Raw genomic sequence first — 49,897 nt, 5'->3', positions numbered from 1 at the left:
CGCTGGATTCGACAACCGCGAGCTACCAAGAGGCCCTTCCTCTATGCCCCACCAGCCGCCAAGTCACCCGATCCAGCGCCCTGTTCGAAGCCCGATCGACCACCCGAGCGGATAGAGAACGACCTCTAAGTGCGTGATGCGGCCGGCCAGCGTCTCACCAAACTCCTGTATCTCCTGGGCGTTGCGGACGAAGGCTCGGTGGTACGACAGTTGGGGTGAGAGCGAGACGAGGGCGGGGCACGGGCGCACGATGCCGTACAGGGCGTGGTGCCGCCCCCGGGAGTACACGGGCACTCCGTAGGCGAAGTGCGCCGCCATATTCGGGCTCTCTGGGATCTCCACTCGCAACTTCTCCTCCCGCCAGGCCAGTTCGGCGACGGCTGCGAACAACTCCTCGGCCTGCTGCCGGGACAGCCGACCCCACCATGCCCTCGCTGTTTCCAGGGCCTGCCGCTCCTTCTCCTCCTGCTCGGCCTGTTCGCGGGCGCGGAGTGCGTCCCTCTCGGCCCACCGCTCGCGCATCTGCTCCAGGAGAACGCGGTCCGGCCCCTCCTGTTCCTTCCGTCGGAGTGCGGCCTCTTCGGCGCGGCGGATCCGATCCGCTTCCTCCAGCTCTTTGCGGCGTCGCTCGGCCTCCGCCTCCTGCTGCTTCTTCCGGGCTTCGCGCGCTTCCTTCGCCTTCTCCTGGCGCTGGCGCATCTCCTCATGTTCGGTCTGGGCGCGCGCCGACTGCCGGGAGGTCCACCACAAATCCCGCAGGTACACCCAGCGCCTATCGTCGACCACACGGGTCACCCGTCGGTAGCGCGGCAGACTTCGGCACGGTGAGAGCTGCCCATGCAATACCCACCGGACGAATGTCTGCAGTTCCTCCTCTCAGAACGTCCAACCGCCGGCGGCGTAGTCGAAGCCTGCGACCCCGTCGTCCACCACCCAGACACCCTCAGTCTCTGGGGCCCGCACCCGCATGCCCGGCACCGCGCCCACCCACTGCGGCGGCTTCTTATGCGGGCTGACCCAGCACACCGCGATCTTCTCTGCCCGATAGCGGGCGGTGCGGGCCCGGATGTCCTCCACCGTTATCGGGGACAGTTGCGCCTCCCAGGCCATGCGCTGCGCACCGTCCGGCGAGGACGCCATGACATCCGCACGCCATGAGCCGTCCTTGGCCGGGACCTCCAACTCGGCATACCACCCGGCCGCACGGATCGCGCCTGCCAGCTCCAGCTTGAGCATGTGGTGTTCCCACGACTCGTTCGACAGCTCGCATGATGGCGGCCGTCCCGGGTCATGGCAGAAAAACCGCACGCCGTATCGGGAGACCTTGGCATGGACGCCCCAGGAGCATTCCGGGCAGGTGAGCGGGGCGCGGGGACGCGACTTGTGGATCTGGGTCCAGTCCATCGCGCACCCAAGGTCGAGCTGGGTGGCGTCGAGTCGTCCGGCATCGGGGTGTAATGCGGTGAAGGGCATGAATCGCTTCTCCTGGCGATCCGGCGTATGGCGCGGCCTATCTGATACGACAGCAGATACCAGGCGGCACTGACAGTCCCCTCTCGTCCGCTCGCTGCGGACGACTGCGGAGAGCTGAAGCAAGGGCCCTGGTCCCTGAGGGGTGAAACCGAAGCAGGGCCCGCGCGCCCAACAGCAACTGTTCAAGGTCGGAATCGGGGGCACAGCGTGCGAGATAATGAGCTCGAAGTCTGGTACAGGGCAGTCGATTTCCCCGTGCTGGGAGGCAAGGTCACAAAACGCCTCGTCTTCAGCATCGACGCACTCGCCCATGCTCTCTTCATCACTGGCCGCGCACCCGGCGACACCGCACGACACGGTCTGACCTCTTCCTTCGAGTGGCTACACCGCGTCTCCCTGATCCCAGCGTATTTACGACGCCACCCGAACGGCTGGGTGATGCGGTCCGACCTCGCCCGCGAACTCGACCGATCGGAAAAGGTCGCGCTCTCCTACACCCTGGGCCAGGGCCTGACAGGCATCTTCTCCACACACGTACTCTCCGTGCGCTTCCTGATGCACATCGACCGTTACGGCGGATCGCACGGAATCGTGGTTGCCCCCCGGACCAAACGCCGCGCCGACTTCTTCGGACAACGGCACAGCGGTGGATGGGTAGTCGCGGAGGCCAAGGGCCGCTCGAACCCCATCGACAGCAGCCTCAAGCGCAGCATGCGGGCCCAAAAGAGGACCGTACGCTCCATCGGCGGAGAGATTCCCGAGATCACGTACGGCTGCGCCGCCTACTTCGAAGAGACAGAGGCCGGCGTGGAACGTTTGTGTGTGTACGCAGTAGATCCGGAGGAGGACGAGCCCGAGGCCGTTGACCTGCGTGTGGACGACCCTGACTCCTTTATCGTCGCCTACTACACCCCGTTCCTCGCAGCCCTCGAAGCAGGTGAGCCAGTGGAAGCCCGCGGGGGTAACTACCTCACCGCGTCCTTCGGCCCCTATGGGCTGCAGGTGTCCCTGCTGCGGCCGGTTGCTGAGCGAGTCCGCGAAGCCCAACGAGGTCGGCTCCGGGGCCTTCGTGACGACGTGATCGAGCTGCTCGGGCCATTCACGGAGTGGGAAAGCCCCGCAGGCCACTTCGCTGATGGCACGCGTGTGGCTACCAAGTGGGCGTCGTCGCTCGGCCAGGACGATTGGGGTGGCATCACGGAGCTCTGGTAGCAGCAGGCGAAACCCGCACAACCACTGGCTCAGGCCCGGCAGCATCGTCGGAACGCATCGTCACGGCCCCACGGTAAGCGGTCTGGCTGCTGGCCCGCCGTTGCCACCCGAGGCTCCTACGGTGTTCCTGATCGGGTTCGCGACGGCCCTGCAAGACGTACGCGACGGCGACTTCGACGGAGCCATCCGGCAATGGCGGCCTGGCCTGTCCGAGGAGTAAGCCGCGGCATGAAGGCCAGACCGAGAACCCCTCAGTGGTTGCAGTTCTGGTTGCATTCACCGGCGTACGGCACTGTCCGGAGGCTCCGCCCGTACACACTGCACCGCAGGTCAGGATGCTCCGGTACGCCCCAGAACCCCCAGACGAACATTTGGAAAGCGTGTTGGGGGCAACCCCTCACGAGTTCGAATCTCGTATCCTCCGCACCGCCCATCAGGGCAGACGCGAAGGCCCCGACCGGTTCGCCGGTCGGGGCCTTCGTCAACAAGTGCCTGTGAACGGCACGGGTCGTGCGGGCAGAGGCTTACCCGGCCTGTGGTCAGGGCCTTCGCACCTCGTACTGAAAGCAGCCGTACTCGACCGCCCGTACATGCACGAGTGCGACCTCCGAGTCGGCGAAGGCGGTATGCAGGGCCTCGTCCACGGCGGCCTGTGCGTGGCCGGGATCGTCCGGCAAGCGCAGGAGTGTGCCTCCCGTAATCCGCCCTTCGCCACTGTATCGGCGGAAGACCCGCAGTGCCCCCGTCTCCGCGAACGGATAGCCGAGCGCCGGGTCCGGGCCCGCGCACCGGTCGGTGTGGACGAAGACGGGACCCACCTCGTCATAGGCCCCCGGGTCGACACCAGCCTCTGCCGCCCACCGGCGGAGCGGAGCGTAGGACACCAGCGAGATCCGCTCGCCGGCACGGCTGCGGCGCAAACAGCAGCGCAAGGGCGCTCCCTCCGTGTCCTGCTCGCAGAGGCGCGGGACCGCGCTGGCATCGTCGCGTCTGCGGAGCCCGTCGAGGACGTGTGGAGCGATGGCAGTCGGTTGATGAGTAGCTGGCGTCATGGGCTCAAGGCTGCACAGCTGAAATCGCCGATGCTGGCGGGAATCCGACGTCGGATCCGGATCGGTCCGACCGGCCTCGGATGGTGGCGGCTTCCGAAACCGAGAGCCTCCGCCCGCCGGCTGCCCCGGGCATCTCCCCTCAGCCGCTCAGTCCCAACTCGCCCGCGCGCAGCCCGGACCGGAGCCGCGAGCCGGCGTCGAGCCGGTCGGCGACGATGGCGGGATGGCGAACCGGCGGTCGATCGTGATCGCCGTATCGGCCGGGCCGGACCGCCGCAGGGCGAGCCCCGCACCGGTCGGCCGCACCCCGTGCACCGCTCCGGGCCGTGACGGGGGACGGGCCGCTGCCGGACCGGCTACGGCGGGGTGCCGTCGCCGGGGGCGGGGGCACTCGTCCCGGCCGGGCCCGTGGGCGGCTCGGTCGGTGTCGGGGTCGGCGTCGCGGACGCCTCCGACGGTCCGTGCGTGGCGGCGTCCCCGCCGGCCGGCGCGGAGGGCTCCTCGGGTCGAGGGCTGCCGGAGGGAGGGAGGTCGGAGGGCTCCGGCGAGATCGGCGGAGTGTGCTGATCCGGCGGGGTGGAGGGCGTCGCGGGACCGGTGGGGAGGGACGGCGGCGCCTGGGGGACCGCCGGGGGCGCGGGTGCCCCGGGCGACGCCAGGTAGAGCGGCAGGGCGACCAGGGCCGCGACGGCGCAGGACAGGCCGGCCCCGGCCGCGGTGCGGAGCAGCCGGCGGCGGGACGCGGCGCGGCGGATCGCCTCGTAGCGGCCGGGGGGCGGGCCGAGGATGTCGGAGGCGGGCCGCAGGATCACCGCGAGCGGGTCGTCGGGGCCTGAGGGTCCGAAGGGATCGGAGGGTCCGAAGGGATCGGAGGGTCCGAAAGGTTCGGAGTCCGGGCCGTCGTCGTCAAAGCGTGTGGTCAAGGCTCCTCCTCAGGTGGGCGCGGAGCAGTTCGCGGGCCGCGTGGAGGTCGGCCTTGACGGTTCCTTCCTTGCGCCCGGTCAGCGCGGACACCTCCCGGATCGGCATGTCAGCGTAGTAGTGCAGCAGGATCGGCACCCGCAGTCGCTGCGGCAGCGACTGCACGATCAGGCGCACCGACGGATCGGCCGGTTCGGTGTGGGGGCGGACGGCGGCCTCGGTGGTGGCACGGCGCACGGCCTTCCGCTCGCGCTCCAGCTTGCGCCAGTGGTCCCGTACGAGATTGGCCGCGGTGACGTACAGGAAGCCGCGGGGCTCCTCCACCGAGGTCCAGCGGGCCCAGAGCCGGGTGAACGCCTCGGAGGCGATCTCGTGGGCCGTCTCGTCGTCGTCGACGAGGTGCCGGCACCAGCCGGCGAGGCGCGGGTAGAGGGCGGCGAACAGTTCGGACGCCGCCTCGTCACGAGACCGTGCTCGGGGCCGTTTCAACGCTCTCCAGGGTCGTGAGGGGGTGCCCGGAGGGAGGATGCCGGGCCGCCGGTGTGCGTTCCGCCGGCCGGCCCGGTGTCCCCTCCGGGGTCAGGGCTTCGGGGCGTCCGGCTCGGCGGGCGCTGCGAAGACGATCACGCTGTCGCGGTATCCCCCGGCGGTGCGGGGACCGCCACAGGTGATCAGGCGCAGCTCCGGGCGGCGCACGTCCCCGTAGACGTCGTCGGTCGGGAACTCCGCCTGGGCGACCGTCCGTACGGAGCCCACGGCGAAGGCCGTCGTCCTGCCGTTCTCCAGGCGCACCGTGATGCGGTCGCCCCGGCGCAGCCGCGCGAGGTGGCGGAACACCCCGTCCCCGTGGGCACCGACCGTGACGTGGCCGAGGATGACCGACGGGCCGGTCTGCCCGGGGGGCGGCGAGTGCCGGTACCAGCCCGCCCGGTCGCCGGCCGTGGCCGGGGGCACCTGCACCGTGCCGTCCGCCGTCAGCCCCAGCCGGATGACCGGGGTGTCGACCCCGATGGCCGGGATCCGCAGCCCGACCGGCTCCGCGGGGGCGGGCGAGGCCCGGGAGGCCCGTGAGGCCGGTGACGGTGACGGTGACGGTGACGTACTGCCGGTCGGTGACGGTGGCGTACTGCCGGACGGTGTGGTCGCGGTCCGGCCGGGTCCTTGGCCGGCGCAGCCCGTGAGCAGCGAGGACGCCACCGCGGCGGCGAAGGCGCGCCTGGAGACGGGGGCCGGGGTCGTACGCCTGGAGAGCCGGGTCACGCCCCGGTCGCACGCCGGCGGCGCACGGCGAACGCCGTGGCACCGCCCGCGACGAGCACTGCGGCGGCGCCGCCGATCAGACCGGCCCCGGCCTTCCCGGGCCGGTGCGGTTCCGCCGTCACGCCGGTGTCCGGCGCGCCCGAGGGGACGACGGAGACCTGGCCCTCGGCCGGGGGATCGGAGGGTTCGGTGGTGGGAACCGGGGAGGCGGCGGCCGGCTCGGTGGTGGGAACCGGGGAAGCGGGGGCCGGGGACGCCTCGGACGGCACGACCGTGGGAACCGGGGACGCCGGGGACGCCTCGGACGGTTCGGCGGTGGGGACCGGGACCGGCGAGGCGTCGGCCGGGGACACGTTCGCGGCCGGGCGGTGCGTGAGGGCCTCGGCCGCGGCGTCGGCGAACGCGGCTCCGGTGCTCGCCGGCACGGCGATGCACGCGAGTGCCACGGCACTGAGGACAGTTCGGCGCATGGGATCGCTCTCTTTCGTCGGTCCGCCCGGTACTCGGCGGCCCGCCCGGTACGCGGCGGGCTGAGGGGCGGATCGTGCGGAGAGACGAGGCAGCGGCCGCGCGCGTTGTAAAGAGATGGCAAAGTCCGGCGGACGGCCGGGGTGGCCGTCGGCAGCGGCAGACGGACGGGCGGCGGGGCCGTGGCCGTCACCCGGCGGACGGCGGGCGGCAGGCGGCAGGCGGACGGTGGGACGGCCGGACGGTGGGACGGTGGGACGGTGGGACGGTGGCGTCACCCGGTGGACCTCGGCCGGCCGTTGGTGGCTGGTGGCGGTCCCCAGCCGGCGGTCCGCAGCCGGCGGGTGGCGGGTGGCCGGGTGGTCCCAGTGTCCGACCGGCCGGGTTCCCGGCATGGGCGCCCGCTCCCTGACGCGGCCTCGGGCCTTGGCACGCCCTCGGACCCCGGCCCTCGGCACGGGTCGCCGTCTCAGCGTTTGACGCGGCCGCGGACGGCCAGGACGGCGAGGCCGAGCAGCAGCGGTTCGGTGAGGCGGGAGGCCATCTCGATGTAGACGCCCGCAGTGGTCAGTTCCGCTTCGGCGGAGCGGAACACCACCGAGTTGATCGCGACCCGTACCGACTTCTCCCACCTCTCCGCGGTGAGACGCTCCGGCAACGAGCCGTCCGGGGCCATCGGTTCGGCGGCCGGTTCGGCGGCCGGCTGCGCGCTCTCGCGGTCCGGCCCGGCCGTGCGCTCCGGCTCGGGGGCGCCGGCGGGTATGCCCCACAGCATCAGCGTCAGCACGGTGACGGAGATGGCGCCCAGCAGCCAGCACACCGCCCGTGAGGCGCGCAGCCCGTAGCCGGACAGCGCCCAGTAGGTGGTCAGCAGACGGCGCTCGGCGGAGGCCCGGGTGGGGTCGTGCCGGCGCATCTCCATCTCGCCGTAGTAGAAGTCGGCAGCGTCCGGTTCGTTCTTGCCGTCCTCCAGGGACTTGCGCAGCTGGCGGTACAGCACGGCCAGCGTTGCGGGCCCGGGAGGGGGTGTGCCCTCCGGCGGCGGTACCCAGCCGTGCGGCCGTCCGGGGCGGCGATCGGATTCCCGCCGGGCCCGCCAGTGGTGTTCCTCGACCAGGGTGCTGCGCCGGGCCCATCGGCGCGGCGGGCCGCCGGACCGGCGGCCGGACGGGCTCTCGCCGAAATCGCACCGGCCCTCCAGGCGCAGCTGGTCGAGGTGGAGGGTGCCGGAGAAGCGGCAGGCGGAGAGGTCCACGTCGTTGAGCGTCAGATGCGCGGCGTCGGCGCCGGTCAGCGCGAGGATCCGCACCGCCGGGGCGCCGTCCGGCAGTTCGGTCTCCGCGACGGTCCCGCCCTCGGGGGCGGTGAAGGGGGCGGGGACCGCGGCCACGGTGAGGGGGTATTCGAGGACGGCGTCGGTCAGGTCCACTCCGGCGTAGCGCAGCCGGAGCGTCCCCGTGGACGCCCAGCGTGTCCGCACGCAGACCGCCTTCCCGGCCGCCGCCTCGATGACGACGGGCGCCCCGAAGACCGCCCCGGAGAGGACGAGGGTGTCGGCGCACGTGAGCGGGCCCAGTACGGGCGCGTCCTCGAACCGCGCCATGTCGAAGCGGGCGTTGCCCGCGAACCGGGCGCCGTGGAACAGCGTCTGCCCGGCGAACCGCGCTCCGCCGAAGCCGGCCGATCCGCGGAATTCCGTCCCGTCGAAGCCGGCGGCGCCGGAGAAGCGGGTCACGGTGAAGTAGGCGTCGCCGTGGAACCGGGCGTCGTTGAACCGGGCGTCGCCGGTGAAGCGGGCCGCTCCGAACCGGGCCCGCCCCCGGAAGAGGGCGCCGCTGAACCAGCAGGCACCGTGGAACCGGGCATTGCCGAACCACCCGTCGGCGGCGAAGCGCGTGTCGTGGAACCAGGCGCTGCCACGGAACTGCGCGGCGCCGAAGCCGGCCGTCCCGGCGAAGTGTGCCCCCTGGAACCAGGTGTCGGCGGCGAACTCCGCCCCGGACAGGGACATGTCGCCGGCGAACCGTGCCCCGGAGAACCAGGCGTCGCCGGTGAAGTGCGCCCCGCCGAAGTCGGCGCCGCCCGCGAAGAGCGCCCCGTCGAACCGCGCGGTGCCGATCCTCGGCCGCCGGATGGCGGGGTCGCGCAGCGCGGTGAGGAGCGCGGTGAGCAGTTCCCGGGTGAAGGGGGTGCCGCGGTGGTCGACGTCGGCGCCCGGGGTCAGAGAGGCCAGATATGCGGTGCGGTCGGTATCGGTGAGATGGGCGAGGCAGGCGCCGTGCTCCCCGACCGGGGTCCCCTCGCAGCGGGGTGAGCCGGCGACGGTGCCCGTACCGATGCCCGTGCCGGCAGCGGTCGTTCGGCTCTCACTGTCCACGTCATCCTCCGCGGGCAGCGTAGCCGCGATCGGCTGGGGGCCCCGTCCGGAGCGCGGACCCCGTCCGGACCATGGACGCCGTCCGGAGCGCGGGCCCGTCCGGAGCGCGGGCCCCCCCGCGCGGGCCGGGGCGGGTTCGCTGCCGCCGCTCCGCGGGGCCCGGGCGCGGCGGCGTCACGGAACCGTAAGGACCGGGCGGGGCGTTTCCCGGCCCGTCCGGCCTAGATTCGCCCTGACCTACCGAATCCCGGGAGCCGCCATGCGTGTCCGTGTCCGTGTCCGCCGCCCGTTCCTTCCGGCCTGCGCGGCCGTTGTCCTGCTCTCCGTCGCCGGATGCGGTTCCGGCGACGGCTCCGGTGCATCCGGCGGCTCCGGGACGGCGGGTACCGCCGGGTCCGGTCCGGCGGCCGGGTCCGGTGCCGGTTCCGGCGACGCGGAGGGCGCGGAGGGCACGGAGAAGAACGGGGACGCGAAGGGGTCGGCGGAGGTGCCGGACGCGTTCCGCTTCACCGGGAAGACCCTGGACGGACAGAAGTTCGACGGAACGGAGCTCGCCGGCAAGCCGACCGTGTTGTGGTTCTGGGCCCCGTGGTGTCCCACGTGCAAGGCGCAGGGCCCGGAGACGGCGAAGGTGGCTCGGGAATTCGAGGGGAAGGCCCATGTGGTCGGGGTCGCGGGCCTGGACAAGCCGGCGGCCATGAAGGAGTTCGTCACCTCCGCGAAGGCCGGCGGCTTTCCGCAACTGAACGACGAACCCGGCGCACTGTGGCGGAAGTTCGGTGTCACCGAGCAGAGCACGTACGTGGTGCTCGACGGGAAGGGCAAGACGGCCTTCACCGGCAGTCTGCCGGCCGGTGAGGGGCTGGCCGGCAAGGTCCGCGTGCTGGTCGGCTGACCGCCGTGCCGGACCTCGTCCCCGCCGCGCTCGCGCTGGCCCTGACGGCGGGCATGCTCGCCGCGGTGAACCCGTGCGGCTTCGCGCTCCTGCCCGCCTATCTCTCCCTGCTCGTGCTGGACGACGGCGGCAGGAGGCCGAGCCGTGCGGCCGCGGTGGGCCGGGCGCTGACGGCGACCGCCGCCATGACGGCCGGCTTCACCGCGGTCTTCACCGTGTTCGGCCTGGTCATCGCCCCCGTCGCGGGACAGGTGCAGCGGCATCTGCCCTGGTTCACCATCGTCTTCGGACTGGCGCTGGGCCTGGTCGGGGTATGGCTGCTGGCCGGGCGGCACCTGCCCGCGCTGCTTCCGGCCTTCGGCCGCGCACCCACCGTTTCCCGTTCCCTGCCCGCCATGGCCCTGTTCGGCGGCGCCTACGCCGTCGCCTCGCTCGGCTGCACCATCGCGCCGTTCCTCGCCATCGTCGTCTCCGCCTTCCGCGGTGGCTCGGTGCGGCAGGGCGTGCTGCTCTTCGCGGCCTACGCGGCCGGGATGGGCCTCGTCACCGGTGCCGCCGCGCTGTCGGTGGCCCTGACCCGTACCGCCCGGGTGGGCGGGCTGCGGCGGCTCGGCGGCATCGCCTCCCGGCTGGGCGGCGGGCTGCTGCTGACGGCCGGCGCGTATGTGGCGTACTACGGCTGGTACGAGATCCGGGCGCTGAACGGCGGCCCGGTGACCGACCCCGTGGTCGGCGGCGCGGGGGCCGTGCAGAGCCTGTTGTCGGGGGTGCTGGCGGATCTGGGTGTGCCCGTGGTGGCCGCGGTGTTCGCCGGACTGCTGGGAGCGGCGCTGTTCGTGCTCCGCCGGTCCCGCCGGGCCGGGGACGCGGCACCGGGAACCGGGGACGGGGCGGGGCGCCCGGCCGGGGAACCGCCCTCCCGGCCCGCACCGGAGCACGGGTGACGCCTGTCTCCGGTGGCCGCGGCCGTCTCCGGCGCAGCCCCGGATCTCCCGCTCTGCGGCCCGGCGGCCCGGCGGACGGCCCCGCGGCCCCGCGGCCCGGCGGCCCCGCGGAGCCGGGGGATGCCCCCCGTTCCCCCGTTCCCCCGGGCGCCCGTCCCTCGCTCGCACGGCGCCGGTCACGGCGTGCCCCCCGGCGCCCGCCGCAGCGCACCGGCCGAGCCGCTCCGGCGGCGCCGACGGCGGGCCGCCGGTCCGGCCGGCGAGCGGCCGTCCCAAGGGCTTGCCGGGAATCAAGGTGTTGCTTCCCGGCAAGCCCTTGGGTCCGTGGCGGCAACCCCCGCGACCGCACGGGAGTCGGTGTGCCGTGTCGTGCCCCGGGCCGGGTAACCGGGCGTCATGGACGGGATTCTGGTGGGGACGTGTTCCTGGACGGACCGTGCGCTGATCGCCTCCGGCTGGTATCCGCCGGGCCGCCGGGACCCGGAGGGACGGCTGCGGCACTACGCGGAGCGGTTCCCGGTCGTCGAGGTCGACGCCTCGTACTACGCCCTGCCGAGCCGCCGCAACAGCCGGCTCTGGGCCGAACGCACCCCGCCCGGCTTCGTGTTCGACGTCAAGGCGTTCTCGCTGCTGACCGGGCATCCGACACCGCGGGCCGCCCTGCCCGCCGATCTGCGCCCCGCGTTTCCCGCGCAGCGGGGCCGCGGCCCCGGAGCCACGGATCCGGCGCTGCTCGACGAGGTGTGGCAGCGCTTCACCACGGCACTCGAACCCCTGCGCGAGGCGGGCCGGCTCGGCACCGTGCTGTTCCAGTTCCCGCCGTGGTTCGTGCCCGGTGCGCGCGCCGAGGAGGTCCTCGGCGCCTGCGCGAAGCGCACCGCGGGCTGGCCGGTCGCGGTCGAGTTCCGGCACCCGGTCTGGTGGCGCGAGGACGCGTACGAGGCCACGGCCGCCCTGCTGACGCGGCTGGACTTCGCGGCCGCGGCGGTGGACACGGCGCAGGGCCTGCCGGCCTCGGTCCCCCCGGTCACCCCCGTGACGTCGCGGCGGCTGGGCCTGGTCCGCTTCCACGGCCGCAGCACCGCCTGGGGGGCCGGCAGCAAGGAGGACCGCTTCCGGCACGGCTACACCGAGCCCGAACTGGCCGCGTGGGTACCCCGGTTGCGCGGGATGGCGGAGCGGACGGAGCGGCTGCACGTGCTGTTCAACAACTGCTGCGGTGACGCGGCCGTCCGGGCGGCGGAGACGATGCGGGGGCTGCTGGGGCTGCCGGCGGGGATCGCCGGAGGCCCCATGGCCCGCGGGCCGTGACCCCCTACCGCTCACCCGCCGTGGGGTGCCGGCGGGACGACGAGGACGTCGCAGACCGCCTCCTGCATCACGTGCCGGGCGACGCCGCCGAGCAGAGCACGGCCCAGCCGGCCGTGCCGGGCGCCGGTGCCGACCACGACCAGTCCGGCGCCGTAGCGGTCGGCCAGCTCGGGGACGGCGTCCTCCGCACGGCCCGGGGTCACCAGGACGTGCGCGGGCGGCGGCACGAGTCCGGCCGCCCTGTGCTCGGTCTCCGTCCGCGCCCGTTCCTCGGAGGCGCCCCGCAGCTGTTCCAGTTCGTGTTCCCCCATCCCCCGCATCAGCAGCAGGTGCTCGCCGGGGACGGTGATGGCGTGGACCAGCAGATGCTCCGCGTCCGGGGTCAGCGCGATCCCGGTCCCGGCCGCGGTGAAGGAGGACGTGGATGCGCCGACGGCGAGCAGTACCCGGCCGTAGGGCACGCCGGAAGGGGTCCGGACGACCAGGACCGGGACGTCGCTCGCCCGCACCAGATCCTGCGGGATGCCGCCGAGCAGGCTCCCGGTCCTCCGGTGCCCGCCGTGCGCCCCGACGACGAGCAGGTCCGCGCCCCGCACCCCGGCCTCGTCCAGGAGTTCGGCCACGATGCTTCCGGAGCGCACCACGGCATGCCTCTCCACGGCTTCCGCGCACCGGTCGAGCTGCGCGCGCAGCCGGTCGCCGGCGTGTGCGGGGAGGGCGGGGTCCAGATCGGGCTCGGTCACATGGACGGCGGTCAGCACGGCGCCGTGTTCCGCGGCGAGCGCCGCCGCCCGGCAGACGGCCCGCTCCGCGTGCCCGGAGAGGTCGGTGGCCACGAGGACGTGCCGGGGCGGCCCCGGGCGTACCGGCGCTGCTCCCGCCTGATGAGACATGCCGTCACGCTAGCCCGGCCCCGGTGGGCCCGGCATCCCGGGCGGCCGGGCGGGGGTGCCGCCCATGGCGTACCGGTGCCGCCGCCGTGCCCGGGCGCGTTCAGGCTCGGTCAGGCGCCGTGTTCGCCCGCGCCGTGTTCGCCCGCGCCGTGTTCGCCGGCGCCGCGTTCGCCCGCGCCGCGTTCGCCCGCGCCGCGTTCCCCCGTGCCGGGATCCCGCCCCCGGTCCTCGCCGCCCGCATCGGTGGCGTCCCCGCCGGTGGCCTCGCGCTCCGCCCGGGCGACGTTCTCCTTGACGAGCAGAAAGCTGTCCGGTGTGACGGAGATCGAGTCGATGCCGGCGCCCACCAGGAAGCGGGCGAAGTCCGGGTCGTCGCTGGGGCGCTGGCCGCAGAGCCCGGTCTTGCGTCCCTTGCGGTGCGCCGTCTCGATCAGGTATTCGATACCGCGGGTGACGGCCGGGTCGCGCTCGTTGAACGCCGTGGCCAGCAGCTCCGAGTCGCGGTCGATCCCCAGGGTCAGCTGGGTGAGGTCGTTGCTGCCGATGGAGAAGCCGTCGAAGCGGTCGCCGAACTCCGCCGCGAGGACGATGTTCGAGGGGATCTCCGCCATCACGTAGATCTCCAGCCCCTCCCGGCCGCGTTCCAGGCCATGGGCGGCCATCGTCTCCAGCACCCGGTCGGCCTCCGTGAGGGTGCGGCAGAAGGGGATCATGACGACGGTGTTCGTCAGCCCCATCTCGTCGCGCACCCGGCGGATGGCGCGGCACTCCAGGGCGAAGCCCTCCCGGTAGCCCTCGCTGTAGTAGCGGCTGGCGCCGCGCCAGCCCAGCATGGGATTCTCCTCGCCCGGCTCGAACGGCTCGCCGCCGATGAGGCGGGCGTACTCGTTCGTCTTGAAGTCGCTCATGCGGACGATGACCGGCTTGGGCCACCAGGCGGCCGCGATCCGGGCGACGCCGTGGGCCAGCCGGTCGACGAAGAAGGCGGTCTTGTCGTCGTAGCCGCGGGTGAGGGCGTCGATGCGGGCGCGCGCTTCGGTGTCCTCCAGGGTGTCGTAGTGGACGAGCGCCATCGGGTGAACCTTGATGTGGTTGTTGACGACGAACTCCATCCGGGCCAGCCCCACGCCGTCCGCCGGCAGCCGCCACCAGCGGAAGGCCGCCGAGGGGTTGGCGATGTTCAGCATGACCTGCGTGCGGGTCGGGGCGATGTCCGCGAGGTCGATCTCGTGTTCCTCGTAGTCGAGGATGCCGGGATAGACGTGGCCCTCCTCGCCCTCCGCGCAGGACACGGTGATCTCCTGGCCGCTGCTGAGCTCGGTGGTGGCGTTGCCGGTGCCCACGACGGCGGCGAGGCCCAGCTCCCGGCTGACGATGGCGGCGTGCGAGGTGCGGCCGCCGCGGTCGGTGACGATGGCCGCGGCCCGCTTCATGATCGGTTCCCAGTCGGGGTCGGTGGCGCCGGTGACGAGGACCGCCCCGTCCTCGAAATCGGCGATCTCCCGCGCGGTCCGCAGCCGGCAGACCTTGCCGGTGGCGATGGCGTCGCCGACGGCCAGGCCGGTCACCAGCGGGCCGTCGTGGCCGGTCAGCCGGTACGAGCGGAGGGTCGCGGCCTCCTTGCGGGTCTGCACGGTCTCCGGGCGGGCCTGGACGACGGACAGTTCACCGGTCCGCCCGTCCTTGGCCCACTCCAGGTCCATCGGGCGGCCGTAGTGCTCCTCGACGGCCACGGCCCACTCGGCCAGCGCCAGGATCTCCTCGTCGCCGAGGACGCAGGACGTCCGCTCCTCCTCGGAGGTCTCCACGGTCTCGGTCGGCGCCCGCCCCGGCCCGCCGGCACCGTAGACGATCTTCGTCTGCTTGCGGCCGGCCGTCCGGGAGATCACCGGCTTCAGTCCGGGCCTGCCGAGCAGCGGCTTGAAGACCAGGTACTCGTCCGGATCCACCGTGCCGGAGACCACGGACTCGCCCAGCCCGTACGCGGCGTTGACGAGCACGACGCGGGGGAAGCCGCTGTCGGTGTCGAGGGTGAAGGCGACCCCGGCGCCGGCCAGGTCGGAGCGGACCATCTCCTGGATGCCCACGGACAGCGCCACCTGGAGATGGCCGAAGCCGTGGTGCTCGCGGTAGCTGATCGCCCGGTCGGTGAACAGCGAGGCGTAGCAGCGCCGGCAGGCGTCCAGCAGCGCCTCCTCCCCGGTGATGTTGAGGAAGGTCTCCTGCTGCCCGGCGAAGCTGGCCTCGGGCAGGTCCTCGGCGGTGGCGCTGGAGCGCACCGCGACGTCCGGGTCCTCCCGCCCCAGCCGGGCGGCGAGCTCCCGGTAGGCCTCCCGTACGGCGGCGGTCAGACGGGGCGGGAGCTCCGCGCCGAGGATCATCTCCCGGATCGCCCGGCCCGTTTCCGCGGGCGCGGCACCGGCGCGCAGCGCGTCGAGCCGTTCCCGGACGCGGTCGCGCAGCCCTCCGGTGTCCAGGAATTCCTCGTAGGCGGCGGCGGTGGTGGCGAAGCCCGGGGGCACCCGGACTCCCCGGGCGGAGAGGCTGGAGATCATTTCGCCCAGGGAGGCGTTCTTCCCGCCGACCACCGCGACATCGCCGGAGGAGAGGTCCTCGAACCACCGCACCATGGCGGGCCGGGCATCCTGACTGGCCATGCCGCCCGGGTAGCCCCGAACGGGCGAACAAAACGGAAAAAGCCGGGCAGCTCCCCGCCCCGCCGAACACCCCTGGTCTCCTCGCCGTCCGCGCCGTGAACGGGACCCTTGTCCCCGGCCGCCGGGACCGTTCTTCCCTGGCGGAGCCGGGGTCCGGGAAGCAGGATGAAGATCGACGCACCGACGAACCGGGAGTTGACATGGGCCGCTTGAACGGCCGTACGGCCATCATCACGGGTGGCGCGCGGGGCATCGGCGCGGCCATGGCCCGCCTGTTCACCGCGGAGGGCGCCTCCGTCGTCATCGGCGACATCCTGCGCGAGGAGGGCGAGGCGCTGGCCGCCGAACTGGGCCCGGCCGCCCGCTTCCAGCCGCTCGACGTCACCGCCGCGGAGGACTGGTCCGCCGCCGTCGCGACGGCCGAGGAGGCGTACGGGCCGGTGTCCGTGCTGGTCAACAACGCGGGCATCGTCGACTTCGCCACTATCGGGGAGCAGAGCCCGGAAGCCTTCCGGCGGGTCCTGGACATCAACCTCTACGGCGCCTGGCTGGGCATGCACGCGGCGCTGCCCTCCCTGCGCCGGGCGGGCGGGGGCGCCGTCGTCAACGTCTCCTCCACGGCCGGGCTGATGGGCTACGCCAACCTCGGGGCCTACACGGCGAGCAAGTGGGGCCTGCGCGGCCTGACGAAGTCGGCGGCGCTGGAGATGGCCGCGGACGGGGTCCGCGTCTGCTCCGTGCACCCCGGCCCGATCGCCACGCCGATGACCGCCGGGCTGGACCCGGCCATGGTCGCCACGCAGCCCATCGCCCGCTTCGGGGAGCCGGAGGAGGTCGCGAGGATGGCGCTGTTCGTCGTCGCCGACGCGACGTTCTCCACCGGTTGCGAGTTCGTCGTGGACGGCGGCGCGACCACCGGTTCCCCGCTGCCGGTGGAGGCCCCGGAGGAGTAGGCCGCGGAGGCGCCGGCCGCCCTTTCCCTGTGCCGCGCACCCCACCGGACCGGGATACTGCCGACATGACCGGAGAAAAGCCGTCACAGGACGTCCTCACCACGGATCTGTACGAGGCGACCATGTGCCTCGCCTATCTGCGCGAGGGGATGACCGGCGAGGCCACCTTCAGCCTGTTCGTCCGCAAACTCCCGCCCGGCCGCGGCTTCCTCGTCGCCGCGGGCCTCGAACCGGCGCTCGATCACCTCTCCCGGCTCCGGGTCGGCCCCGCCGAGGCGGCCGCCTTCGCGGCGGCGATGAACCGGCCGGCCGAGGAGCTGGAGGCGATGGACGGCCTGGAGTTCCGCGGCGAGGTACGCGCCGTGCCGGAGGGCCGCATCGTGCTGGCCGGCGAGCCGCTGCTGGAGGTCACCGCCCCGCTGCCGCAGGCCCAGCTCGCGGAGACCATCCTGCTCAACCAGCTCAGCCACCAGACGGCGGTCGCCTCGAAGGCCGCCCGCTGCGTTCTCGCCGCCCGCGGCCGTCCGGTCGTGGACTTCGGGCTCCGCCGCACCCACGGCACCGAGGCCGGCCACGCCATGGCCCGCGTGAGCGCCCTGACCGGCTTCGCGGGCACCAGCGACGTCGCCGCCGCCCACACCTACGGCCTGCGGGCCGTCGGCACCATGGCGCACTCGTACATCGAGGCGTACGAGGACGAGGAGACCGCCTTCCGGGCTTTCGCCCGCGCCCACCCGGGCCCGGTGACCCTGCTGGTGGACACCTACGACACCGAGGCCGGCGTCCGCACCGCCGCGCGCGTACTGCGCGATCTCGGCCACGGCCCCCGCTCCGCGATCCGCCTCGACAGCGGGGATCTGGGCGAACTGGCCGTCCGCTCCCGGCAGATCCTCGACGCGGCCGGCCTGCCGGAGGTGCGGATCACCGCAAGCGGCGGCCTGGACGAGTACGAGATCGACCGGCTGGTGGAGTCGGGCGCCCCCATCGACATGTACGCGGTCGGCACGAAGGCCGGCGTCTCGGCCGACGCCCCGTATCTCGACTCCGCCTACAAGCTGGTCGCCTACGAGGGGCGCCCGGTGATGAAGCTGTCCCGCAGGAAGGTCACCCGGCCGGCGGCCAAGCAGGTCTTCCGCCGCCCCGGCCTGCGGGACACCGTCGCGCTCCGGGACGAGCCGGTGCCGCCCGGGGCCGAACCGCTCCTGGAGACGGTGATGACGGGCGGCCGGCGCACCGGCCCGGCGCTCGGCGCGGCGGCCGCGCTCGGCGCCGCCCGGCGCCGCTTCGAGGCCGATCTGGCCGAACTTCCGGACGCCGCCCGCCGGATCAGGGAACCCCACCCCCCGGAGGCGCAGGTCTCCGGGGCGCTCACCCGGCTCACCGGAGAGGTCCGCCGGCGCATCGAGACGCGCGTTCTGGGCGCGCCGGGCCGCTGAGCGCGGCGCCGGCGCCCGCCCGGACCGGAACCGGCCCGGTTCCGGGACGGCACCGCCGCGGGATCAGGCCCGGCGGCCCGGTCCGCCTTCGTGGTGCAGGTGGCGGATGTGCGCGTCCGGTCCCGGGAAGACCACCGTCACCCGGCCGGTGTCCGACCAGCGCACGTCGTACGGGGGCGTGCCGTCGGCGTGGTGCAGCCCGACGATCTCCCCGTCGCGCCGGGCGCCGCCCGTCGTTCCGCTTTCCACCACGATCTGGTCGCCGAGCTGTGCCCGCATCGCTCTCACCGCTCTCTGCCGGAGCTTCCGCCTCCAGCGTGGCACGTCCGCGTGAAGAGGGCACGGTGACGGACGGAACCACCCGCTGCGGGCCCGAACGCGGCTCTCCGCGCGGGAACCCGTCCGGCCGCACCCGTGCGGCGGGACCGGCCGCCGCACGTGAAAATTCGAGGTGAACGCGTCGCGGCCGTTCCCAGCGGCCGTCCGCATCCCTTAACTTTCCCTTCCACACAGGCTGTTCGCATCACGGAGTCGAACCACCGGATGCCGGACAGCCGGTCGCCGACCGCCCCCCATCGGCTCAGCCCTCTGCCGGAAGGATCTTCCGTGGAAGCTCGCCACCCGCGCCGGGCGATAGCGGCACTCGCCGCCGCCGCGCTCGCCACCCCGCTCCTGCTGGCCTCGGCCGGCCCGGCCACCGCCCACCCGGATCCGGCCCACCGGGCCGCCCACCTCGCGAAGAAGCTGGTCAAGCGCTCCTCCGCCGAGAACGCCCACCGCCACCTGGAGAGATTCCAGGCCATCGCCGACTCGACCGGCGGCCACCGCGCGGCCGGCACCCTCGGCTACGACGCGTCCGCCGCCTACGTCTACAAGCTGCTCAAGAAGGCCGGCTACCGGGTCTCCTACGACGACTTCACGTTCGTCTACACCGAGACGCTCGCCGAGAAGCTCTCCGTGGTCACGCCCGAGGCCCGGGACATCGAGGTCACGGCCATGACCTACACCACCAGCACCCCCGAGGGCGGCATCACGGCCCCCCTCGCCGCCGCGCCGGTGGACGAGGACGGCACCAGCGGCTGCGACGCCGCCGACTACGCCGGCCAGACCTACACCGGGAAGATCGCCCTGATCAAGCGCGGCGGCTGCACCTTCGCCCAGAAGCAGGCCACGGCCGCCGACGCCGGGGCTGTCGGGGCGATCGTCTACAACAACACCGAGGGCTCCCTCGCCGGAACCCTCGGCGCCGCGGACGCGGGCCGCATCCCCACCGGCGGCATCACCCAGGAGGCCGGAGAGGCGCTCGCCGCCGAGGCCGCCCAAGGCGAGGTCACGGTGACGTACGAGATCCGGGCCCTCCAGGAGGAGCGCACCACCCGCAACGTCATCGCGGAGACCCGCGGTGGGCGGGCCGACCGCACCGTGATGCTCGGCGCCCACCTCGACTCCGTCGCCAAGGGCCCCGGCATCAACGACAACGGCTCCGGCTCCGCCGGGCTGCTGGAAGTGGCCCTGCAACTGGCGAAGAGCCACGACAGGCCCGCCAACAAGGTACGTTTCGCCTGGTGGTCGGCCGAGGAGCTGGGACTGCAGGGCGCCGAGCACTACGTCGCCGACCTGAGCGAGGCGCAGCGCGAGCAGATCGAGCTGTACCTCAACTTCGACATGATCGCCTCACCCAACTACGGTCTCTTCGTCTACGACGGCGACGACTCCGACGCCGTGGGCGCCGGACCCGGCCCCGAGGGATCGGCCCAGCTCGAGCGCCAGATCACCGACTTCCTCGACCGCCGCGGCACACCGCACGCGGGCACCGACTTCACCGGGCGCTCCGACTACGGACCCTTCATCGAGGCCGGCATCCCCTCGGGCGGCACCTTCACCGGCGCCGAGGGCGTCAAGACGGAGGAACAGGCCGCGCTGTTCGGCGGGCAGGCGGGCGTCGCCTACGACCCGTGCTACCACGAGGCGTGCGACGACCTGTCGAACATCAGCATGGAGGCCTTCGACGTCAACATCGACGTGATCGCCAACGCCGTCGGCACCTACGCACACGACCTGCGCTCCCTCACCGAGCCGGTGGAGTCCGTGCCCACCGACGGTGACGCCGGCAGCGGCGGCGGCCTGCACGACGGCCACACCCACGAACGGCCCACCGCGTAACACCGGCACGGCCGGCCGCCCCGCCGCCTCCCCGCCGCGGGTGACCGCGGGCGTCGGGCCCTCCGCCCGGCGCCCGCGGCGCACGCGCGGGCGCCCCGGGAGGATCGGCTCCCCCTGCGAGGCTGCGCCCGGAGTGCCCGGCCCGGTAGGCTTTCCGTGTGATCTTCAAGCGCATCGGAAACGGGCGGCCGTACCCGGACCACGGCCGGGACAGCACCCGCCAGTGGGCGGACGTGGCTCCCCGCCCGGTCCGCCTCGACCAGCTGGTGACGACCAAGGGACAGCTCGACCTGGAGACGCTCCTCGCCGAGGACTCGACCTTCTACGGTGATCTCTTCGCGCATGTCGTGAAGTGGCAGGGCGACCTCTATCTGGAGGACGGGCTGCACCGCGCGGTCCGCGCCGCGCTCCAGCAGCGCCAGGTGCTCCACGCCCGCGTGCTCGACCTCGGCTGACCTCCGCGCCTCTTGCCCCTTTCGAGTCAAGGGGCCCGCCACGCATTGATCCTTTAGTAGGCAGAAATGACGGCCCGCACTACGCTGCGCCCATGAGCATGCTCACTCCTCCCGGCATGGGCGGGAAGTACCGCATCACGGGCAACCGTTACCCGCGGATGCGCAGGCCGCGGCACCGCCGCGTCGTTCTCGCGGCGATCGGCGCCACGGCGGCCGTCGCCCTCATCGGGTGGGGCACGCTGCAGGTCGTCGGCATCTTCTCGGGCGGCGGGGTCGAGGCCCGCGCCGCCGCCGGCGCCAAGAACTGCGCGGTGGGGCGGCAGGCGAGCGCGTCCCCGGCGCCCAAGCCGAAGGTGCTGCCGGAGCCGGCCGAGATCACGGTCAACGTCTACAACGCCACCACCCGGAGCGGGCTGGCCAAGAAGACGGCCAAGGCGCTGGAGAAGCGCGGCTTCACCATCGGCGAGGTGGACAACGCCCCGGCCGCGTATGACAAGAAGGTCAAGGACTCGGCGCTGCTGCTGGGCGCGCCCGCGGCGGAGAAGGGCGCGTTCGACGTGCTCGGCGCCCACCTCGCCGGCGCGAAGACGAAGCAGGACAAGAGCCGCAAGAAGCCGGCCGAGGTCGACTTCATGATCGGTGACGCCTTCGGCGGACTGGCCCCCGAGGACCGGGCCGCCGAGACGGTCACCGCCCTCGTGAGCCCCGCGCCGAAGCCCTCCGCCCGCCCGGCGTGCTGAAGCCGCGTTCCGCGGGCCCGGGGATCAGCCCGCGGTGCCGTACATGCGGTCCCCCGCGTCGCCGAGGCCGGGCACGATGTAACCGTGCTCGTTCAGCCGCTCGTCCACCGCGGCCGTCACGACGGTGACGGGGGCGCCGTTCAGCTCCCGCTCCATCAGGTCCACGCCCTCGGGCGCCGCCAGCAGGCACAGAGCGGTGACGTCGTCCGCACCGCGGGTGATCAGTTCGTTGATCGCCGCGATCAGCGTGCCGCCGGTCGCCAGCATCGGGTCGAGGACGTAGACCTGCCGGCCGGAGAGGTCGTCCGGCATCCGGGTCGCGTACGTCGACGCCTGCAGCGTTTCCTCGTTGCGGAGCATGCCCAGGAAGCCCACCTCGGCGGTGGGCAGCAGCCGCACCATGCCCTCGAGCATCCCCAGACCCGCCCGGAGGATCGGCACGACCAGGGGGCGCGGATGGGAGAGCCGCACCCCGGTGGTCGCGGTCACCGGGGTCTCGATGCCGGCCTGTTCCGTGCGCACATCGCGCGTGGCCTCGTAGGCGAGCAGGGTCACCAGTTCGTCGGCGAGCCGCCGGAAGGTGGGGGAGTCGGTGCGCTTGTCGCGCAGTGTGGTGAGTTTGTGCGCCACCAGCGGGTGGTCGACGACGTGGATCCGCATGACACCGACACTAACCGCTCGCCGGCACGGCCCGCGCCGGGGCGTGCGCGGACCGGGTGCGCGCGCCGGCTCGCGCGTCCCGTCGTCCGGTCGTATCACATCGCATCAATGCGCGTGCTCGGGGAAAGTGGGAGGAATACCCCCGGGCCGCGGAGCCCGGGACCTTGACACCGCCGTCCGGGCGGTGCGGCGAGCGGATGGGAAGGGTGTCTGCATGGCGGACCGCGACCGGGGAACCGACCAGGCTTCGCCCGCGAGCGCGGCGGAGACCGCCGCGGAGCGACGCCGGCGCCGTGCCCAGTTCCTGCGCGAACTCCACGAGGCCCGGGAACTGCGCGACCGGGTGCAGCCGCGGCGCGCCCGCGCCGCCCGGATGCGCCAGCAGATGAGGATGCGCACCTTCCGCTGGTGACGGGGACGACGGACCCCGGGACACGCCCCGGGCAGCCGTGGTCCGCCCGACAATTCGATGCAGCTCCGAACCGTCCCGATCAGGCTCGATAAGAAACCGATCACAGGACTGGTACACGACGCACAGCCGAAGACCTCTCACAATGGCGCTGTTTCTGCCACGATTCCGAGTGGACGGGACAGCGGAACCGACCGCGCCCGGTACGGCCCCGGCACACGCCTATGACCAGTGGGAGAGTCACGGTGTACTTCGCCGCACTGCTCGCGCGCACCGAAGACGGGTGGGAAGCGAGCGACACAGAGCTCGACGATGTGGAGTCCCTGGCCGATCTGATGGATCTGGCCCGAGGGGCATCGACCGACGACGACACGGTGATCGCCTTCATCGAACAGGAGGACGCCTGGTTCGGCCTCCTGCGGGTCGACGGCGAGGAGGATCCGCGCATCTTCATCTCCGACGGGGCGGCCGCCGCCCGCAGTTCGTACGGCGAGATCCTGCTCACCGACGAACTGCTCGGCAGGGACCCGGACGACCTCGACGGCCTCGTGGACCTCGACGGCACGGAGGACGGCGAGCCCGACGACGACGAGGAGACCGCCGACGACGGCGTGCCCCCCGGCCCGATCGGGGACTCACTCCTCCTGGAGGATCTCGGGATGCCCGAGAAGGAACTGCTGGCCCTGGACACGGACGCGCTCAGCACGATCGCCGACGCCCTCGGCTGTGTGGACGTCCTGGAAGCGGTCCGCTGAGCCGCGGGCCGCACCGCACCTGCCCGACACTGTCCCCATGGACGACATCTGCTCCCCGGCCGTCCCGGCCGGCCGGCCCGGCCGGGGCGGCCGCGGCACGCCCTCGCACGATCCGGTGCGCGACCGCTGGCTCCACCCCATGCGCCTGGCCCTGGCCGAGGCCGTCCGGGCACCGGAGACGGGGGACGTCCCGGTGGGCGCCGTCGTCCTCGGCCCGGACGGAGCCGTACTCGGCCGCGGCCGCAACGAACGGGAGGCCACCGGTGACCCGACGGCGCACGCCGAGGTCCTCGCGCTCCGCGAGGCGGCCCGCGCCCGCGGGGAGTGGAGGCTGTCCGGCTGCACCCTCGTGGTGACCCTGGAGCCCTGCACCATGTGCGCGGGCGCCACCGTCCTCTCCCGTGTCGACCGGATCGTGTACGGCGCCCCCGACGCCAAGGCGGGCGCCGCCGGCTCGCTCTGGGACGTCGTACGGGACCGCCGGCTCAACCACCGCCCGGAGGTGATCTCCGGGGTGCTCGCCGGGGACTGCGCCGCGCCGCTGACCCGCTTCTTCCGCGGCGGCGACGCCTGACGCCCCCGGGCCGGCCCATGCCGCGCGTCCGCCGCGCGTCCGCCGCGCGTCCGCCGCACCGGCCCCCGGCCCGCTCCGCGAGGAACCGGATTTCGATCCCGGGGCCGCCTCCGCTAAGCTCTCTCCCGGTAGCGTGTCCGAGCGGCCGAAGGAGCTCGCCTCGAAAGCGAGTGTGGCGCAAGTCACCGAGGGTTCAAATCCCTCCGCTACCGCTCTCGTCGAAGGGCCCCGCCGATCCGGCGGGGCCCTTCGCGCGTTGCCCCCCGGCTCCTCCGCGCCGACGGGTATCCCCAGGTCACCCGGCCATTGCCCGGAGCGGAAGGATCACCGTACGCTCGGGCCCCGCACCGGCGTTCGAGCGCTAGACTCACGCGACTGCTCAGGGGGCAGCACGCTCGGCACCGGAGCAGGGAGGCGGTTCGTCATGGCACAGGCGAAGAAGATCGGAATGTACCTGCTCATCGTCTTCGTGCTGTACACGATCATCACCTCCCCCGACCGGGCCGGGGAGCTCGTCCAGATAGGCTTCGACGGCATATCCACCGCCGCCAAGGGCGTCGGTGAGTTCATGTCCCGGCTGGTCAACTGAGCCGCGCGGCGCCCCTGCCGCATGGCGCCGCCGGCCCCGTGAGCCCCGCGAGGAGTGTCGTGTGATCCGCCATCTGGTCCTGCTCAAGCTGAACGAGGGCGTGCGGCGCGACGACCCGCGGGCCGTGGCCGGCGCCGAGGCGTTCCGGCAGCTCGGCGACGTGATCCCGGAGCTGGAGTTCTGGGAGTGCGCCTGGAACATCACCGACCGGCCCATCGCCTACGACTTCGCCATCAACTCCGCCGTGGCCGACGCGGAGGCGCTGCGGCGCTACCTGGAGCACCCGGCGCACCAGGCCGCCGCGGCGCAGTGGCGCGAGTTCGCCACCTGGGTGATCGCCGACTACGAGTTCTGAGGCCGCGAGCGGCCGAGGGCGGCCCCTCACCCACCCCGGGTGAGGGGCCGTCGCCGTACCCGGGACCGCCCCGAACACCCCCGGGGCGCACCCGTGAGCGGCCGGGAGCAACCGGGGACGGCCTCCCCGCACGGTGCTTCCCGGCCCGCGCCACCGGCTGCGCCGACGGCCCAACTTGCCACGGACACGGCGGTATCCGGTGCTTGCACACGACGCTTATGTCTTGTGATGCTATGACCGCTTTTGCCGGATGATGAACTCTGTGAAGGGGTGGCATGACCGCTTCGGCTCGCACTGTGCCCGCGACACCCTTCCGGAGCGGCATCGGCCGATCCCGCGAGAGCCGCGGCGCCGACACCCGCGCCCTGACCCAGGTCCTCTTCCAGAAGCTTTCCGGACTCACCCCCGGCACCGCCGAGCACGCCCGGGTGCGCACCGCCCTCATCGAGGCGAACCTGCCGCTGGTCCGCTACGCCGCCGCCCGGTTCCGCAGCCGCAACGAACCGATGGAGGACGTGGTCCAGGTCGGCACCATCGGCCTGATCAACGCCATCGACCGCTTCGACCCCGAACGCGGCGTCCAGTTCCCCACCTTCGCCATGCCGACCGTCATCGGCGAGATCAAGCGCTACTTCCGCGACAACGTCCGCACCGTCCATGTGCCGCGCCGGCTGCACGAGCTGTGGGTACAGGTGAACGGCGCCACCGAGGATCTGACGGTGCTGCACGGCCGCTCCCCCACCACCGCCGAGATCGCCGAGCGCCTGCGCATCCCCGAAGAGGACGTGCTCGCCTGCATCGAGGCCGGCCGGTCGTACCACGCGACCTCCCTGGAGGCGGCCCAGGAGGGCGACGGCCTGCCCGGCCTCGTCGACCGGCTGGGCTACGAGGACCCGGCGCTCGCCGGCGTCGAACACCGTGATCTGGTGCGGCACCTGCTGGTCCAGCTGCCCGAGCGCGAGCAGCGCATCCTGATGCTCCGCTACTACAGCAACCTGACGCAGTCGCAGATCAGCGCGGAGCTGGGGGTCAGTCAGATGCACGTGTCACGGCTGCTGTCGAGGAGCTTCGCGCGCCTGAGGTCCGCCAATAGAATCGAGGCGTAACCGGGACGAGTGGCCATTCCTGCACAGATAAATCGACTTGGCACTACAGCGCGTTGCCGACATGTGACATTCTGCAGGAACTGTGTTTGCCGCGGCGCTCCTTCCGGTATTCAGGTGGAGGCTGGTTCTCCTCTTCCGCGAGGATGCCGCTGCGACTCGTCCGCAACCCAAGGGGGTGGCATGTCCGTAGAACTGGGCAGCTCGAAGGTGCTCACCACTGACGCACCGCATGTGTTTGACGACGGCGCCGCCATCGACACCCGCACCCTCTCCCGCTCCCTGTTCCTGCGGCTCGCTCTCCTCGACCAGGACAGCCCCGAGCGTGCCTACGTCCGGGACACCCTGATCGAGCTGAACCTCCCCCTCGTGCGCTACGCCGCCGCCCGCTTCCGCAGCCGCAACGAACCGATGGAGGACATCGTCCAGGTCGGCACCATCGGCCTGATCAAGGCGATCGACCGGTTCGACTGCGAGCGGGGCGTGGAGTTCCCGACCTTCGCGATGCCGACCGTCGTGGGAGAGATCAAGCGCTTCTTCCGGGACACCAGCTGGTCGGTGCGGGTCCCGCGCCGGCTCCAGGAGCTGCGGCTCGCGCTCACCAAGGCGAGCGACGAACTCTCCCAGCAGCTCGACCGCTCCCCGACCGTCCCCGAGCTCGCGGCCTGCCTGGGCGTCTCCGAGGAGGACGTCGTCGACGGGCTCGCGGTGGGCAACGCCTACACCGCCAGCTCGCTGGACTCGCCCGCCGCCGAGGAGGACGGCACCGAGGGCTCCCTCGCGGACCGCCTGGGCTACGAGGACACGGCGCTGGAGGGCGTCGAGTACCGGGAGTCGCTCAAGCCGCTGCTGGCCAAACTGCCGCCCCGGGAGCGGCAGATCATCATGCTCCGCTTCTTCGCCAATATGACGCAGTCGCAGATCGGCGACGAGGTGGGCATCTCCCAGATGCACGTCTCCCGGCTGCTCACCCGCACCCTCGCGCAGCTTCGCGAGGGCCTGGTCTCGGAGGAGTGACCGCCCCCGGCCCCCGGGGCCGGTGAGGCGTACGCAGGGACGGCCGCCCAACGCGCGGCAACGGACCGGTCCGGACACGGCTCCGCGCGGAGGCCCCGCCGGTCGGTACCGCACGGCACCGCACCGTTCCGTCACCACGGGCGCCGACCGCGCGGCGCACGCCGACCGGAAGCCGGCACCGGAGCGGCGGGCGGCGGGCGGCGGGCGGCGGCTCAGGCCAGCGCGAGCCAGGCGACTCCGGCAATGATCGCGATCGCGGCGACGATGCCGACGATCAGACCGGGGCGCGGCCCGGAGGCGGCGGGGGCGGGCTGCCGCTGCGGAGCGCCCTCGTCGACGAAGGCACGGAACATCTGGGTGCTGCCCGCGGGGTCCTGCTGCGGCGCGGGGCCGTGAGGGTTGTTCGTCATGGGCCGGACCCTAGCGAACCGCCGTTCGCGCCCCAACCCCCGGTCCTGGGCCGCCGGCGACCGGGGGCGGTGTTTCCGTTTCCTTTACCCGGATGAGCCCGCTATGAACTTGCCTTCAGCAACCAACAGAACTTACCGTTGCCCTGAGCAACTACAAGGGAGGGTGCGTGGCCGAGCTGAGTCGCTTCGAGGAACTGGCCCGCCGGCTCGGCGCCGTGGAGGCGGTGAAGCGCAGCCTCTCCCGCACGCTCCCGCCGGACTGCCAGCCCGCCCCGACCACCGTGCTGGCGCTGCTCCATCACCACGGCGAGATGCGCATGAGCCGACTCGCCGAACTGCTCGGCATCGACCCGTCCGTGACCAGTCGGCACGTCGCCCACGCCGTCGACCGCGGCTGGATCGACCGCGCTCCCGACCCGCTCGACAAGCGGTCCCGGCTGCTCAGCCTGAGTCCCCGCGGCCGCGAACTGCTGCGCGGGGTCTCCGCCCGCAGCGCGGCGACCCTCGCCGAGGCCCTCGCGGACTGGCCCGACGAGGACGTCGAGCGGCTCAGCGAACTGCTGGCCCGGCTACGGGCCGGCTTCGACACCTGCCGGACCCGCGAACGGCACCCGCCGCCCCCGGCCTCCCCGTCACCCCGGTGACTCCCCCGATCCCGATGCCCCCGCCCCCCTTGACCCCCGTGAGGAAAAGGAACCGTATGGCCACCACCCCGTCCGCCGGTGCGCGGAAGGACGCCGTCACCGGCTCGCCCGCCGGCGGCACCCCGCCCATGACCCACCGGCAGATCATGGAGGCGCTGTCCGGACTGCTGCTCGGCATGTTCGTCGCGGTGCTCTCGTCGACGATCGTCTCCAACGCCCTGCCGGAGATCATCTCCGACCTCGGGAGCGGGCAGAGCGCGTACACCTGGGTGGTCACCGCGTCCCTGCTCACCATGACGGCGAGCACTCCGCTCTGGGGCAAGCTCGCCGACCTGGCCAGCAAGAAGACCCTGATCCAGGTCGCCCTGATCGTCTTCGTGCTGGCCTCGGCCGGTGCGGGCCTCGCCCAGGACGCCGGAACCCTGATCGCCTTCCGGGCGGTCCAGGGGCTGGGCATGGGCGGCATGGCCGCCCTCACGCAGATCGTGATCGCGGCGATGATCCCGCCCCGCGAACGGGGCCGGTACAGCGGCTACCTCGGAGCCACGTTCGCCGTCGCCACGGTCGGCGGCCCGCTGCTCGGCGGGGTCATCACCGACACCTCGTGGCTCGGCTGGCGCTGGTGCTTCTACGTCGGAGTGCCGTTCGCCGTCGCCGCGCTGATCGTCCTGCAGAAGACCCTCCGGCTCCCGGTGGTCAAGCGGCAGGTGAAGGTCGACTGGGCGGGCGCGTTCCTCGTCGCGGCGGCCGTGTCGCTGCTGCTCGTCTGGGTGACTCTCGCCGGCGACCGGTACGCCTGGGTGTCCTGGCAGACCACGGTCATGGTGGGCGGCTCGGCCGTGCTCGGGCTGGCCTTCGTCCTCGTCGAGGCGCGCGCGAGCGAGCCGATCATCCCGCTACGCCTGTTCCGCAACCGGACGATCACCCTCACCTCGCTCGCCAGTCTCTTCGTCGGTGTGGCGATGTTCGGCGCCACCGTCTTCCTCAGCCAGTACTTCCAGCTCGCCCGGGGCGAGTCCCCGACCATGTCGGGCGTGCTGACGATCCCGATGATCGCGGGCCTGTTCCTCTCCTCGACCCTCTCCGGCCTCCTCATCACCCGCACCGGCCACTGGAAGCGCTGGCTGGTGACCGGTGCCGTCCTGCTCACCGCGGGCCTCGGCCTGCTCGGCACCATGCGGTACGACACCGCCTACTGGCGGCTCGCCGCCTTCATGGCCCTGGTCGGCCTCGGGATCGGCATGATGATGCAGAACCTGGTGCTGGCCGCGCAGAACCAGGTGGAACCGGGCGACCTCGGCGCGGCCAGCTCCGTCGTGGCCTTCTTCCGCTCCCTGGGCGGCGCCGTCGGCGTCTCGGCGCTCGGCGCGGTCCTCGGCCACCGCGTCACCGGCTACGTCCGCGAGGGCCTGGCGGACATCGGGGTCCGGCAGTCCGGCACCGGCGGCGGCATCCCGGACATGGACACGCTCCCGGCACCGCTGCGCGCGGTGGTCGAGAGCGCCTACGGACACGGCGTCGCGGACATCTACCTCTACGCGGCCCCGATCGCCCTGGTGGCGCTGGCGCTGACACTGTCGATCAAGGAGGTTCCGCTGAGGACGGCCGGCGGACTCCAGGAGGCGGTGGCCCGGCGGGCCGCGGACGAGAAGACCGTGGCGGAACCGGAGCCCGCGGAGGCCGGAACCCCCGCGCGCCTCGCCGCCACCGCCGGCCGCGGAGCCTCCGCGGCCACCCCGCCGGAAGGCGGGAACGGCTGACGGCCCCGCCGCGCCACCCCGCGCGCCCCCGGCCCGGAGCGGGCGGCCCCGCGGTTCACCCGCCGTCCGCCCCGGGCTCCGCCCGTCCACCCGCCGTCCCGCCGCCCCCGCCCCCGCCCGGGCCGGGCGGAAGCGCGGGCGAGCCGGGCAGGATGCCGAAGTCGCGCGCCGCGTTGCCGTGGCAGACCGCCCGCAGCCAGTCGTCCCCGAGGTCCAGCCGGGCCAGCGCCCGCAGCGCGTGGGCGTAGGAGTAGGGGATGTTGGGGAAGTCGGTGCCCAGCAGCACGCGGTCGCGGAGCGCGGCCAGCCGCGGGAGTTCCGGGAGGGGGAAGGGGCAGATCTCCTCGGAGAAGTCCGTGAACGCCATGGTGGTGTCCAGCCGCACCCCCGGATGACGCTCGGCGAGATCCAGGAACTCCGTGTACTCCGGCATGCCCATGTGCGCGACGATCAGCCGCAGCCGGGGATGGCGGGCGAGCAGCCGGCGGACCGGACCCGGCCCGGTGAACCTCCCCGGGACGGGCCCCGAACCGCAGTGGATCACCACGGGGACGGCGGCCTCCGCCAGCAGTCCCCACACCGGGTCGAGCAGCGGGTCGTTCGGGTCGTACGCCCCCACCTGAAGGTGCGCCTTGAAGACGCGGGCACCGCCCTCGACCGCCGCCCGGACGTACTCTCCGGCCCCGGGCTCGGGGAAGAAGGTCGCCGAGTGCAGGCAGTCCGGGGTACGGCGGGCGAAATCGGCCGACCAGGAGTTGAGCCAGCCGGCCATACCCGGCTTGTGCGGGTAGAGCAGCGAGGTGAAGGCGCGCACCCCGAAGGCCCGCAGCAGGGCCGTCCGCTCCTCCTCCGGGCGCCGGTACGTGATCGGCCAGGGCCGTCCGGTCAGCGGCCCGGCGGCGTCGAAGTACGCCCACACCTTGCGCAGCACGCGCTCCGGCATGAAGTGCGTATGGACGTCGATCAGGCCGGGAAGCCCCAACTCCCGCCGGAACCGGGCCACCTCCCGCACCTCCGCGCCGTCCTCCGCGGCACCCGGCCCGGCCGGCGCCCCGGACGCGGCGGGGCGGGCGCCCGGCTGCGCGCACCCCGACGGCTCGGTCCTCTCGCTCATACGGCATGCTCCCCGGCTCGGCGATCACGGAGCCGCCAGTATGCGCCGCCACACGCCACCGCTGTACGCCCGCCACATGCGAGAAGTGGCCGCGCGCCCGGCCCGACCAGCCCGCCACCCTGCCGGGGGGCCGCACCCGCCCGCAGCCGCGACGCCGACACCCCCACCCGCGACTACCAGCCCCAGCGCTCCACCAACACGACGAAACCCCCGAACGCGTGGGTTCGAGGGTTTCCAATGTCCTGAGACATCACACTGCGCGCTCGGCAGGATTCGAACCTGCAACCTTCTGATCCGTAGTCAGATGCTCTATCCGTTAAGCTACGAGCGCTTGCTTTTCCGGCGTTTTCGGCCAGTCGGCGTTGCGGGAACAACATTACATGACCCGCCGCGTGAGGCGAAATCCATTGCCAGAGCCCCCTGCCACCTGCGGAAACAGCCGTCCCCGGGCCACCTTGCGGAGCCCCGGGGACGGCGGAAGCCCCGGCCGTCGGCCGGGGCTTCGATGATCCTGGGGATCGAGCGGAGGCTCCGGGATTTGAACCCGGGATGGGGGGTTACCCCAAACCGCATTAGCAGTGCGGCGCCATAGACCAGACTAGGCGAAGCCTCCACAACCGCCCGCGCGACCGCGAGTGGTGTGTGCAGATGATGGCACAGCCTCATGGGCTGTCACCAATCGGACCCCACCGTACTCGGCGCGCGGGTCTCAGGGCAAAGCCCTTACGGTTCCCCACCGCGCCCCTGCACGCCCCTTCGTGCCCCGGAGCTCCTGCGGAAGCGCGCGGATCACCGTGTACCCGTCCCCCGTTCCCCCGTTCCGCCGTTCCCCCCGCCGCCCCGCGCCCGAGGCGCCCGGCACGCCGTCCGGCGCTTCGGGCGAGCGTTCTGCGCGTGCACCGCATGCACCGCGTACCGCACGGGGGTGGATCCGCTCGTACGGACGGACGCGGCCGGATTGCGCAACGCAACGGCGCGCACAGCGTTAGGAGAGACGGGTCCGGCGGTCCGCCGGACCCGTCCCGCCCTCAGGCCGGGACGGTGCGCGAGAGGCACCGTCCCCGCCCGCCGCCCGGTCCACCACACCCCAGGAGACACCATGCCGCTCCGCCGTCTCACGGCCGGCGCGCTCTGCGCGCTCGCCTTCCTCTCCTCCGCCCCCGCCGCCAGTGCCGGCGCGCCCCCGTTCCCCCCTTCCCCCCCGGCCGCACCGGCGGACGGGTACCGGGTGCCCCCGGCAGGAGAGGACCGGCTGGTCATCGTCGTCCGTGACGGCGGCAGCGACCGCGTCCTGGAGGGCTCGTACGCGCTCGACTGTCATCCGGCGGGCGGCACCCACCCCCGGGCGCGGGCCGCCTGCAAGCGGCTGGACGAGCTCAGCCGGTACGGCAGGGGACCCTTCACGCCGGTCCCGCCCCGTTCCGACTGCACCATGATCTACGGCGGCCAGGCCACCGCCCGGATCACCGGTTCCTGGGCCGGACGTCCGGTGAAGGCCCGCTACAGCCGCGTCAACGGCTGCGAGATCGCCCGCTGGAACCGCCTCCGCCCCGTCCTTCCCGACGTGGGCCACTGACGAGCCGCCGGACCCGCGACCGGAACGGGCACGCGGGCGGCTCCGCACGGGCCGCCCACCGGGGCCGTCCCGCCCGCCCGGCGCCCGTCGCCGGCCGCCGGAACCGCCCGGCGCGACCGCGCGCCATATGTCCGGTTGTACGCGGACCTGGACGGACCCGCACAAGGTCAACTTCTCCCCTCCTCTCATCCACCGCCGGCCGCCGGGCGGCTGCCCGTAGACTCCCTCTAGTGACAGACCGCGGAACGCGCGCCAGGATGCCCGGGGCTGTCGGCAATACGCGGTAACAGGAAGGAAGCGCCGTCGTGAGCAGCAGGCCATCCCGAGGCGCTGCTCGCCTCGCCGCCATACTCGATGCTCTGCCCGACGCCCTGCTGCTGGTCAACTGCAACGGCACCATCGTCAACGCGAACACCATCGCCCTGGAGACCTTCGAGTCACCCGGTACCGCGCTCGTCGGCCGCGGCCTGCTCGACCTGCTGCCGTCGTTCGACTCCAAGCGCATCCCCGGCTCGATGCGCCGGCCCGACGAGGGCGACGAGGGCCGCACCAAGCCGACGCGCATGGTGGCGCGGCGCACCGACGGCAGCGAGTTCCCGGTCGAGGTGACCAGCGCGAACCTGGAGGACGGCCGCACGCCGTACGAGTCCGCGTTCGAGGCCGCCTACGCCGACCACCACCACTACACCGGTGACGAACTGCTGATGCTCGTCGTCCGCGATCTCACCGGCACCCTCGACACCGAAGCGGAACTGGCCCGCCAGCAGCGTCAGACGGAGATGATCCTGCGCGCGGCGGCCGAGGGCGTCATCGGGGTGGACGGTGAGGGCCGGGTCGTCCTGGTGAACCCCGCCGCAGCGCAGATCCTCGGCTACCGCGCGAGCGACCTGGGCGGCAAGGAACTGCATCCGCTGATCCAGCACTCGCGCGCCGACGGTTCCCCGCTGCCGTTCGAGGAGACACCGCTCGCCGGCACGCTCAAGTCGGGGCTGAAGCACCGGATGCGCGGCCAGGTGCTGTGGGCGAAGGACGGGCGGGCGGTGGCCGTCGACCTCACCACCGCACCGGTGCGCGACGGCGACCAGCTGGTGGGCGCCGTCCTGGCCTTCACCGACCGGCGGCAGTACGACGCCCTGGCCGCCCGGCACGCCCAGCTGCTGGCCGTACTGGACCAGTCGCTGCGCGGCCCGCTGGACCAGCTCAGCGGTGAGCTCGGCGGGCTCGCCGCCGACCCGGGCGGACAGCTCTGGCCGGAGGCCAACCAGATCCTCCACCACCTGGCGGCCGGGTACTCCCGGATGACCACCCTCGTCGACAACGTCCTGGCTTACCAGCGGCTCGACACCGGCAAGGAGAAGCTGCGGCGGGAGTCCGTCTCGATGGACGCGGTGGTCGCGGCCGGCGTCGAGGGCGCGATCGAGCTGATCGGCCCGGGGCGCGCGCAGTTCGCGGTGCATGCCCCCACGATCGAGGCGGAGGTCGACGGCGAGCGGCTGGCGACGGCCCTGGCGCATCTCATCGCGGATGTGGCGGGCGTCGACTCCACGGGCAACACGATGGCGGGAGGCGGCTCGGGCGACTCCACGATCGTCGTGGCCGCCGCCCAGCGCGGAGAGGTCGTACGGATCGAGGTCCGCGGACCGTACACCGCCGGGGACCCCGTGCACGGGCCCATCGTGCGCGGCATCGTGCAGCGGCACGGCGGCGTGCTGCAGACCCACGAGGTGCCGGGGGTGGACGGCAGCGCGTACGTGCTCGAAGTACCGCTCAGCGCGGACGCCGGCCCGGCCGCACGGCCGCACGGCGACGCGGAACGCGACCGGGAAGGGGAGACGGCGGCCACGGTGATGCCGGTGCCGACCGCCCCAGCGCGCGGCACACCCGGAGCGCCCGGGGCCCCCGGCATGCCGAACGCGAGCGCGAGCGCCCCGGCCCACGAGACCAGTGACGGCCCGGCTGCCGACGGCACGGCCGCGGCCCCGGCCGGCGACGGCCCGGCCGGCGGGTCCGCGGAGAGCGGCCGCGGCGAGGGCGCCGGCCCCGCACCGGGCGTCCCGGCGCCGGCCCGCCCCGACCGCGGCCCGCGCCGCCAGATCGGTCCCGGTACGCGGACCGACGCGCCGGCCCCCACGCAAACCCCGGCGCAGGCGCCCGCCGGGCGGCGTGCCATGCCCGCCCTGCCCCCGGCCGCGAGCGACGCCGGGCGGCCGGGCGGATCAGCCGCCGCCGAACTGCGTCCCGCCGGCAACGGCCTCCAGCCTCCGGGCGGGCCGGCCGCCCCGGCGCACCCCGCCGCGTCTGCGGGCCCCCTGCCGCCCGCGGCGCCCGGTGACGCGGCGGACCCGGCCGCCGCCGCTCCCCGGCCCACCGGCCGGCGCCGCGGTCGGCCCAGCCCCGCCGAGGAGCGGTCCGGAGCGGAGGGCGGCCCCATGCCGCTGCAGGAGACCGCCGCACCACAGGGCCGCCGGGCGCGCCACGGCGGAGCCCCGGCCGACGGGCCCGCCGCACCCGCCGGGGGACCGCAGCAGGGCCGGCCGGCTCTGCCCGCGGCCGCGCCCGCCCCCGCTGCCGCACAGCCGTATCCGCGGCCCGGCACGGAACAGCCGGGTCCCCCGCCCCGTCCGGCCGCGGTGGCGACGGCGCCGGCCGAGTGGCCGGTACCCGAGGAGTCCGCGGCCGGCGGGGAGGCGTACGGGTCCGCCGCGCCTCAGGCCCCGACCGCGGAGAACGTCCCGCAGCAGAACCCGGCAGGCCGGCGCGCCCGCCGGCTCCCCGCCCCGGCCGGGGAGCCGGGTGCCGGGGAGTCCGTGGCGGACGCCGGTGAGGGCTGGGGTGCCCAGGCCGCGCCGGGCCCGGCCGCGCTGCCGCGCCCGGCGCGGCCGCAGGACGCACCGGCCCCCGGCCCCCGTCCCGGCGGTGGTACGGGTGTCACCGGGCCCGGGAGCGGAGCCCTCCCGCAGCAGGCGGCGGGGGCTCCCGCGGGACGGCGTGCCCGCCGTGCCCTCGCGCCGGGCGACCGGCCGATCCCGGAACAGCCCCAGCCGCAAGCCCAGGCCCGGCCGCAACCGCAGCCACAACCGCAACCGCAACCGCAACCGCAGCCGGCGTCCGGACAGGCGCAGCAGGCGTCCCGGGCGGCCCAGCCCGGGCGCGCCGAACCCGCCGCCGGGCGGCAGGCTTTCGCGCTGCCGCCCGCCGAGGCGGACCGGCTGCCGCCTCCGCCCTCCGGCGCCCCGGCCGTCGCCGTTCCGGTGCCGCCCGGCCCGGCGGCCGCCCCGGCCGCCCCGGCCCCGGGCGGCGGCGCGGGCGAACCGCAGCCATTTGCCCCGGAGACTCCGGATGCGCGGCCGTATGCCGGGAGCGGACCGGGTCCCGGCGGTGCCGGGCCGCAGCCCGGGCAGCCCCAGCCCGCACAGCCGTACGAACAGGACGCGCACGGGCAGTTGGCCGCCGACCCGGACCGGGACCACACCCCTGCGCAGCCGCATCCGCTCCCCACCGGCCGCCGCCGCGCCCGGCCCGCGCCCGACGCCGGACAGTCCGCGCCGGGCGGCGCACCCCGGCCCCCGCAGCCGGCCGCGGAGGCCACCGGGCAGCAGCCGCAGCAGGGTTGGGGCACCGACGGCTGGGGCGGCCGGCAGCCCGCGGCACCCGCGGCCGGGTCCGCACCCGCGCCGGACCCGGCCGCGCAGCCACCGGCGCAACCCGGTGGCTGGGGTACGGACGGCCGGGGGACCCCCGCGGCCGGGCCCACCGGCCGGGCGCAGGAGACCGCCGCGCACCCGTACCCACAGCAGCCCGCACCGGCCGGCGGGGCCCGGCCGCCCGGCGGTCCCGCCGCCACCGGCCGCCGTGCCCAGCCGCCGCAGGCGGCCCCGGGCGGCCCGCCCGCACAGCACGACACCCCAGTCCGGCAGGCGGCGCCGCAACCGGCACCGCAACAGGCGCAACAGATGCAACAGGCACCGGGGCAGCAGGCCGTGCCGCTGCGGCAGGTGCAGCAGCCCGCGCAGCCCCAGCAGACACGGCCGCCGCTGCCCGCCGACCAGGAAGCGGACACCACGCAGGGGCGCTCCATCAGCGTGCGCACCCTCGGCCAGGGGGTGCCGTTCGTCCAGCAGATCGCCGACCGCAGCCGGGCGCCGCAGCAGCCGCAGGCCCAGCCGCAGCAGACTCCGCAGCAGCAGACTCCGCAGACCGCCCCCCAGCCCGGCGGCCGGCGCCGCAAGCTGGCGGCCCCACCGGAGACGGAGCCCGCGGCCGCGGCCGCCACCGCGCCCCAGCCCGCGCCCGCACGTGCCCGGACCCAGGCCGCGCCCCAGCCGAACCCGCAGCAGCAGCCCCGGCTGCTGGACTCGCAGGGTGACGGACGCGCCTACGCGATAGGCGCCCCCCAGGAAGGCGCGGAGGGCCCGGAACCGCTGGACGGCCCGAACGGCGCCGTGGACGTCACCGACGTGCAGACCAGTCCGCCGCTCGACGACGAACTGCCGCCGGAGCCACTGGACAATCCGCGTCGGCTGCTCGTCTGGCCCGTTCCCGACGCGGGCACCCAGCAGGCGCTGAGCGACCGCGGCTACCGTCCGGTGATCGTCAACTCCCGTGAAGAGGTGGACGCGCAGATCGCCGCCTACCCCGCGGCGCTCTTCGTCGATCCGCTCACCGGGCCGATCACCCGGACCGCGCTGCAGTCGCTCCGGGCCGCCGCGGTGGCCGCCGAGGTGCCCGTCCTGGTGACGGCGGGCCTCGGCCAGGCCACACGGGAGGCCGCGTACGGTGCCGACCCGGCGGTGCTGCTGAAGGCGCTCGCCCCGCGCGACAGCGAGCAGCATCCGCCGCGTGTCCTGCTGATCGAGGAGCGCGACGCGATCGCGGGCGCCCTGGCCGCGACCCTGGAGCGGCGCGGCATGCAGGTGGCGCGGGCCGTGTCGGACGCCGACGCGGTCACACCGGCGGCGCAGATGCGGCCGAATCTGGTGGTGATGGACCTGACGCAGGTGCGCCGGCGCCGGGCCGGGATCGTGGACTGGCTGCGCGCGAACGGGCTGCTGAGCCGCACCCCGCTGGTCGTCTACACGTCGGCCGGCATCGACCCGGCGGATCTGCACCTGCTGAACACGGGCGAGACGGTTCTCTTCCTGGCCGAGCGCTCGACGAACCCCGAGGTGCAGGACCGTATCGTCGATCTGCTGGCCAAGATCGGCGCCAACTGACCGGCGCCGTCCGGATACCCGGCCCACACGGGACGAGCGTGCCGTACCGGCGGCCCGTGCCATGAGGGTGCTCACGCGGCCGGTGTCCCGGTGTCCGGACCGGCTTCCGGCCTCGGGCCCGGCTCGGGATCCGGGCCCTTCCGGTTCCACCGGGGCCGGGCCCGGTCTGCCGCCCGGCGGAGGCCGGCGCCGAACGGGGCCGGGGCCGGGCCGGCGCGGCCCCGCGCGGTGAGCGCGAGCCGCGGCAGCCGCCGGGGACGCCCGTGCCACCCGGGCCCGCGCCGAACAGCGGACGGGGAAGAACCGCCCGGAACCGGAGCGGCAACGGCCCCTCGGGGCGGGTCTCCGCGGATCTCCGGCCGCGCCGCCGCCTCGGCGCGAGGACGGGCCGCCGCCTCCCGCCCGTGGGCGGAGCGGCGGCGGCCCGTCGCGATCCGGTGTCCGGAGCGGCCCCGCACCGGAGCCGGAGGCGGGTCACACCCGGCTGACGTCCAGCTGTCCGTCCGCGTACTGCTTGCGCAGCACCTTCTTGTCGAACTTGCCGACGCTCGTCTTCGGTACCGACTCGATCACCGACCACCGCTCCGGCAGCTGCCAGCGGGCGATCCGCTCACCGAGGAAGGACTTGAGCGCCTCCAGGTCCGCGGTCGCCCCCTCCTTCAGCACGACCGTCGCCAGCGGGCGCTCTCCCCACTTCTCGTCGGGTACGGCGACGACCGCCGCCTCCGCGACCTCCGGGTGGCCCATCAGCGCGTTCTCCAGCTCCACCGAGGAGATCCACTCACCGCCGGACTTGATGACGTCCTTGGCGCGGTCGGTGAGGGTGAGGTAGCCGTCCGGGCTGATGGTGCCGACGTCTCCCGTGCGCAGCCAGCCGTCGGGGCTGAACTTGTCCTCGGGGCGGGAGGGTTCGCCGTCCCCGCCCCCGTAGTACGCGCCCGCGATCCACGGTCCGCGCACCTCCAGCTCGCCCGCGCTCTGCCCGTCCCACGGCAGGAACTCACCGCCGGGTCCGGCCAGCCGCGCCTCGACGGACGCAGGGAAGCGGCCCTGGGTGACGCGGTAGGCCCAGGCGGCCTCCTCGTCCGCCCCGGCCGGCGGGTGCGCGATGCTGCCGAGCGGCGAGGTCTCCGTCATGCCCCAGGCATGGACGACGGTGATGCCGTGCCGCTCCTCGAACTCCCGCATCAGGGAGGGCGGGCAGGCGGAGCCCCCGATGACGACGCTGCGGAGCGAGGAGACGTCGCGCGGCCTGGCGTCCAGTTCGGCCAGCAGGCCCTGCCAGATCGTGGGGACGGCGGCGGCGAGCGTCGGCCGCTCGCTCTCGATCATCTCGGCGAGCGGTGCGGGCTGCAGGAAGCGGTCGGGCATCAGCAGCGAGGTGCCGGCCATGAAGGCGGCGTGCGGCAGGCCCCAGGCGTTGACGTGGAACATCGGCACCACGGGCAGCACGGTGTCGGCACCGGTGGCGCCGAAGGACTCGCCGCTGTTGGACTGCATCGAGTGCAGATAGATCGAGCGGTGGCTGTAGGCGACGCCCTTGGGGTCGCCGGTGGTGCCGGAGGTGTAGCAGAGGGCGGCGGCCTCGCGCTCGTCGATCTCCGGCCAGGCGTAGTCGGAGGGGCGGCCGGCGATGAGTTCCTCGTAGTCGTGCACGCGGGGGCGGCAGCCGTCCAGGACGGAGCGGTCGCCGGGTCCGGAGACGACGATGTGCTCGACGGTGCCGAGTGCGGGGAGCAGCGGGGCGAGCAGCGGCAGCAGCGAGCCGTCCACGAGGACGACGCGGTCCTCGGCGTGGTTGACGATGAAGGCGAGCTGGTCGGCCGGCAGCCGCAGATTGAGGGTGTGGAGCACCGCGCCCATGGAGGGGATCGCGAGATACGCCTCCAGATGGACGGCGTTGTTCCACATCAGCGTGGCGACGCGCTGGTCACCGTGTACGCCCAGTTCGTCGCGGAGCGCGTGAGCCAGCCGGCCGGCGCGCTCCCCCACCTCGGCGAAGGTCCGGCGCTGGGGCGCGCCCTCCCCGGTCCAGGTGGTGACCTGCGAGGTGGCGTGGATCGTCGAGCCGTGCCGCAGAATGCGGCTCACGGTCAGGGGTACGTCCTGCATTGTGCTCAGCACCGTCGGCCTCCCGGGGCAGCGGTCACGCAGCGGTAATGTGCCGCCGATTCTGCGGCCATACCACTTGGTATGTCACTACCTCTGAGGTAACGCTTCTGCAATCCGCCCGTCGCCCGCGGTCCGCATACCGGATGGTACGTGCGCAGGTCAGTCCCGCACGGGCAGGAGTTCGGGATCCTCCCGCAGCTTGGCCAGCGCCCGGGAGACCGCACTCTTGACCGTACCGACGGAGACCCCGAGCACCTCGGCGGTCCGCGCCTCGCTCAGGTCCTCGTAGTACCGGAGGACGACCATGGCCCGCTGGCGGTCGGGCAGCCGCAGCACCGCACGCCACATCGCGTCGCGAAGCACCTGCTGCTCGGCCGGGTCCGGCGCCGGGGCGGCCTCCCGCTCCGGGAGCTCGGCGCAGGCGAACTCGTCGACCCTGCGCTTGCGCCACTGCGAGGTGCGGGTGTTGATCAGGGCACGCCGGACATAGCCGTCCAGCGCCCGGTGGTCCTGTATCCGCTCCCAGGCGAGATACGTCTTGGTCAGCGCGGTCTGCAGCAGGTCCTCGGCATCACACGGGTCCGGAGTCAGCGAACGGGCGGTGCGCAGCAGCACCGGCCCGCGGGCCCGTACGTAAGACGTGAACTGAGTCGCGGTCGCACCGGTGCGCACTGGCGTGGTCATGGCTCAACGCTAGGAGCGGGTGACTCGCGACGGATCGCCCGCAGGTGCCGAAGCGGCGTCCGCCTCAGGTTGTAGGGGTGTACCCGGCCCCACCCCCTGGAGGGGGAGAGGCGGGCGCCCCGGCATCAGGGTGACGCACGGAAGCGACACCGGGGCCCGGACGGCGCCGTGGACGGCGGCAGGGCGGACGAACACGAAGAGCGCAAAGAGGCGGAGCTGCGTCCCGCGTACGCCGGCGGAACGATGGCGGAACGGCGGCGCGGCGTCGGTGCCGGAGCGGTGAGCGGGACAACGAGGCCGGCCGGCAAGGGGGGTGGTGTGACGGACGCAACCGCGGCGCGGACGGCGGCGGTTCCTCGCGGTGAGGACGGTTCAGCGGACGACGGCGACCGGGGCGTCGACCGCATTGCGGTCGATCTGCATCGGCACTCCGCCGTGGCGCTCGGTGACGTCTCCGGCGTACTGGTGGATCCTGCGGTGCGGCTGCCAGGCGTCGCTGTCCAGCACCGGCTCGTCGTCGACCGCCGGTTCGACACCCCAGCGGGCGAACCACATCACCTCGGGCAGATCCCGCACGCCTTCCCGGCGCGCCCGCTCCATGTGCGCCACGCCGGTTCCCGCGCTGCTGTAGAAACCGGGGAGATATCCGTGCCGCCGGACCTCGCGGCTCCAGGCCCGGACAAAGCGCAGGGTGGTCTCGGCGCACCGGGAGTCGTCGTGGTCGTACGCTTCCATGTCGAGGTAGAGAGGGCTGGCCTCGGCCATGCCCAGCGCGGCCGCGCGGCGCACGGCGTCGCGGCCCTCCGCCGTACCCTCGCTCCAGGGCCGGCCGCCGATGGGGGTGTGCCTCTTGTTCCGGCTGTGGACACAGGGAGACTGCGAGCCGACGTAGAGCGGCAGCAGCCGCCAGCCCGCGCGGTGCACGGCGAGCGTCCAGCGGCGGTTGAGATTCGGCTGCCGCTTGCAGGCGCGCCCCCTGCCGCCGAAGTAGACACCCACGGCCCGGTAGTGGGACTTGCGCCAGGCGTTCATGGCGCCCAGTGACGGAGTGCGGCAGGTATCGAACCCGTACCCCCGGAAGATCTCCGCCCCCTGCTCGCGTGGATTCCCGGAACCGGCCCCGCTCCCGCCGCCGGAGCCGCCGGAGCCGCCGGCCGGGACCGCACCGGTGCCCGCGGGGGCCGTCCCGGACGGCGCGGCGGCGGTGGGTGCGGAGAGCAGTCCCCCGATGAACGATGCCAGGGCGGTCAGCATGGCCACGAGGTATTGGATGATCTTCTTTCGTCGTTCCATACGGGGAAGTGAAAAGGTCCCGGACCTTCCACGGCGGGCGGACACGCGACGGCAGCCATGGAGATCATCCGTCTGCACCAAGGGGCGGCCACGATCCGCAGCTCCCACTCACCCCGCTCTCACCAGCGTCACCGGACCTCCCTGCCGGTTGGTCCGGCTCTTCGCCGACTTGCCGCGCCGGGCGGGGTGTGGCAAAGACCACGGCGGGCACGCACAGGGCCCGGCGCGCCCGCCCGTACCGGTCACCGCGCCCTCATCCGCTCACGCCGGCCAACAGCGGGATTCCCGCGCTCCGGAGAAGACGGCTCGAGCGCAAAAGGGCACCCTCCGACGGAAGGCGCCCCTCTGACCAGCTCGCCCTACTGAGCTGCGCGGAGGGTGTGGGATTTGAACCCACGGTGGTGTCGCCACCACGACGGTTTTCAAGACCGTTCCCTTAGGCCGCTCGGGCAACCCTCCCTCGCCCCCGCCACACCTGCGGCGGAAGCGCCTACAGCCTACCTGGCGGGCCCGTCCTTGGGGGTGCTTGGTCCGTCCCTGGTCCGTGAGCTCGGAAATCGCGCCCTCGGGCCACCTCGCCACCAGGTGCAGGCGGGCCCACGCTAGGCGGCAGGATCGGTCCGCTGCGAGGCACTTGAAGAAGGCGCTGAAGGAGGCAGCAGCAGATCCCGCTCGGGGTGGCTCTCGTCCTTCAGACTCCCCTGCACGCCCAGGTCCACGCGGGCGGCTTCATGGAACTCGTTGATCTCCTTGAAGGTGATCCGGTTCCGTTCGCGCCACTCCTCCAGGGTGCCCGCGATCCGGCCCGTCGCCTGCCAGTCGATCTGCAGAGCCGCGGCATTCAGCTGGTGGGCGGCCTCGACGACGTCGTCCCCGCCGAGCAGCATGATCCGCTCGAAGGCACGGCCCCGGTGCCGGCCGACTTCCGCCAGCGCCGCGGTCATCTCCCGCTCGGTCTTCTCGCTCTCCCGGAGCCCTTCCTTGTGCTCGTAGAGCTGCACGGCCAGGAATACGCACGCCCGCACGGCGTCGACGTAGCCCTCGTAGGCGTCGAGCTTCCTGTCGTCCCACCGGGTTAATAAGCAGTCGGTTCCGCTGTGGGCCGAGGGCGCTCCTCGGCCTCGGCTTCGTCCTCGTACGGCTCTTCCGCGTGGGGTGGTTCTGGTAGTCGCATGCCGCGGCTCACGGCCACTCGGCTGACATCCCGCAGCGCCTGGGCCAGCCGGCACCCGAGGAAGCGCAGTGCGTGGGGCGGGGTGCCTTCGCCCGCGAGCATGTCCTCGGCGTAGCGGATCAGCGCTTCGGCCTCCCGGAGTTGCACTGCTTCGGCCGAGTCGGCCAGCCGGGAGAGCATGCTCCCGCTGTCGTCCGTGTCGAGGTAGCAGGGTTTTCCTTCGGGGCCGAGCCACGGGAGCAGGCGCAGTCTCGTGAGGGCCGGGAGGTCGTCGGCGGGCTCCGTCGTCGACTTCCCGGTCATCCTGTCCACTCCACTTCCTCCTGCTGTACGCGTGTGGTGAGAACGGCTTCGGCTCGGTCTCCGGGCAGGACCAGGAGCGCAGCGGCAAGGACACGGCCGGTCTCGTCGACCGACGTGCGCTCGACGGTCAGCACTGCCGTCCTGATGCTGATGTGCAGAATCTCGGCCTCCTGGGCGTTCGCATGCCGCGCCCGAAACCGCTCGGCTACGGAGCAAAGGGGCCGTCCCGCCTCGTCGAAGCGCCAGCCGAAGTCGTCGCCCCACGGCGAGCGGCCCGCGACCGGGGCTTTGAGGGGCCCGACGGACGACGGCAGGTAGACGCGAGCCAGGCTGTACGGGGTCCTGTCCATGCGGCTCACGTAGGTGTGCTCGGTCAGGGGTGCGCCCAGCGGGACCCCCAGCAGCGATGCCAGGTCGCGCTCGGCCTCGGTCACCCTGCTGCTGACGCTGATCCGTAGAGCGGTGCCGGCCGCTGCCTGAGCGTCCGCCGCGGTCTGACCGCAGGGGTACGTGATGCGGTGAAGAGGTACGCGCACGAAGTTGCCGACCCCGTGGCGCTTCTCGATGAGCCCTTCGGTTTCGAGGACGTCCAGCGCCTGCGCAGGGTGGGACCGCTGACGCTGTGCTGCGAGGCGAGTTCCGCCTCGGCGGGGAGCCGCGTCCCTGGTGGCCATTCCTCCGAGACGATCCGGCTCCGCAGGGCATCGGCGATGTTCTGGTAGCGGGTTGCCATGGGTCTCGGTCACCTCCTGGTCTTCCGGGCTGTGGACAACCGGTTCGCGTGATGCCTGGTTGGGGTTATGCCGCCGTGCGCGCGGCAGGGAGCTGCGACGGAGGACGGTCGGGCGGCCGGCGCCGGTCCACGGCGCGGCCGGACACCTGACGTGCGGCTGGTCGCGTACTGCGGCGAGGGCGGACCAGCCTCGATGACCCGTCCGCGCCCTCTCTCACGCGTCATGGCAGGACTCCCCGCTGTCACCTTTCGGGTGCGTCGGCGCGTGGCAAGGGCAGCCGCAGATGTCGCGGACCAACGGGAGCCCGGCGGGAAGAGACTGGGAGGGCTCCCCCTCATGGCACGTGCCATGGACGCCTGACTGGCATGAGGTGGATCGATACGGCTCGCTGGCAGCGATCAAGCCACGCGACGGGTGGCGTCCGGGCATCAGGTCCTCTCCGTCCTCTTGCTGCTCCCAGGCCAGGCGGCGTCAGCGTCCTGGGGACGTCGCTGGCGGGGAACGACGGTCTGCGGCCAGGGCTGCGGCGGAACGGCGGCGGAGGGCCGCGCCGGCGCGTGCCGCCGATGACGGCCACCGGACGGCCGGGGCTGCGGCCTCGCTTTCGGGGCACTACGGCGGATGAAGTCAAACATGCTGGTCAGCTCCCTGAGGGTGAGGGCCGTGTCCCCAGACATCGGTGATTGTCGCGGGGGTCTTCTTGCTGACAGCGGCCCATGCGATGCGACCGCTCTCACCACTGACGAAGCCGAACCGGTCGGCCGTCTCCAGCACCGTCACGAGCCGGCCCCAGGCGTCGGCGGTGACCGGGTCCGGAATGTCCGTCTCGATGCAGGTGTGGTCGTCGTGGTCTTTCACGCGCGGCGTGAAACCGGCGGCGGAGAAGCGTGCTGCGATGCCATCGGCGCGAGCTTCGGATAAGGACACGGCAGCGCTCCTCCGTCACGCCAGAATCACGATGCGTGAAGCTGGTTAACTAGGTTAGAGCTAGTGGACTAGATTTTCCACATGCGCGAGCAGCCGCCCTACCTCCGCATCGCGGACGTGCTCCGTCGGCGCATCGCCGACCGGGAGTGGAGCCCGGGAGACCGCCTGCCTTCCCGTGCCCAACTCGCCCAGGAATGCGGGGTCGGAGAGAACGTCGTCCGCCGCGCGCAGGAACTTCTGATCTCTCAAGGGATCCTCGAAGGACGCGCCGGGTCAGGGACCTACGTGGCCGAGCTGCGCGAACGACTGCGCATGGTCCGCTCGCAGTGCCGGGAGCAGAGCGGGGGTTCCCCGTTCGTCGCGGACATGTCGGCACTCGGCAGGCGAGGTACGTGGGAGAGCCGCACCGAAGCGAAGGTGCCGGCCCCCGCGGACATCGCCGCGCGCCTCGGCATCGCCGAGGGCGAACTGTGCGTCCGCACGGCGTACGAGTACCTCGCCGACAGCAAGCCCGTGCAACTGTCGACCAGTTGGGAGCCCTACAGCATCACGGCGGGCACGCTCGTGGTGCTACCGGAGGGCGGTCCGCACGCCGGCAAGGGCGTGGTCGACCGCATGGCGGAGATCGGCATCACGGTCACGCGGGCCGTGGAACAGCCGGAGCCGGGAGAGGCCACCACCGAGGAGGCAACTCTCCTCGGGATTCAGCGGGGCGCCCTGGTCACCCGGATCCACCGCACGTACTACGCCGATGACGGCCGAGCGGTCGAGACGGCGAACATCGTCGTGCCCGCGGCGCTATGCGAGATCGTGTACGAGGTGCCCACGGACCCTCCTGTCTGACTTCACGAGCGCAGTGCGCCCGTTGGCGAACTCGTGGCAGTGGGCGGTGAGGTGCCGAACTATGGCCGTTGATCACGGCCGTGTGGTGGGGAACGTGTCCGGCGCCAGGATCATCGGCGACCAGAGGATCACGGGCCTGTCGGCCGATGTGATACCGAGTCCGTCACCGTGGTAGGCCGTTGGCCCGAACGGCATCGCCGGAAGCTCGTATCCAAGCCACGGAGGCAGGCTGGGGGCGTCGGCGCGAAGCACCAGCTGGACACCATCAACTGGATCCTGGCCACATACACAGGATCACGCACGACGCGCCGGCAGCCGTCTCGTACAGCGGCGACCGCTCAACCACCGCCCGGACAGTCGGCGAAGTCAGGACGGTTCGAGTCGAGCACGGCATCGCACCCTGAGGAACTGGTGGACACCGCCCCGCCACCTCGGCCGCCACGAACGCGTCGGCGGCACGGCCTGAACCGTTACCGCCCTGCTGCCACGCCAGAACACCACGGAGCGGGCCTTGGCGCGGCAGACGTGGGCACTGAAGCCCCCTGCACCTCACCACACCTACCCTGCACGAGTTCCTCAGAGAGGTGCCACACCGAAAGGCAGCAGCAGAAGAAGACCGGTCGGGATGAGCCCCATAAGCAACCCAATGACCGATTTGGACTTATTGACCTTGCTGACCAGTCCGAGGATGCCGAATGTGACAGCAAGGGGGCCCAGAACAAACGCGAGCGGGCCTACCCCGAAAGCGTAGAAGGCCATGCAGGTGAGACCGATGACACCCAGCCCCAGGGACACGCCTCCGTAGAGGCTGGCGGGACCTTCTTCTACTCTGCCGCTCATGACACAACCCCTGAGATAATCCATGTTCGCCGCGCGAGATACACGTCACACGGGAGGCGAAGATTCCAGTTCAAGCGGCGCGCTTACCGCTCAAAAACGCATGCTAGCATCCCCACTGTTCCCGCCGTTGCCGCTCTTTTAGTTTCGAATTTTACCTCGAGCCCGGGACGGCTCGGCTGACCAAGGGATAATGAGGGATAAATGAAAAGGCTTTCCGTTGCTGCGATGACCGCTCTGGCGCTTGCTCCAGCCATCATGGCGACATCGGGGATGGCACCGGCTGTGGCCTCTACCTCGGAGAACGGCGCAAGCTCGGTGGCATTCTCCATCTCTGCGCTCGTGGAGGGGGAAACACGAACGCTGGGGCCGTCTGACGCACACAGTGCACGGGGAGAGGCGTCGAAGCAGGCAGGCTTTAGTGTGGAGCAGGCGAAATCCGGCGAACGAGCCGTGGTTGATCGCTCAAGTATCGACGAGGGGATCGCAGTGTCCTCTGGCAGCGATTTCGTCGACCTCTCGTGGCGCGCATACACGCAGGACGCTCGATACGTGGTACTCCGCGACGGACGCGAGCTGGCCCAGCTTGATGCCGGTGTGTCGTCATTTCGCGACGCGAGCGTGGAAAAGGGTGCTGAATACGAGTATCAAGTGGCTCCCATACTGCCGGAGGACGAAGATGCCGAAGCCCGTCGCTGGGGGGTGAAGGCAACCGTCCCGAATTCTGAGTCTCCAGGAGATCTGCAGCAGACGGCCTCCGTCCGCGCTGCAGCGGCGGCCGCGGCGACGACAACCACCCTGTCCTGGGTTGCCTTCATACCGCAGAGTAAGATCAACGCACCGTCTGTCGGCTGTAGCTACGGGAGGGGCTATCAGTTCGGTGGCGATGGACGCGGGTACGACTGGAGATCGAACAAATACCGCGCCGCCCTCCATGCAACCATCAAATGGAGCAACAAAAAGGTCACCGGAAACAAGTCCGTCAAGGCGACCACCGTCTACAAGAAGAGCACTGGCCGGAAAGTTGCGACCAAAACTGCAACCTCCAGGAACATGCAGGCCAAAAAGCTTGGTAGCAGCAGGAACAGTGTCGACATCCGCATGAAAATGCTCGCACAGAACCCTTTCTGTAGCGGAATCCTTGGCGTCAGGGGTGGGATCAACGGCGCCTTCACCATCAATATGACAAAGGGTGGAAACTGGAGCATCCGCTCCGGAAACCACCGCCTGATGCCCAACCATCACATCTACATCTATGACGGTGGCAGGGTCACGAATGTCTACAAGCGCAAATACGCCAGCGTGGCATGTCTGATCGGCAATGCGACGTGCCCCGAAGCCAACCTCACCGGCTACCAAGGCAGTTACTGATCGGAGCTCGAACCCCTGCTGCTCGATGACACAGGGATGTGGGATGTGGGCGCCCGGGCCGACGTGGGTCGTACTGGGCGCCCTCTGCGTACGTTCACGCCGGACAAGGACGACCGAACGTACTCGCGTGTCCGCACTCTGGGCGTACCCAGTCAGCTGCTCGCCGCTCGCAGGTGGAGACAGGCCGACCACCCAGGTACCCTGCGAACCCCGTTGCCGCAGGCTCAGCGGGCCGTGTGGTCCGGGTGGTGCTTGGTTCGGCGGGTTTCCTTCATCTCCGCCTCGTAGAGGTGCTCGCGGCCGTCGGCCAGCTCGTTGCGCAGGCGTTCCTCGATCTGCTGGAACGGCCGGTAGTAGGTCTGGTTGTAGGCCTCGATGATCTGGAAGGTCCAGTGGTCGGGGATCACGTTGCGGCCCAGGATTTCGCGCTCGACGAGGTCGGCCTGCTCGGCGTGGCCGGCCTCGCGGAGCAGGCGCACCGCCTCGTCCAGCTCCAGGTCCGCGCCGCCCGTCAGCTGGTGGAACGCGTACAGCATGCCGCGGGCCCGTTCGGTGGTCTCCAGGGCCTTCGACAGCGCCCCCAGCGCCTCGACGGTTGTATCGCTCACTCCGTCGGGGCGCTGGTGGTGCTTGTCGGGCGTCTCGGGGTCGTAGGTGTCGTCAGTCACGTGCATCCACGTTCCCCGTCAGGCGCCGCCGTCACGCGGGCAGCGGCCTCATCCCTCCTGCGGGCGGATGGACGTGCTGAGTGGGAAGGGCGAGCGGCCGCCCCGGCCTCGTCCTCCGCGACTTCCGGCCCGGCCCGACCCGACCGCAGTCGGCACCCGCTGGTGCGGCGACATCCTGAACCGCAGGTGCTGTCCGTGTCCGGTGGCGGCATGCCCGTCGAGTCCGCGCCCGCCGTCGCCGGGCACGACCGCGGCCCGCAGATCCGGGCGGGCTTCGCGCAGGGCCGGCGGAGGATGACGCGGGAGCGCAGCGCCAAGGAGAAGAAGGCGGAGCAGGACCGCGACCAGCACGACGAGGGCCTCCGGCGCGCGGTGTCCGCGAGCGGCAGGAAGCAGGCCGAAGCCCGCGACAAGGGCCGCTCCGACATCGCCGGCTCCCGCGACCAGTGGCGCAAGGAGCCGGGCGACAGGGTCGCGGAGATCGACGGCAAGAAGGGCAGGAGGTACGACGAGGTCCGCCGCGCGGTCGGCAAGCTCTTCGGCAAGGCCCGCCGCAGGATCGGCAACCGCCTGAACGACAGGCTCCGCAAGTTGCGCGAGCAGTGGCGCCCGAGAACCACCGGGACCGGGCGCGTGATCGCCACAGGGACCGTGTGCGGGACGGGGACCGGCAGGCGTGGCGGCAGGGCGGGAAGGACTACGGCCTTCACTCGGTTCGCTTCCGGGCCATGGACGGAGCCATGCACACCCTGCTCTTCGACGGCAAGGGTAAAAGCGGCGACCTGGTCATGCGGAGCACCCTGGCCGCGATCACGTCGTACATCAACGACTGGGAACAGGAGAACAACACGCCACCGGTCTCGCGACAGCGAGAGCCGCGCGCCCCCAGGAGACGGCCCGGAAACAGGCGGATGCGTTGCGCCGGAGCGCGTGAAGGGCGCCCAGGGCCCTCTCCCGGACCGAGAGATCAGTAAGGGCGGCTACACCCGGCGCGCAGGCCGTGCGTCGTACGGCGAACCGGTCTTCCTGTCGGGCGGCCGGGCAGGTGCCGAGGCTTGGCTGACCGCCCTGAGGGCAACTGACGGAGCAAGGGGCGCAGCCCCCGGGCCGCGGTGGCCGGTACGCCGTGCAGCCACCGCCGGTCCGGGGTGGCTGCGTGCTCGGGGCCCCTTCCGCCGGGTGACGGGAAGGGCCCCGAGTGGTGCGGTACCAGGCCGGGTCCGCGGGCGGGGTCCGGTGGCCGCCGGGGCACCGGCCGGGGGTGCGGGGGGGGGAGGGGAGGCCGCGCCGGCCGGGGTCCGTCGGTCAGTCGCCCTTGCGCTGGCCCAGGGTGACGTCGACCGTGGTCTCCTTGCCGTCGCGCTCGTAGGTGATCTTGACCGTTTCGCCCGGTTCGTGGGTCCAGATCTCGCTGATCAGGGTCGGACCGCTGTCGATCACCGTGTCGTCCAGCTTGGTGATGACGTCGCCGGGCTTCAGGCCCGCCTTGTCGGCCGGTCCGCCGTCCGTGATCGGATCGCTGCCGCCCTGGCCGCTTTCGGGGATGCGGGCTCCCTCGCCCT

The 49,897-nt window shown here is 72.8% G+C and carries 47 protein-coding genes and 4 tRNA genes (1 of these 51 only partly in view); 23 read left to right on the top strand and 28 right to left on the bottom strand.

From position 1 onward, the window contains the following. Positions 1–63 precede the first annotated feature (63 nt). Together KBZ10_RS02260 and KBZ10_RS02255 are read right to left on the bottom strand one after the other, a co-directional pair. Complete coding sequence (locus KBZ10_RS02260; RefSeq protein ID WP_210985719.1) at positions 64–786, bottom strand: hypothetical protein; 723 nt, start codon at positions 784–786, stop codon at positions 64–66. 90 nt (positions 787–876) lie between these two features. Continuing rightward, on the bottom strand, positions 877–1,473 hold the full coding sequence (locus KBZ10_RS02255) for a competence protein CoiA (protein ID WP_210985718.1): 597 nt from the start codon (positions 1,471–1,473) through the stop codon (positions 877–879). A 207-nt stretch (positions 1,474–1,680) separates the two neighbouring features. Here KBZ10_RS02255 and KBZ10_RS02250 point away from each other — a divergent pair, with 207 nt between their 5' ends. Continuing rightward, the gene (locus KBZ10_RS02250; RefSeq protein ID WP_210985717.1) at positions 1,681–2,685 is read left to right on the top strand and encodes a hypothetical protein; all 1,005 of its coding nucleotides are present in this window, start codon (positions 1,681–1,683) and stop codon (positions 2,683–2,685) included. A 539-nt stretch (positions 2,686–3,224) separates the two neighbouring features. Here KBZ10_RS02250 and KBZ10_RS02245 read toward each other — a convergent pair. The 6 genes from KBZ10_RS02245 to KBZ10_RS02220 form a co-directional block, all read right to left on the bottom strand. Next, a complete protein-coding gene (locus KBZ10_RS02245; protein WP_210985716.1) occupies positions 3,225–3,737 on the bottom strand; it encodes a DUF1203 domain-containing protein in 513 nt (170 codons plus the stop codon). 356 nt (positions 3,738–4,093) lie between these two features. Further along, positions 4,094–4,660: a hypothetical protein gene (locus KBZ10_RS29075; protein ID WP_247701613.1), complete on the bottom strand. Its 567-nt coding sequence runs from the start codon at positions 4,658–4,660 to the stop codon at positions 4,094–4,096. After that, positions 4,644–5,147 (bottom strand): RNA polymerase sigma factor, encoded by a 504-nt coding sequence (locus KBZ10_RS02235; RefSeq protein WP_210985715.1) that lies wholly within the window; start codon positions 5,145–5,147, stop codon positions 4,644–4,646. The genes KBZ10_RS29075 and KBZ10_RS02235 overlap by 17 nt, the downstream gene beginning before the upstream one ends. Before the next feature lie 90 nt (positions 5,148–5,237). Next, a complete protein-coding gene (locus tag KBZ10_RS02230; RefSeq protein ID WP_210985714.1) occupies positions 5,238–5,918 on the bottom strand; it encodes a class F sortase in 681 nt (226 codons plus the stop codon). Next, on the bottom strand, positions 5,915–6,388 hold the full coding sequence (locus KBZ10_RS02225) for a Tat pathway signal sequence domain protein (protein ID WP_210985713.1): 474 nt from the start codon (positions 6,386–6,388) through the stop codon (positions 5,915–5,917). The genes KBZ10_RS02230 and KBZ10_RS02225 overlap by 4 nt, the downstream gene beginning before the upstream one ends. Before the next feature lie 467 nt (positions 6,389–6,855). Further along, positions 6,856–8,763, bottom strand: coding sequence for a pentapeptide repeat-containing protein (locus tag KBZ10_RS02220; protein WP_307847124.1), 1,908 nt, complete (start codon positions 8,761–8,763; stop codon positions 6,856–6,858). 259 nt (positions 8,764–9,022) lie between these two features. Between KBZ10_RS02220 and KBZ10_RS29975 the strand changes: the two genes are divergently transcribed. From KBZ10_RS29975 to KBZ10_RS02205, 3 genes are all read left to right on the top strand, one after another. After that, entirely contained in the window at positions 9,023–9,658 is a 636-nt protein-coding gene (locus KBZ10_RS29975) for a redoxin domain-containing protein (protein WP_210985712.1), read from the top strand. A 5-nt stretch (positions 9,659–9,663) separates the two neighbouring features. Next, positions 9,664–10,602: a cytochrome c biogenesis protein CcdA gene (locus KBZ10_RS02210; RefSeq protein ID WP_307847123.1), complete on the top strand. Its 939-nt coding sequence runs from the start codon at positions 9,664–9,666 to the stop codon at positions 10,600–10,602. A 396-nt stretch (positions 10,603–10,998) separates the two neighbouring features. Then, positions 10,999–11,913 carry a DUF72 domain-containing protein gene (locus KBZ10_RS02205; protein ID WP_210985711.1) on the top strand — a complete coding sequence of 305 codons (915 nt, stop codon included), beginning with the start codon at positions 10,999–11,001 and terminating at the stop codon, positions 11,911–11,913. Between the two features lie 11 nt (positions 11,914–11,924). Here the strand turns inward: KBZ10_RS02205 and KBZ10_RS02200 are convergent, their stop codons facing one another. Continuing rightward, positions 11,925–12,806: a universal stress protein gene (locus tag KBZ10_RS02200; RefSeq protein ID WP_210985710.1), complete on the bottom strand. Its 882-nt coding sequence runs from the start codon at positions 12,804–12,806 to the stop codon at positions 11,925–11,927. A gap of 110 nt (positions 12,807–12,916) precedes the next feature. Continuing rightward, positions 12,917–15,463 carry a phosphoenolpyruvate synthase gene (gene ppsA / locus KBZ10_RS02195; RefSeq protein WP_210985709.1) on the bottom strand — a complete coding sequence of 849 codons (2,547 nt, stop codon included), beginning with the start codon at positions 15,461–15,463 and terminating at the stop codon, positions 12,917–12,919. Positions 15,464–15,663: 200 nt separating this feature from the next. Between ppsA and KBZ10_RS02190 the strand changes: the two genes are divergently transcribed. Both KBZ10_RS02190 and KBZ10_RS02185 read left to right on the top strand, forming a co-directional pair. Continuing rightward, on the top strand, positions 15,664–16,416 hold the full coding sequence (locus KBZ10_RS02190; RefSeq protein ID WP_210985708.1) for an SDR family oxidoreductase: 753 nt from the start codon (positions 15,664–15,666) through the stop codon (positions 16,414–16,416). A 65-nt stretch (positions 16,417–16,481) separates the two neighbouring features. Next, entirely contained in the window at positions 16,482–17,852 is a 1,371-nt protein-coding gene (locus KBZ10_RS02185; RefSeq protein WP_210985707.1) for a nicotinate phosphoribosyltransferase, read from the top strand. Positions 17,853–17,915: 63 nt separating this feature from the next. On the opposite strand, the gene KBZ10_RS02180 is transcribed toward KBZ10_RS02185, so the two are convergent. Beyond that, on the bottom strand, positions 17,916–18,131 hold the full coding sequence (locus KBZ10_RS02180) for a DUF1918 domain-containing protein (RefSeq protein ID WP_210985706.1): 216 nt from the start codon (positions 18,129–18,131) through the stop codon (positions 17,916–17,918). Between the two features lie 354 nt (positions 18,132–18,485). Between KBZ10_RS02180 and KBZ10_RS02175 the strand changes: the two genes are divergently transcribed. The 3 genes from KBZ10_RS02175 (at position 18,486) to KBZ10_RS02165 (ending at position 21,210) form a co-directional block, all read left to right on the top strand. Further along, positions 18,486–20,015, top strand: a complete 1,530-nt coding sequence (locus KBZ10_RS02175) for a M28 family metallopeptidase (protein ID WP_307847136.1) — start codon at positions 18,486–18,488, stop codon at positions 20,013–20,015. Positions 20,016–20,173: 158 nt separating this feature from the next. Continuing rightward, positions 20,174–20,470, top strand: a complete 297-nt coding sequence (locus KBZ10_RS02170) for a type II toxin-antitoxin system VapB family antitoxin (protein WP_019707468.1) — start codon at positions 20,174–20,176, stop codon at positions 20,468–20,470. 92 nt (positions 20,471–20,562) lie between these two features. Next, a complete protein-coding gene (locus tag KBZ10_RS02165; protein ID WP_210985704.1) occupies positions 20,563–21,210 on the top strand; it encodes a LytR C-terminal domain-containing protein in 648 nt (215 codons plus the stop codon). Between the two features lie 24 nt (positions 21,211–21,234). On the opposite strand, the gene upp is transcribed toward KBZ10_RS02165, so the two are convergent. Beyond that, positions 21,235–21,870: a uracil phosphoribosyltransferase gene (gene upp / locus KBZ10_RS02160; RefSeq protein WP_210985703.1), complete on the bottom strand. Its 636-nt coding sequence runs from the start codon at positions 21,868–21,870 to the stop codon at positions 21,235–21,237. A 214-nt stretch (positions 21,871–22,084) separates the two neighbouring features. Between upp and KBZ10_RS02155 the strand changes: the two genes are divergently transcribed. From KBZ10_RS02155 to KBZ10_RS02120, 8 genes are all read left to right on the top strand, one after another. Then, positions 22,085–22,282, top strand: a complete 198-nt coding sequence (locus KBZ10_RS02155; protein WP_210985702.1) for a hypothetical protein — start codon at positions 22,085–22,087, stop codon at positions 22,280–22,282. Positions 22,283–22,503: 221 nt separating this feature from the next. Continuing rightward, entirely contained in the window at positions 22,504–23,034 is a 531-nt protein-coding gene (locus KBZ10_RS02150; RefSeq protein ID WP_247701612.1) for a hypothetical protein, read from the top strand. A 37-nt stretch (positions 23,035–23,071) separates the two neighbouring features. Then, positions 23,072–23,608 carry a tRNA adenosine(34) deaminase TadA gene (tadA, locus tag KBZ10_RS02145; RefSeq protein ID WP_210985701.1) on the top strand — a complete coding sequence of 179 codons (537 nt, stop codon included), beginning with the start codon at positions 23,072–23,074 and terminating at the stop codon, positions 23,606–23,608. Between the two features lie 127 nt (positions 23,609–23,735). Next, positions 23,736–23,820: transfer RNA gene (locus KBZ10_RS02140), tRNA-Ser, on the top strand. A gap of 212 nt (positions 23,821–24,032) precedes the next feature. Next, a complete protein-coding gene (locus tag KBZ10_RS02135) occupies positions 24,033–24,197 on the top strand; it encodes a hypothetical protein (RefSeq protein WP_210985700.1) in 165 nt (54 codons plus the stop codon). Positions 24,198–24,258: 61 nt separating this feature from the next. After that, the gene (locus tag KBZ10_RS02130) at positions 24,259–24,552 is read left to right on the top strand and encodes a Dabb family protein (RefSeq protein WP_210985699.1); all 294 of its coding nucleotides are present in this window, start codon (positions 24,259–24,261) and stop codon (positions 24,550–24,552) included. Positions 24,553–24,827: 275 nt separating this feature from the next. Further along, on the top strand, positions 24,828–25,658 hold the full coding sequence (locus tag KBZ10_RS02125) for an RNA polymerase sigma factor SigF (RefSeq protein WP_210985698.1): 831 nt from the start codon (positions 24,828–24,830) through the stop codon (positions 25,656–25,658). 180 nt (positions 25,659–25,838) lie between these two features. After that, complete coding sequence (locus KBZ10_RS02120) at positions 25,839–26,672, top strand: RNA polymerase sigma factor SigF (RefSeq protein WP_210985697.1); 834 nt, start codon at positions 25,839–25,841, stop codon at positions 26,670–26,672. Between the two features lie 212 nt (positions 26,673–26,884). On the opposite strand, the gene KBZ10_RS02115 is transcribed toward KBZ10_RS02120, so the two are convergent. Beyond that, positions 26,885–27,082 carry a hypothetical protein gene (locus KBZ10_RS02115; RefSeq protein ID WP_210985696.1) on the bottom strand — a complete coding sequence of 66 codons (198 nt, stop codon included), beginning with the start codon at positions 27,080–27,082 and terminating at the stop codon, positions 26,885–26,887. A gap of 167 nt (positions 27,083–27,249) precedes the next feature. On the opposite strand from KBZ10_RS02115, the gene KBZ10_RS02110 reads away from it, so the two are divergent. Both KBZ10_RS02110 and KBZ10_RS02105 read left to right on the top strand, forming a co-directional pair. After that, the gene (locus KBZ10_RS02110) at positions 27,250–27,726 is read left to right on the top strand and encodes a MarR family winged helix-turn-helix transcriptional regulator (protein ID WP_210985695.1); all 477 of its coding nucleotides are present in this window, start codon (positions 27,250–27,252) and stop codon (positions 27,724–27,726) included. 56 nt (positions 27,727–27,782) lie between these two features. Then, on the top strand, positions 27,783–29,486 hold the full coding sequence (locus KBZ10_RS02105; RefSeq protein ID WP_307847122.1) for an MDR family MFS transporter: 1,704 nt from the start codon (positions 27,783–27,785) through the stop codon (positions 29,484–29,486). 55 nt (positions 29,487–29,541) lie between these two features. On the opposite strand, the gene KBZ10_RS02100 is transcribed toward KBZ10_RS02105, so the two are convergent. The 3 genes from KBZ10_RS02100 to KBZ10_RS02090 form a co-directional block, all read right to left on the bottom strand. After that, positions 29,542–30,600, bottom strand: coding sequence for an amidohydrolase family protein (locus KBZ10_RS02100; RefSeq protein ID WP_210985694.1), 1,059 nt, complete (start codon positions 30,598–30,600; stop codon positions 29,542–29,544). 258 nt (positions 30,601–30,858) lie between these two features. Beyond that, positions 30,859–30,931 (bottom strand) — tRNA-Arg (locus KBZ10_RS02095). A 192-nt stretch (positions 30,932–31,123) separates the two neighbouring features. Continuing rightward, positions 31,124–31,213 (bottom strand) — tRNA-Ser (locus tag KBZ10_RS02090). A 486-nt stretch (positions 31,214–31,699) separates the two neighbouring features. On the opposite strand from KBZ10_RS02090, the gene KBZ10_RS29060 reads away from it, so the two are divergent. Next, on the top strand, positions 31,700–32,176 hold the full coding sequence (locus tag KBZ10_RS29060; RefSeq protein ID WP_247701611.1) for an SSI family serine proteinase inhibitor: 477 nt from the start codon (positions 31,700–31,702) through the stop codon (positions 32,174–32,176). Positions 32,177–32,481: 305 nt separating this feature from the next. Next, entirely contained in the window at positions 32,482–37,389 is a 4,908-nt protein-coding gene (locus KBZ10_RS02080) for a PAS domain-containing protein (RefSeq protein WP_210985692.1), read from the top strand. Between the two features lie 474 nt (positions 37,390–37,863). Here KBZ10_RS02080 and KBZ10_RS02075 read toward each other — a convergent pair whose 3' ends face one another. The 9 genes from KBZ10_RS02075 to KBZ10_RS02035 form a co-directional block, all read right to left on the bottom strand. Continuing rightward, positions 37,864–39,513 carry a long-chain fatty acid--CoA ligase gene (locus KBZ10_RS02075; RefSeq protein ID WP_210985691.1) on the bottom strand — a complete coding sequence of 550 codons (1,650 nt, stop codon included), beginning with the start codon at positions 39,511–39,513 and terminating at the stop codon, positions 37,864–37,866. Between the two features lie 147 nt (positions 39,514–39,660). After that, positions 39,661–40,185 (bottom strand): SigE family RNA polymerase sigma factor, encoded by a 525-nt coding sequence (locus KBZ10_RS02070; RefSeq protein ID WP_210985690.1) that lies wholly within the window; start codon positions 40,183–40,185, stop codon positions 39,661–39,663. 372 nt (positions 40,186–40,557) lie between these two features. Beyond that, positions 40,558–41,478, bottom strand: a complete 921-nt coding sequence (locus tag KBZ10_RS02065) for a DUF1906 domain-containing protein (protein ID WP_210985689.1) — start codon at positions 41,476–41,478, stop codon at positions 40,558–40,560. Positions 41,479–41,850: 372 nt separating this feature from the next. Further along, positions 41,851–41,937, bottom strand: a tRNA-Ser gene (locus tag KBZ10_RS02060). A 143-nt stretch (positions 41,938–42,080) separates the two neighbouring features. Further along, positions 42,081–42,503 (bottom strand): hypothetical protein, encoded by a 423-nt coding sequence (locus KBZ10_RS02055; protein WP_210985688.1) that lies wholly within the window; start codon positions 42,501–42,503, stop codon positions 42,081–42,083. A gap of 50 nt (positions 42,504–42,553) precedes the next feature. Continuing rightward, positions 42,554–42,955 (bottom strand): hypothetical protein, encoded by a 402-nt coding sequence (locus KBZ10_RS02050; RefSeq protein ID WP_210985768.1) that lies wholly within the window; start codon positions 42,953–42,955, stop codon positions 42,554–42,556. Continuing rightward, positions 42,952–43,491, bottom strand: a complete 540-nt coding sequence (locus KBZ10_RS29055; protein WP_307847120.1) for a UTRA domain-containing protein — start codon at positions 43,489–43,491, stop codon at positions 42,952–42,954. The genes KBZ10_RS02050 and KBZ10_RS29055 overlap by 4 nt, the downstream gene beginning before the upstream one ends. Beyond that, positions 43,386–43,688 (bottom strand): GntR family transcriptional regulator, encoded by a 303-nt coding sequence (locus KBZ10_RS30440; protein ID WP_210985686.1) that lies wholly within the window; start codon positions 43,686–43,688, stop codon positions 43,386–43,388. Before KBZ10_RS30440 ends, KBZ10_RS29055 begins: the two co-directional genes overlap by 106 nt. Positions 43,689–44,316: 628 nt before the next feature. Continuing rightward, positions 44,317–44,616 (bottom strand): hypothetical protein, encoded by a 300-nt coding sequence (locus tag KBZ10_RS02035; RefSeq protein WP_210985685.1) that lies wholly within the window; start codon positions 44,614–44,616, stop codon positions 44,317–44,319. An 81-nt stretch (positions 44,617–44,697) separates the two neighbouring features. Here KBZ10_RS02035 and KBZ10_RS02030 point away from each other — a divergent pair, with 81 nt between their 5' ends. Next, complete coding sequence (locus tag KBZ10_RS02030; RefSeq protein WP_210985684.1) at positions 44,698–45,459, top strand: GntR family transcriptional regulator; 762 nt, start codon at positions 44,698–44,700, stop codon at positions 45,457–45,459. Between the two features lie 576 nt (positions 45,460–46,035). Here KBZ10_RS02030 and KBZ10_RS02025 read toward each other — a convergent pair. Beyond that, on the bottom strand, positions 46,036–46,299 hold the full coding sequence (locus tag KBZ10_RS02025; protein ID WP_210985683.1) for a hypothetical protein: 264 nt from the start codon (positions 46,297–46,299) through the stop codon (positions 46,036–46,038). A 201-nt stretch (positions 46,300–46,500) separates the two neighbouring features. Between KBZ10_RS02025 and KBZ10_RS02020 the strand changes: the two genes are divergently transcribed. Next, the gene (locus KBZ10_RS02020) at positions 46,501–47,667 is read left to right on the top strand and encodes a hypothetical protein (protein WP_210985682.1); all 1,167 of its coding nucleotides are present in this window, start codon (positions 46,501–46,503) and stop codon (positions 47,665–47,667) included. 224 nt (positions 47,668–47,891) lie between these two features. Here the strand turns inward: KBZ10_RS02020 and KBZ10_RS02015 are convergent, their stop codons facing one another. Then, a complete protein-coding gene (locus tag KBZ10_RS02015; protein WP_210985681.1) occupies positions 47,892–48,341 on the bottom strand; it encodes a hypothetical protein in 450 nt (149 codons plus the stop codon). 1,299 nt (positions 48,342–49,640) lie between these two features. Beyond that, positions 49,641–49,897, bottom strand: partial view of a S1C family serine protease gene (locus KBZ10_RS02010; RefSeq protein WP_210985680.1) — the end only. It continues 1,294 nt past the right edge of the window; 257 of the gene's 1,551 nt are visible here — the last part of the coding sequence; its start codon lies beyond the right edge, outside the window; it ends in the stop codon at positions 49,641–49,643.

Source organism: Streptomyces sp. F63, from assembly GCF_018070345.1.
Lineage (GTDB): Bacteria > Actinomycetota > Actinomycetes > Streptomycetales > Streptomycetaceae > Streptomyces.
Note: the sequence above shows the minus strand (reverse complement) of the source record. Positions and strands in the feature narration are given on the sequence as shown.

Bases quoted from the DNA above. Each gene is read 5' to 3' on its own strand.
- KBZ10_RS02135 (WP_210985700.1), top strand. From the start codon at position 24,033: ATGGCACAGGCGAAGAAGATCGGAATGTACCTGCTCATCGTCTTCGTG.
- KBZ10_RS02030 (WP_210985684.1), top strand. From the start codon at position 44,698: ATGCGCGAGCAGCCGCCCTACCTCCGCATCGCGGACGTGCTCCGTCGG.
- KBZ10_RS02115 (WP_210985696.1), bottom strand. From the start codon at position 27,082: ATGACGAACAACCCTCACGGCCCCGCGCCGCAGCAGGACCCCGCGGGC.
- KBZ10_RS29060 (WP_247701611.1), top strand. From the start codon at position 31,700: ATGCCGCTCCGCCGTCTCACGGCCGGCGCGCTCTGCGCGCTCGCCTTC.
- KBZ10_RS02125 (WP_210985698.1), top strand. From the start codon at position 24,828: ATGACCGCTTCGGCTCGCACTGTGCCCGCGACACCCTTCCGGAGCGGC.
- KBZ10_RS02020 (WP_210985682.1), top strand. From the start codon at position 46,501: ATGAAAAGGCTTTCCGTTGCTGCGATGACCGCTCTGGCGCTTGCTCCA.
- KBZ10_RS02155 (WP_210985702.1), top strand. From the start codon at position 22,085: ATGGCGGACCGCGACCGGGGAACCGACCAGGCTTCGCCCGCGAGCGCG.
- KBZ10_RS02100 (WP_210985694.1), bottom strand. From the start codon at position 30,600: ATGAGCGAGAGGACCGAGCCGTCGGGGTGCGCGCAGCCGGGCGCCCGC.
- KBZ10_RS29975 (WP_210985712.1), top strand. From the start codon at position 9,023: ATGCGTGTCCGTGTCCGTGTCCGCCGCCCGTTCCTTCCGGCCTGCGCG.
- KBZ10_RS02165 (WP_210985704.1), top strand. From the start codon at position 20,563: ATGAGCATGCTCACTCCTCCCGGCATGGGCGGGAAGTACCGCATCACG.
- KBZ10_RS02050 (WP_210985768.1), bottom strand. From the start codon at position 42,955: ATGACCGGGAAGTCGACGACGGAGCCCGCCGACGACCTCCCGGCCCTC.
- KBZ10_RS02225 (WP_210985713.1), bottom strand. From the start codon at position 6,388: ATGCGCCGAACTGTCCTCAGTGCCGTGGCACTCGCGTGCATCGCCGTG.
- KBZ10_RS02025 (WP_210985683.1), bottom strand. From the start codon at position 46,299: ATGAGCGGCAGAGTAGAAGAAGGTCCCGCCAGCCTCTACGGAGGCGTG.
- KBZ10_RS02150 (WP_247701612.1), top strand. From the start codon at position 22,504: ATGACCAGTGGGAGAGTCACGGTGTACTTCGCCGCACTGCTCGCGCGC.
- KBZ10_RS02065 (WP_210985689.1), bottom strand. From the start codon at position 41,478: ATGGAACGACGAAAGAAGATCATCCAATACCTCGTGGCCATGCTGACC.
- KBZ10_RS02070 (WP_210985690.1), bottom strand. From the start codon at position 40,185: ATGACCACGCCAGTGCGCACCGGTGCGACCGCGACTCAGTTCACGTCT.
- KBZ10_RS02015 (WP_210985681.1), bottom strand. From the start codon at position 48,341: ATGCACGTGACTGACGACACCTACGACCCCGAGACGCCCGACAAGCAC.
- KBZ10_RS30440 (WP_210985686.1), bottom strand. From the start codon at position 43,688: ATGGCAACCCGCTACCAGAACATCGCCGATGCCCTGCGGAGCCGGATC.
- ppsA (WP_210985709.1), bottom strand. From the start codon at position 15,463: ATGGCCAGTCAGGATGCCCGGCCCGCCATGGTGCGGTGGTTCGAGGAC.
- KBZ10_RS02180 (WP_210985706.1), bottom strand. From the start codon at position 18,131: ATGCGGGCACAGCTCGGCGACCAGATCGTGGTGGAAAGCGGAACGACG.
- KBZ10_RS02245 (WP_210985716.1), bottom strand. From the start codon at position 3,737: ATGACGCCAGCTACTCATCAACCGACTGCCATCGCTCCACACGTCCTC.
- KBZ10_RS02255 (WP_210985718.1), bottom strand. From the start codon at position 1,473: ATGCCCTTCACCGCATTACACCCCGATGCCGGACGACTCGACGCCACC.
- tadA (WP_210985701.1), top strand. From the start codon at position 23,072: ATGGACGACATCTGCTCCCCGGCCGTCCCGGCCGGCCGGCCCGGCCGG.
- KBZ10_RS02185 (WP_210985707.1), top strand. From the start codon at position 16,482: ATGACCGGAGAAAAGCCGTCACAGGACGTCCTCACCACGGATCTGTAC.
- KBZ10_RS02205 (WP_210985711.1), top strand. From the start codon at position 10,999: ATGGACGGGATTCTGGTGGGGACGTGTTCCTGGACGGACCGTGCGCTG.
- KBZ10_RS02200 (WP_210985710.1), bottom strand. From the start codon at position 12,806: ATGTCTCATCAGGCGGGAGCAGCGCCGGTACGCCCGGGGCCGCCCCGG.
- upp (WP_210985703.1), bottom strand. From the start codon at position 21,870: ATGCGGATCCACGTCGTCGACCACCCGCTGGTGGCGCACAAACTCACC.
- KBZ10_RS02105 (WP_307847122.1), top strand. From the start codon at position 27,783: ATGGCCACCACCCCGTCCGCCGGTGCGCGGAAGGACGCCGTCACCGGC.
- KBZ10_RS02190 (WP_210985708.1), top strand. From the start codon at position 15,664: ATGGGCCGCTTGAACGGCCGTACGGCCATCATCACGGGTGGCGCGCGG.
- KBZ10_RS02120 (WP_210985697.1), top strand. From the start codon at position 25,839: ATGTCCGTAGAACTGGGCAGCTCGAAGGTGCTCACCACTGACGCACCG.